This is a genomic window from Bordetella parapertussis, from assembly GCF_020735925.1.
Classification (GTDB): Bacteria; Pseudomonadota; Gammaproteobacteria; order Burkholderiales; family Burkholderiaceae_B; genus Bordetella; species Bordetella pertussis.
The window spans coordinates 2898403-2954795 of sequence record NZ_CP085971.1 but is presented as its reverse complement, the minus strand read 5'-3'; the positions used below and the strand labels follow the sequence as shown (position 1 = coordinate 2954795).

The 56393-nt window shown below is 66.7% G+C and carries 52 protein-coding genes, 1 other RNA gene and 3 pseudogenes (2 of these 56 only partly in view); 26 read left to right on the top strand and 30 right to left on the bottom strand.

The genetic code is table 11. The features are described from left to right. The 8 genes from LK409_RS13995 to LK409_RS13960 form a co-directional block, all read right to left on the bottom strand. Positions 1 to 1368: the 5' portion of an MFS transporter gene (locus LK409_RS13995; RefSeq protein WP_003813541.1), read on the bottom strand. The gene continues 3 nt to the left of window position 1, outside the view; 1368 of the gene's 1371 nt are visible here — the first part of the coding sequence; its start codon is at positions 1366 to 1368; the stop codon falls past the left edge of the window. Positions 1369 to 1441: 73 nt separating this feature from the next. Continuing rightward, positions 1442 to 2299 carry a nitroreductase family protein gene (locus tag LK409_RS13990; RefSeq protein WP_010928931.1) on the bottom strand — a complete coding sequence of 286 codons (858 nt, stop codon included), beginning with the start codon at positions 2297 to 2299 and terminating at the stop codon, positions 1442 to 1444. Beyond that, positions 2296 to 3276, bottom strand: a complete 981-nt coding sequence (locus LK409_RS13985; protein WP_010928930.1) for a Bug family tripartite tricarboxylate transporter substrate binding protein — start codon at positions 3274 to 3276, stop codon at positions 2296 to 2298. Before LK409_RS13985 ends, LK409_RS13990 begins: the two co-directional genes overlap by 4 nt. A 70-nt stretch (positions 3277 to 3346) precedes the next feature. Further along, positions 3347 to 5008 (bottom strand): hydantoinase B/oxoprolinase family protein, encoded by a 1662-nt coding sequence (locus LK409_RS13980; RefSeq protein WP_010928929.1) that lies wholly within the window; start codon positions 5006 to 5008, stop codon positions 3347 to 3349. Beyond that, positions 5005 to 7140: a hydantoinase/oxoprolinase family protein gene (locus LK409_RS13975; RefSeq protein WP_003813531.1), complete on the bottom strand. Its 2136-nt coding sequence runs from the start codon at positions 7138 to 7140 to the stop codon at positions 5005 to 5007. Before LK409_RS13975 ends, LK409_RS13980 begins: the two co-directional genes overlap by 4 nt. After that, positions 7137 to 8336 carry a pyridoxal phosphate-dependent aminotransferase gene (locus LK409_RS13970; RefSeq protein ID WP_010928928.1) on the bottom strand — a complete coding sequence of 400 codons (1200 nt, stop codon included), beginning with the start codon at positions 8334 to 8336 and terminating at the stop codon, positions 7137 to 7139. Before LK409_RS13970 ends, LK409_RS13975 begins: the two co-directional genes overlap by 4 nt. 26 nt (positions 8337 to 8362) lie before the next feature. After that, the gene (locus tag LK409_RS13965; protein ID WP_003813527.1) at positions 8363 to 8971 is read right to left on the bottom strand and encodes a thiamine pyrophosphate-dependent enzyme; all 609 of its coding nucleotides are present in this window, start codon (positions 8969 to 8971) and stop codon (positions 8363 to 8365) included. Positions 8972 to 8983: 12 nt separating this feature from the next. Continuing rightward, on the bottom strand, positions 8984 to 9535 hold the full coding sequence (locus LK409_RS13960; RefSeq protein ID WP_003813525.1) for a thiamine pyrophosphate-binding protein: 552 nt from the start codon (positions 9533 to 9535) through the stop codon (positions 8984 to 8986). Positions 9536 to 9708: 173 nt separating this feature from the next. Between LK409_RS13960 and LK409_RS13955 the strand changes: the two are divergent. From LK409_RS13955 to LK409_RS13920, 8 genes and pseudogenes are all read left to right on the top strand, one after another. After that, a pseudogene (locus LK409_RS13955) lies at positions 9709 to 9846 on the top strand (helix-turn-helix domain-containing protein); the annotation flags it as partial. 286 nt (positions 9847 to 10132) lie between these two features. Further along, entirely contained in the window at positions 10133 to 10579 is a 447-nt protein-coding gene (locus tag LK409_RS13950; RefSeq protein ID WP_226376430.1) for a LysR substrate-binding domain-containing protein, read from the top strand. 486 nt (positions 10580 to 11065) lie between these two features. Next, positions 11066 to 11782, top strand: coding sequence for an NrtA/SsuA/CpmA family ABC transporter substrate-binding protein (locus LK409_RS13945; protein WP_226376429.1), 717 nt, complete (start codon positions 11066 to 11068; stop codon positions 11780 to 11782). A gap of 19 nt (positions 11783 to 11801) precedes the next feature. Next, positions 11802 to 12674, top strand: a complete 873-nt coding sequence (locus tag LK409_RS13940; protein WP_003813519.1) for an ABC transporter permease — start codon at positions 11802 to 11804, stop codon at positions 12672 to 12674. Then, positions 12671 to 13498, top strand: coding sequence for an ABC transporter permease (locus LK409_RS13935; protein WP_003813517.1), 828 nt, complete (start codon positions 12671 to 12673; stop codon positions 13496 to 13498). The genes LK409_RS13940 and LK409_RS13935 overlap by 4 nt, the downstream gene beginning before the upstream one ends. A gap of 23 nt (positions 13499 to 13521) precedes the next feature. Beyond that, complete coding sequence (locus LK409_RS13930; protein WP_003813516.1) at positions 13522 to 14301, top strand: ABC transporter ATP-binding protein; 780 nt, start codon at positions 13522 to 13524, stop codon at positions 14299 to 14301. Between the two features lie 108 nt (positions 14302 to 14409). Beyond that, positions 14410 to 15822 carry an MmgE/PrpD family protein gene (locus LK409_RS13925; RefSeq protein WP_049788729.1) on the top strand — a complete coding sequence of 471 codons (1413 nt, stop codon included), beginning with the start codon at positions 14410 to 14412 and terminating at the stop codon, positions 15820 to 15822. Positions 15823 to 15926: 104 nt separating this feature from the next. Further along, on the top strand, positions 15927 to 17381 hold the full coding sequence (locus LK409_RS13920) for an aldehyde dehydrogenase family protein (RefSeq protein ID WP_010928926.1): 1455 nt from the start codon (positions 15927 to 15929) through the stop codon (positions 17379 to 17381). Positions 17382 to 17430: 49 nt separating this feature from the next. Here the strand turns inward: LK409_RS13920 and tcuA are convergent, their stop codons facing one another. The 3 genes from tcuA to LK409_RS13905 are packed head-to-tail and all read right to left on the bottom strand — an operon-like array spanning position 17431 to position 21314. Continuing rightward, a complete protein-coding gene (gene tcuA, locus LK409_RS13915; RefSeq protein WP_003821480.1) occupies positions 17431 to 18834 on the bottom strand; it encodes an FAD-dependent tricarballylate dehydrogenase TcuA in 1404 nt (467 codons plus the stop codon). A gap of 20 nt (positions 18835 to 18854) precedes the next feature. Continuing rightward, entirely contained in the window at positions 18855 to 20039 is a 1185-nt protein-coding gene (gene tcuB / locus LK409_RS13910; RefSeq protein WP_010928925.1) for a tricarballylate utilization 4Fe-4S protein TcuB, read from the bottom strand. Positions 20040 to 20081: 42 nt separating this feature from the next. After that, a complete protein-coding gene (locus LK409_RS13905; RefSeq protein ID WP_010928924.1) occupies positions 20082 to 21314 on the bottom strand; it encodes a 2-methylaconitate cis-trans isomerase PrpF family protein in 1233 nt (410 codons plus the stop codon). Between the two features lie 113 nt (positions 21315 to 21427). Between LK409_RS13905 and LK409_RS13900 the strand changes: the two genes are divergently transcribed. After that, on the top strand, positions 21428 to 22243 hold the full coding sequence (locus tag LK409_RS13900) for a phosphosulfolactate synthase (protein ID WP_003821483.1): 816 nt from the start codon (positions 21428 to 21430) through the stop codon (positions 22241 to 22243). A 41-nt stretch (positions 22244 to 22284) separates the two neighbouring features. Then, positions 22285 to 23181 carry a TrmB family transcriptional regulator gene (locus tag LK409_RS13895; RefSeq protein ID WP_003813501.1) on the top strand — a complete coding sequence of 299 codons (897 nt, stop codon included), beginning with the start codon at positions 22285 to 22287 and terminating at the stop codon, positions 23179 to 23181. A gap of 56 nt (positions 23182 to 23237) precedes the next feature. On the opposite strand, the gene LK409_RS13890 is transcribed toward LK409_RS13895, so the two are convergent. The 3 genes from LK409_RS13890 to LK409_RS13880 all read right to left on the bottom strand — a co-directional run bounded on the left by LK409_RS13890 (position 23238) and on the right by LK409_RS13880 (position 26352). Beyond that, positions 23238 to 24098: a fumarylacetoacetate hydrolase family protein gene (locus LK409_RS13890; RefSeq protein ID WP_003813498.1), complete on the bottom strand. Its 861-nt coding sequence runs from the start codon at positions 24096 to 24098 to the stop codon at positions 23238 to 23240. Positions 24099 to 24175: 77 nt separating this feature from the next. Beyond that, positions 24176 to 25249: a TauD/TfdA family dioxygenase gene (locus LK409_RS13885; protein WP_003813493.1), complete on the bottom strand. Its 1074-nt coding sequence runs from the start codon at positions 25247 to 25249 to the stop codon at positions 24176 to 24178. A gap of 125 nt (positions 25250 to 25374) precedes the next feature. Further along, positions 25375 to 26352 carry a Bug family tripartite tricarboxylate transporter substrate binding protein gene (locus tag LK409_RS13880; RefSeq protein WP_010928923.1) on the bottom strand — a complete coding sequence of 326 codons (978 nt, stop codon included), beginning with the start codon at positions 26350 to 26352 and terminating at the stop codon, positions 25375 to 25377. A 135-nt stretch (positions 26353 to 26487) separates the two neighbouring features. Between LK409_RS13880 and LK409_RS13875 the strand changes: the two genes are divergently transcribed. Further along, positions 26488 to 27477, top strand: coding sequence for a LysR family transcriptional regulator (locus LK409_RS13875; RefSeq protein WP_010928922.1), 990 nt, complete (start codon positions 26488 to 26490; stop codon positions 27475 to 27477). Between the two features lie 24 nt (positions 27478 to 27501). Here the strand turns inward: LK409_RS13875 and LK409_RS13870 are convergent, their stop codons facing one another. The 8 genes and pseudogenes from LK409_RS13870 to LK409_RS13835 form a co-directional block, all read right to left on the bottom strand. Next, the gene (locus LK409_RS13870; protein ID WP_010928921.1) at positions 27502 to 28077 is read right to left on the bottom strand and encodes a restriction endonuclease; all 576 of its coding nucleotides are present in this window, start codon (positions 28075 to 28077) and stop codon (positions 27502 to 27504) included. 92 nt (positions 28078 to 28169) lie between these two features. Beyond that, positions 28170 to 29747 (bottom strand): AMP-binding protein, encoded by a 1578-nt coding sequence (locus tag LK409_RS13865; RefSeq protein ID WP_226376575.1) that lies wholly within the window; start codon positions 29745 to 29747, stop codon positions 28170 to 28172. A 92-nt stretch (positions 29748 to 29839) separates the two neighbouring features. Next, entirely contained in the window at positions 29840 to 30823 is a 984-nt protein-coding gene (locus LK409_RS13860; RefSeq protein ID WP_041937253.1) for a tripartite tricarboxylate transporter substrate binding protein, read from the bottom strand. Positions 30824 to 30827: 4 nt separating this feature from the next. Beyond that, positions 30828 to 31254: pseudogene (locus LK409_RS13855) on the bottom strand (Zn-ribbon domain-containing OB-fold protein). A 3-nt stretch (positions 31255 to 31257) separates the two neighbouring features. Then, positions 31258 to 32430, bottom strand: a complete 1173-nt coding sequence (locus tag LK409_RS13850) for a thiolase domain-containing protein (RefSeq protein ID WP_010928918.1) — start codon at positions 32428 to 32430, stop codon at positions 31258 to 31260. Positions 32431 to 32496: 66 nt separating this feature from the next. Beyond that, entirely contained in the window at positions 32497 to 32856 is a 360-nt protein-coding gene (locus tag LK409_RS13845) for a DUF4286 family protein (protein WP_010928917.1), read from the bottom strand. A 34-nt stretch (positions 32857 to 32890) separates the two neighbouring features. Beyond that, a complete protein-coding gene (locus LK409_RS13840) occupies positions 32891 to 33865 on the bottom strand; it encodes a Bug family tripartite tricarboxylate transporter substrate binding protein (protein WP_010928916.1) in 975 nt (324 codons plus the stop codon). Between the two features lie 52 nt (positions 33866 to 33917). Then, on the bottom strand, positions 33918 to 34088 hold the full coding sequence (locus LK409_RS13835) for a hypothetical protein (protein WP_226376428.1): 171 nt from the start codon (positions 34086 to 34088) through the stop codon (positions 33918 to 33920). Between LK409_RS13835 and LK409_RS13825 the strand changes: the two are divergent. Further along, positions 34011 to 34899, top strand: a pseudogene (locus LK409_RS13825) (LysR family transcriptional regulator). The gene LK409_RS13835 and the pseudogene LK409_RS13825 sit on opposite strands and share 78 nt — an antisense overlap. 272 nt (positions 34900 to 35171) lie before the next feature. Here LK409_RS13825 and LK409_RS13820 read toward each other — a convergent pair. The 8 genes from LK409_RS13820 to ompA form a co-directional block, all read right to left on the bottom strand. Continuing rightward, positions 35172 to 35564: a type II toxin-antitoxin system HicB family antitoxin gene (locus LK409_RS13820; protein WP_010928915.1), complete on the bottom strand. Its 393-nt coding sequence runs from the start codon at positions 35562 to 35564 to the stop codon at positions 35172 to 35174. A 61-nt stretch (positions 35565 to 35625) separates the two neighbouring features. Next, positions 35626 to 35808 (bottom strand): type II toxin-antitoxin system HicA family toxin, encoded by a 183-nt coding sequence (locus LK409_RS13815; RefSeq protein ID WP_010928914.1) that lies wholly within the window; start codon positions 35806 to 35808, stop codon positions 35626 to 35628. Between the two features lie 548 nt (positions 35809 to 36356). Beyond that, entirely contained in the window at positions 36357 to 37577 is a 1221-nt protein-coding gene (locus LK409_RS13810; protein ID WP_010928912.1) for an ISL3-like element IS1001 family transposase, read from the bottom strand. 145 nt (positions 37578 to 37722) lie between these two features. After that, positions 37723 to 38109, bottom strand: a transfer-messenger RNA (tmRNA) gene (gene ssrA, locus LK409_RS13805). A 42-nt stretch (positions 38110 to 38151) separates the two neighbouring features. Then, entirely contained in the window at positions 38152 to 39339 is a 1188-nt protein-coding gene (locus tag LK409_RS13800; RefSeq protein ID WP_010928911.1) for an MFS transporter, read from the bottom strand. 217 nt (positions 39340 to 39556) lie between these two features. Further along, positions 39557 to 40234 carry an HAD-IA family hydrolase gene (locus LK409_RS13795; RefSeq protein ID WP_010928910.1) on the bottom strand — a complete coding sequence of 226 codons (678 nt, stop codon included), beginning with the start codon at positions 40232 to 40234 and terminating at the stop codon, positions 39557 to 39559. After that, complete coding sequence (gene ubiG / locus LK409_RS13790) at positions 40231 to 40956, bottom strand: bifunctional 2-polyprenyl-6-hydroxyphenol methylase/3-demethylubiquinol 3-O-methyltransferase UbiG (protein WP_041937252.1); 726 nt, start codon at positions 40954 to 40956, stop codon at positions 40231 to 40233. Before ubiG ends, LK409_RS13795 begins: the two co-directional genes overlap by 4 nt. A 126-nt stretch (positions 40957 to 41082) precedes the next feature. Next, positions 41083 to 41664, bottom strand: coding sequence for an outer membrane protein OmpA (gene ompA, locus LK409_RS13785; RefSeq protein WP_003813377.1), 582 nt, complete (start codon positions 41662 to 41664; stop codon positions 41083 to 41085). Between the two features lie 370 nt (positions 41665 to 42034). On the opposite strand from ompA, the gene gyrA reads away from it, so the two are divergent. The 14 genes from gyrA to LK409_RS13715 all read left to right on the top strand — a co-directional run. Further along, positions 42035 to 44716 (top strand): DNA gyrase subunit A, encoded by a 2682-nt coding sequence (gene gyrA, locus LK409_RS13780; protein WP_010926826.1) that lies wholly within the window; start codon positions 42035 to 42037, stop codon positions 44714 to 44716. Beyond that, positions 44716 to 45849: a 3-phosphoserine/phosphohydroxythreonine transaminase gene (serC, locus tag LK409_RS13775; protein ID WP_003813372.1), complete on the top strand. Its 1134-nt coding sequence runs from the start codon at positions 44716 to 44718 to the stop codon at positions 45847 to 45849. Before gyrA ends, serC begins: the two co-directional genes overlap by 1 nt. Then, the gene (gene pheA, locus LK409_RS13770) at positions 45842 to 46927 is read left to right on the top strand and encodes a prephenate dehydratase (RefSeq protein ID WP_003813370.1); all 1086 of its coding nucleotides are present in this window, start codon (positions 45842 to 45844) and stop codon (positions 46925 to 46927) included. Before serC ends, pheA begins: the two co-directional genes overlap by 8 nt. Before the next feature lie 86 nt (positions 46928 to 47013). Beyond that, entirely contained in the window at positions 47014 to 47913 is a 900-nt protein-coding gene (locus LK409_RS13765; RefSeq protein ID WP_003813366.1) for a prephenate dehydrogenase, read from the top strand. Further along, a complete protein-coding gene (aroA, locus tag LK409_RS13760; protein WP_010928908.1) occupies positions 47910 to 49238 on the top strand; it encodes a 3-phosphoshikimate 1-carboxyvinyltransferase in 1329 nt (442 codons plus the stop codon). Before LK409_RS13765 ends, aroA begins: the two co-directional genes overlap by 4 nt. 14 nt (positions 49239 to 49252) lie before the next feature. Next, positions 49253 to 49924, top strand: a complete 672-nt coding sequence (gene cmk / locus LK409_RS13755; RefSeq protein WP_010928907.1) for a (d)CMP kinase — start codon at positions 49253 to 49255, stop codon at positions 49922 to 49924. Between the two features lie 185 nt (positions 49925 to 50109). Beyond that, positions 50110 to 51825 (top strand): 30S ribosomal protein S1, encoded by a 1716-nt coding sequence (rpsA, locus tag LK409_RS13750; protein WP_010926825.1) that lies wholly within the window; start codon positions 50110 to 50112, stop codon positions 51823 to 51825. A gap of 1 nt (position 51826) precedes the next feature. Next, positions 51827 to 52186, top strand: a complete 360-nt coding sequence (locus LK409_RS13745; protein WP_010928906.1) for an integration host factor subunit beta — start codon at positions 51827 to 51829, stop codon at positions 52184 to 52186. Positions 52187 to 52377: 191 nt separating this feature from the next. Further along, positions 52378 to 52692, top strand: coding sequence for a lipopolysaccharide assembly protein LapA domain-containing protein (locus LK409_RS13740; protein WP_003813353.1), 315 nt, complete (start codon positions 52378 to 52380; stop codon positions 52690 to 52692). A 42-nt stretch (positions 52693 to 52734) separates the two neighbouring features. After that, a complete protein-coding gene (gene lapB, locus LK409_RS13735) occupies positions 52735 to 53958 on the top strand; it encodes a lipopolysaccharide assembly protein LapB (protein WP_003813352.1) in 1224 nt (407 codons plus the stop codon). Then, complete coding sequence (gene rfaE1 / locus LK409_RS13730) at positions 53955 to 54896, top strand: D-glycero-beta-D-manno-heptose-7-phosphate kinase (RefSeq protein ID WP_003813350.1); 942 nt, start codon at positions 53955 to 53957, stop codon at positions 54894 to 54896. Before lapB ends, rfaE1 begins: the two co-directional genes overlap by 4 nt. Next, positions 54893 to 55882, top strand: a complete 990-nt coding sequence (rfaD, locus tag LK409_RS13725) for an ADP-glyceromanno-heptose 6-epimerase (RefSeq protein ID WP_003813348.1) — start codon at positions 54893 to 54895, stop codon at positions 55880 to 55882. The genes rfaE1 and rfaD overlap by 4 nt, the downstream gene beginning before the upstream one ends. A gap of 130 nt (positions 55883 to 56012) precedes the next feature. After that, positions 56013 to 56258 carry a hypothetical protein gene (locus LK409_RS13720; RefSeq protein WP_226376426.1) on the top strand — a complete coding sequence of 82 codons (246 nt, stop codon included), beginning with the start codon at positions 56013 to 56015 and terminating at the stop codon, positions 56256 to 56258. A gap of 18 nt (positions 56259 to 56276) precedes the next feature. Continuing rightward, positions 56277 to 56393: the 5' portion of a helix-hairpin-helix domain-containing protein gene (locus LK409_RS13715; RefSeq protein WP_227909705.1), read on the top strand. The gene runs 108 nt beyond the window's last position; only the first 117 of its 225 coding nucleotides appear in the window; its start codon is at positions 56277 to 56279; the stop codon falls past the right edge of the window.

The window sequence follows — 56393 nt, the reverse complement described above, 5'->3', positions numbered from 1 at the left end:
GCGGCGCCTCAGCCGCGCCAGGCTGATTACGCCGGCCACTCCCGCGCACGCCGCACCCGCGTACAGGCATTGCACGGCGCCTTGCGGGCCGGCACGGCCCAGCAGATAAGCCACCAGGGCGGCGCCCGCCGCCTGGCCCAGCAGGCGCGCCGTGCCCAGCATGCCGCTGGCCGCGCCGCTGCGCGAAGGCGGGGCCGCGCCCATGATCGCGCGGTTGTTGGCCGGCTGGAACAGGCCGAAGCCGGCGCCGCAGATGGCCATGCGCAGCAGGACGTCGGTGATGGCCGGTTCGCGTGGCAGCGCGGCCAGAAGCAGCAGTCCCGCGGCCAGCAGCGCCATGCCGATCGAGCCCAGTACCGCGGCGCCCCAGCGGTCGGCCAATCTGCCCGAACTGCTCGCGATGGCGGCCAGCGCCAGCGGCCAGGGGGCCAGCAGGATGCCGGTATCGACGGCATTGAAACCCAATACCAGCTGGTAGTAGAACGGCAGTCCGACGTAGGCCAGCGTCTGCGCCGCGAACGAGCAGATCGACGTGCACAGCGAAAGACTGAACGCCGCCTTGCGCAGCAGGTCCAGGGGCAGCAGCGGGGCTTCCACGGCGCGCTGGCGCCGCACCAGGAACCACCCCGTGGCGATCGCCATCCCCAGCAGGCCCAGCACCAGCAAGGCGGGCAGGCGATGGGAGAAGGTGACCACGGCAAGCAGCGCCAGGCCGAACGCCGTGGCGCTCAGGATGGCGCTGCGCCAGTCGTAGCTGCCTTCGCGGCGATGGCTTTCGGGCAGGGATCGCGAACCGGTGAGGATGGCGGCGATGCCCGCCGGCACGCCGATGGCGAACAGCCAGGGCCAACTGCCGATGGACAGCACCACGCTGGCCAGAACCGGGCCGGCCGTCGAAGCGATGGCCGCCACCGTGGCGTTCATGCCGATCGCGCGTCCCAGGCGCTCGCGCGGCACGATATAGCGGATCAACGCCAGATTGACGCTGAGAATGCCGGCGGTGCCCAGGCCCTGCATCACTCGCGCCAGCACCAGCGCGGTCAGGCTGCCGGCCAGCGCGCTCATGAGCGAGGCGCCGGTGAACACGTACAGGCCGACGAGGTAGACGCGCCGGTACCCCAACGACTCGCCCAGCACCGCCAGGGGTAGCAGCGCCATGAACAGGGCGATCTGGTAGGCGTTGACGATCCAGATCGAGGTCGCGGCGGGCGCCGCCAGGTCCTGGGCGATGAGCGGCAGGGCGGTATTGGCGATGACACCGTCCATGACCGCTATCGTGACGCCCAGCGTCACGGTAACGAGGGCCCGCTGCTGGCGCGGGCCGCTCAGGCCGTTTTCTTCCACAGACTGCTGGGCCAAGTTCTTCAAGCTAGGGTGTCCGGCTGTTTTGCTGGAATCATAAAGTAATTCCGATTCCGTTTCGCCCAGCCGGCGGCGCGGGTCATTCCAGCTGGAAGCCGAGATTGCCCAGGGCCTGCCTGAGCCGGTCCCGTCCGGCCAGGCTGCGCGCCCCGGCGACGCGGCGCGCGACCTGCGGCGTCCAGCCCGGCGCGGGCAGCCCCTGGGCGGCCTGGAATGCCGCGAGCCGTTCGTCGTACCGTTCGAGCAGATCGGCTTCCGAACTGGTGGCGTACTGGTCCCGGTGCAGGACAGCCGGCGGCGGCAGGCGGGGTTTGATGGATGCTGGCCGCGACGGATCGGGGTTGCCCACGCACAGGCCGAAGGCGGCAAAGCACTGCGCGGGCAGACCGAGTTCGGCGCTGACCCGTTCCGGCCGATTGCGCAGGCCGCCGATGAACACCGTGCCCAGGCCGAGCGCTTCGGCGGCGACGACCGCGTTCTGCGCCGCCAGCGCCGCGTCGACCAGGGCGAGCGTGTAGAGCTCAAGAAAAGGCAGTGCCGCGGCCGGGGCGTTCCGGCCGGCCGCCACGCGCGCCAGGCGCGACAGGTCGGCGAGCCAGACGAGAAACAGCGGGCATTGGACGACGTGCGGCTGGGACCCCGCCAATTCGGCCAGCCTGGCCTTGCGCGCCGGGTCGGTAACGGCCACCAGGCTCCATGCCTGCAGGTTGGACGACGTGGCGGCGGATTGGGCGGCCGCCGTGAGCGCCGTGAGCACGGCATCGTCCAGCGGTGTGTCGGCGTAGGCGCGCACGCTGCGATGCGGCAACAGCAGGGACAGCATATCCGAGCCCGCCGCATGGGCAAGCGTCAGCGGCGGCGCGGCCGCGCCGCCGTAGCGCCGGTCCAGGTGTTCGTGCAGGCGCCCCGTGGACGGGTGCGGGACGGGCCGCTTCATTTGGCGGAGATCCGTGCCGTGTCCACCACCTGCCGCCACTTGGCCAGTTCCGATTTCATCAGCGCATGCAATTGGTCCGGGGCGCCGCCTTCGATCAGGAAACCCATGCCCTTGAGCGTGTTGACGGCATTGTTGTCCTTCAAGGCGGTGGCCAGCGCGTCGTGCAGCCTGGCCACGGTGGCGGGGGGCGTGCCGGCCCGCACCACGAAAGCGTACCAGGACGTGATCTCATAGCCGGGCAGGCCCGATTCGCTGACGGTGGGAATGTCCGGCAGTTCGGCGATACGCTGTTGGGTGGTGACAGCCAGCGCGCGCAGCTTGCCCGCTTCGATGAAGGGCTTGACCTCGGGCGCGACCGCGACCATGAAGGTCGTCTCGCCGCTTGCCAGGCCCAGCAGGGCGGGGTTGCCTCCCTTGTACGGCACGTGGACGGCGTTCACGTGCGCCATGGTCTTGTACAGCTCCGCGCCCAGATGGGGCGAGCTTCCGTTGCCGGCCGAGGCGTAGTTGGCCTGCTCGCCGTTCTTCTTGAGATAGGCCGTCAGTTCCTGCAAGGTCTTGAACGGCGAGTTGCCGGGCACAACCACGACCAGCGGCATGGTGGCCACCAGCATGACAGGGGTGAAATCCTTGAGCGGGTCGTACTCGATGCGCGACGCATAGAGCACGGGGTAGATGGACAGGGCGGCGATCGTGCCGAGGAACAGATGCTTGCCGTCGGGTTCGGCTCGCTTGATCGCAGCCGCCGCGACCGAGCCGCTGGCGCCTGGCTGGTTGACGACGATGACTTGTTCGTTGAGCGCCTTGGCCAAGCCTTCGCGCAGGATGCGCGCCATGGCGTCGGTCGAGCCCCCTGGCGAAAACGGCACGACGATGCTGATGGGCTTGTTCGTTTCCACCCGGGGCTGCGCCGACGCCGCCGCGCCGATCATGGCGCCGGCGATCGCCAGCGCGGGTAACAGGATCTGCCTTCTCATGCTGCACCTCCTTGGATGTCCGTTGTGTGGCTCGAAATGCAACGCGGCCAGGCGTGTCCGGCCGTTGTGTTCAGGATTGGCGCGCGGTGCCCGGCGCAGCACTGTAGCCCAGCCGGTAGTCGTGATCCGCCAGCGCGGGGTCGCGCTGGCCGGGCGGTCCGAAGCCGCCTCCGCCGGGCGTGCGCATGACCAGTTCGTCGCCCGGGTTGAGGAGGTGCCGCTCGCGGACATCGACCGCCACACCGTTGATCCATACCGCGCCGGGCACGCCGGCCTGGCCGCCGCCGAGGCCCGGCGCCGGCTCGCGTGTGCGCTCGGCGAGAAAGACCACCGACAGGGGCCTGTCGTGACGGCTGACCATGCAGACCTCCTCGCCCAGGCCGCCGCGCCATTGCCCCGGGCCGCCGGAGTCGACGCGCAGGCGCTTGTAGCGGAAAAAGAGCGGTATGTCGCGTTCGGCGACTTCGACCGGCGTGGGCGAGATATTGCTGGGCCACGACATGACCGCCGCGCCGTCCTTGCCGCAGGTCGCGCCCATGCCGCCGTTGAAGAACAGCACCGTCGCCATCGGCAGGCCATCGGCGCCGGTGCCGCTGATGTTGGCGCTCCACAGCGGCGAGCCGGCGCCGGCCATGACCCGCTCGGGCAGGACCGCGTGCATGGCGCCGAAGATCAGTACCGGCAGGTAATGCCCGGTGGATGCCCGGCCGCCGACCGCCGCGGGGCGCGCCGGGTTGAGCAGGGAGTGCTCCGGCGCCTCTACACGGATCGCGCGCAGCATGCCGTCGCTGTTGGGAATGTCCGGGACCAGCAGGCATTTGATGGCGTAGACCGCCATGGCGGTGGTGTATCCGAGCGGACAGTTGATGGCCCGCGGCTGCTGCGGCGATGTGCCGGTGAAGTCGCAGGTGATGGCATCGCCTTCGATACGTACCGTGACGGCCAGGTCCAGCCGCTGTTCGAATCCGTCGGTCTGCATCGCATACCGGTACTGCCCGTCCGGCAACGCCGAGATTGCCTTGCGCAGCGCCCGGTCGCCGCGTTCGAACAGCGCCTCGGCAATATCGTCGACCCCCGGCAGCGCGTACTCCACCAGTACTTCGCCAAGCCGACGCGCCACGAGTTCGACCGCGCTGGCTTGCGACCAGATATCGCCCGCGGTCTGGTCGGGGGTGCGCACGTTGGTTCGTATCATGTCCAGGATCGCCTCATTGGGTGCGCCCTGGTCGAGCAGGCGAATGACGGGTATCTGCAGGCCTTCTTCGAACAATTCGTGGGCATTGACGGAGCGAAAGCGCCCGCCGATGTCCGGCACGTGGCCCGCGGTGGCGGCGAACGCCACCACCTTGCCCAGGTGGAACACCGGCTTGACCAGGCAGACGTCGTTCAGGTGCCCCGTGCCGATCCACGGGTCGTTGGTGATGAACACGTCGCCCGGGCGCAAAGTGTGGTGCGGGTACTTGGCGATCACGGCCTGCACTGTCGCGGGCAGGGTGCCGATGAAGGCCGGGATGCTGCCCGAGTTTTCGGTCAGGCAGCGTCCCGCGGAGTCGGTCACCACCACGGTGAAGTCGTTGGCTTCGGTCGAAAGCGTGGAGAACGAGGTCCGTACGATCAGCTTGGCCGCTTCGTCCGCGATCGAACGCACGCGCGCCCAGAATACTTCCAGGAAGATGGCGTCCTGGCGCCTGTTCATGGCATGGGGCCGGTCTGCGGTTTTCATGATGCTCACTCCTCGATCGTGATGCGGATATTGCCGCTGGCCAGTTGCAGCAAGGCGCCTTTCGGCCCCACCACCAGGGTCGAGCCGGCATCCTCGACCAGCGCCGGTCCGGCGGCGTGAAAGCCTGGCGTGAGCGCCGCGCGGTCATAGACCGGCGTGCGCACGAAGTCGTCGGCCTCCTTGAAGAACACCTGTCGCCATGCTTTGGGTTCGGGGGGCGCGCCGCCAGCCAGCGGCTCGGGCACGAATGCCACGCGCGGCGGCGCTTCGGCCGCCACGCGCAGGTTGACCAGTTCGACCGGCACATTGGGCGGCGTACGTCCGAACTTCTGTTCGTATGCCTGCTTGAAGGCCGCGACCAGTACGGTCCGCGTGGCCGTAGCCTCGCCGCCTTCCTGGTCATAGGGGCCCGCGGGTAGCCGGACCGACAGATTGAAGGCCTGGCCGATGAAGCGGCCGTCGGCGTGGCGCACGATCTCGATGGGGCCGAAGCGGTCCTGTACCAGCTCCAGGGGCTCGCGCGCCTGGGCTTCCAGCGCGGCGAACTCCCGTTCCAGGTCGGCCAGCGACCCGGTTTCGGGCCGGAAGTTGGCGGTGCGCGAGCGATCGGCGCGCGCGGGGGCGATCAGCAAGCCGTAAGCGGAGGCCACGCCGGCGGCCGGCGGGCAGATGATGGACCGCACGCCGATCTTTTGCGCGACGTAATAGGCGTGCAGCGGTCCGCCGCCGCCCGTGCACAACAACACGAAATCGCCGGCGTCGCGGCCGCATTCGGCCAGGTGCACCCGCGCCGCGCCCGCCATGTTCTCGGCCACGATGTCGTGGACGCCCCAGGCAACGTCCACGGTTTCCCGGTCCAGCTGCCGGGCGAGGGTCCGGACGGCCATGTGCGCCCGGTCCCTGTCGATGCGCAGCGAGCCGCCGGCGAAATAGTCGGGGTTGAGGTATCCCAGCAGCAGGTTGGCGTCGGTGACCGTGGGCGCCTCGCCACCCAGCGCATAGCAGGCAGGGCCCGGCTCGGAGCCCGCGCTCAAGGGGCCGACCTTGAGCAGTTGCAGTTCGTCCTGATGCGCGATGCTGCCCCCGCCGGCGCCGATCTCGATCAGGTGAACCGTGGTGATGCCGATGGGCAGGCCGCTGCCTTCGGCGAAACGTTTGCGCCGCGCCGCTTCGAAACTGTGGGCGATGGACGGCGCGCCGCCTTCCACCAGGGTCAGCTTGGCGGTGGTGCCGCCCATGTCGAAGGCCAGCAGGTCCGGCTGCTGGTCGCAGACGCCGTAGTGGGCGGCGGCGATCGCCCCGCCGGCAGGTCCGGATTCCAGCAGTTCGATCGGATTGCGGCGCGCCTGGCGCAGGTGGCCGAGGCCGCCGTTGGACAGCATCATCAGTACGCCGCTGCGCAAGCCCAGCGTGGCCAGCTTGTCTTCCAGCGCGGCGAGATAGCGATCCGCCAGCGGCTTGATGTAAGCGTTGGCGACCGTGGTCGAGCCACGCTCGAATTCGCGGATGACCGGCGCCACCTCGGACGACAGCGTAAGGCTGACATCGGGCAGGGCTTGCCGGATCCAGGCGTGGACCTGTTGTTCGTGCCGCGGCGATGCGTAGGCATGCAACAGGCAGACGGCGATGGAGGTCGCACCGGCGTCGGCCAGGCTGCGCGCCATGGCGACGACCGCCTGGCGATCGAGCGGTTCGAGCTCGTTGCCATGCGCGTCGAGCCGGCCTGGAATTTCGCGGCGCAGGTCCCGGGGCACCAGTGGCGGGGGGCGGTCGATGGCCAGGTCGTACAGGTCGTACTTGCGTTCGTTGCCGATCTCTATCGCGTCCATGAAGCCTTGGTTGCACAGCAGGCCCGTCCTGGCGCCGGCGCGGCTGATCAGGGCATTGGTGAACAGCGTGGTGGCATGCACCACGCGGCCGACCTCGGACGCGGCGATGCCGCACGTGGCCATCAACTGGCGCACGCCTTCCATGACCGCCAGGGATGGATCGTCGTACGTGGTCAGCATCTTGAGGCTATGCAGCTTGCCGCCCGCATAGTCGAGCGCGACCAGATCGGTAAACGTTCCGCCGATATCAATGCCAATGGACCATTCAGCCAAGACAGTTCTCCGTTCGTGCTGGAAATGCCGCGCCTTCAATGCAGCGCGGCGCAGGCGGCCGCGATGCGGCGTTGCGCTTCTTCGATCAGGGTTTCCGACGCGGCGATGGAAAGGCGGAAGAAGCCGGGCATGCCATAGGCGTCTCCCTGGATGACGACCACGCCCTCGGCGTCGAGCAGGTGCAGGGCGAGGTCGGTGTCGTTGTCGATCGTGCGCCCCTGCGGCGTGCGCTTGCCAGCCAGGCCGGCGCAAGAGGCGAAGACATAGAAGGCGCCGTCCGGCGTGTCGCAGTGCAATCCCGGTATGGCGTTGATGCGCCGGACCAGCAGGTCGCGCCGCGCCTGGAACAGCTTTCTGGACGACGCGATGATGTCCTGCGGGCCGGTCAGCGCCTCGATCGCGGCGGCCTGGCTCACGGCGCTCGGGCACGACGTGCTTTGCGACTGCAGCTTGACCATGTTGGCGATCAGGGCCGCCGGTCCGCCGGCATAGCCGATGCGCCAGCCCGTCATCGCGTACGACTTCGAGACGCCGTTGACGGTCAGCACGCGGTCGGCCAGCGCCGGCTCCACGGCGGCGATGGTGGCGAAGCGGCGGCCGTCGTACAGCAAGTGCTCGTAGATGTCGTCCGTGATGACGCAAATGTCCGGGTGCCGCAGCAGCACTTGCGCCAGGGCCTTGAGTTCGGTCTCGTCGTACGCCGCGCCGCTGGGGTTGTTGGGCGAGTTCAGGATGAGGCAGCGCGTGCGTGGCGTGATCGCCCGCTCCAGCTCGTCGGGCTGCAGCTTGAAGCGATGTTGCTGCGCACAGGCCACGGCGACCGGCGTGCCGCCGGCAAAGCGCACCATATCGGGATAGGAAACCCAGTATGGCGCCGGGATGACGACTTCGTCGCCACGCTGCACCAGGCACAGCAGGGCGTTGAAGATCACCTGCTTGGCGCCCGACGACACGATGATCTGGTCCTGGCGGTACGCCAGGCTGTTCTCGCGCCGGAATTTCTCGGCCACGGCGGCCTTGAGCTCCGGTACGCCGCCCACGTCCGTGTATTTCGTCTGGCCGTTGCGCATGGCGCGCAGCGCGGCTTGCTGGATGTTGTCGGGGGTGGCGAAGTCGGGTTCGCCGGCGGTCAGCCCGATCACGTTGCGGCCGGCGGCCCGCAGTTCGCGCATGCGCTGGCCAGCCATGGAGCTGGGGGAGGGCGCGATCCTTGCCATTCTGTCTGCGAAACGCATGATGTGGTTCTCCGGCGCGCCAGGGCTCAGGCCACGCCCAGACCGGCCGAGAAGCCTTGCCGGATCTTGGTGGGGTTGAATTCGCTGAACATCCGCGCCAGCTGCCTGTCGGTGCGGGTGGCGATGAAGCTCGGGCCGTCGCCGCGCAGCGCCTGTTCGACGAGCGCGTCGAAGTGCGCCGGATCGGCCGCCCAGTGGCTGTTGCGCAAGCCGGCCCCGCGCGCCATCGCGACCACGTCGATGGTGTGGGAAGTGAGGGTGCGTTGCCCGCCGGTGATGTTGTAGACGCCGTTGTCGAACACGATGATGGTCAAGTTGGCGGGCCGGCAGGCCGCGACCGTTCCCAATGTGCCGAGCTGCATCAGCAGGGAGCCGTCGCCCTCCAGCGCGATGACCTTGCGCGACGGTTGCGCCAGGGCTACGCCCAGCGCAATGGGCACGGCCAGCCCCATGCTGCCCAGCATGTAGAAATTCTGCGGCCGTTGGCCGCTGGCCCAGAGATCGTGATTGGTCGAGCCGATGCCGCCAATGACGGCTGCGTCGTCCAGGCGCCCGACTAGCCGGGTGGTGAGGTCGTAGCGGCTCATGACCGCGGCGCTGTCGCGGGTGACCGCGGAATTGCTGGCGGGATGCATCGTCGGATCTCCTCAGTCGCTGGATTTCTTGGTCAATTTGGGGGAAAGAATGAGCGCGGCGGGCGAGCGCGTCGCGAAGGCCTGCCTGATGGCTTCCTCGACCACGAACTCGACCTCGTCAGCGTGCGTGAGGGTGTGATGCGGAATGCCCAGGGAGTCGAGGATCGGGCGCATGGTCTGCCATACCCGTACCTGGACCAATTGGCGGTCGCCCAGCGCGCCGCGCTCCGATATCACCATCACCACCGGGATTTCGTAAGGCACGGGCAGCGACGCCAGCACATTGGCCAGGGTGGCAAAGCCGCTGGTCTGGGTCAGGAGGATGCTGCGCATGCCCGCCATCTGCGCGCCGCAGACGATACCCAGGGCCTCTTCTTCGCGAGCGGGACAGACGACCTGGAAATGGTCGTCGGCCTCGACCCGGTCGATCAGCGGCTTGAGCACCTTGTCGGGCACGTAGGTCACCAGCCGGATGTCCTCTTTCTTGAGGATGCGCCAGACGGTTTCGTCCCATGCCGCGGTGGCCGCGGTGTCGCCGGTTTCATGCGCTGCGATTGCCCCCATGCCTGCTCTCCTGTGTGTGGCGCCGCGCGTGCCCGGCAGGGCATGTTGCGGACGTGATCGGTGCTGGAGTGGCCATACTAGGAATGCCGGTTAATTGATACAAACAAATATTTCGAATAGATTATTCGGCACAACCGATAAATCACTCGCCGAGTGCCTGAGGGGAAAGAGGTATGGACCGTCGCGTTTCGCTGCGGCACTTGCGCTGCTTCCTGGCAGTGGTGGAAACCCGTTCGTTCACCCTCGCGGCCTCGCGCATGTTCCTGTCGCAGTCGTCGCTGACCGCCGCGATCCAGCAGTTCGAGGAAGCGGTGGGGCTGAAGCTGTTCGAGCGCACGACGCGGCATGTGGAGCTGACCGACGCCGGCCGCCACTTCAAGGCGGAAGCCGAGCGGGTCGTCCATGGCTTCGACGCCTCCATTCGCGATCTCAAGGCGTTCGGCCAGGGCGGCCGCATGCATGTCCATGTGGCCAGCGCCCCGTCCGTGGTGCAGGCGCTGCTGGTGCCGGCCATCCCGCACCTGAAGGCAAGTTTTCCCCATATCACCTTTACGGTTCGCGATGCCGACGCGACGCGCATCGAACGCATGGTGCTCAATGGGGATCGACTTTGCCCTGACCAGCAGGCATATCGCGTTCGACGAGCTCGAATACGTTCCGCTGCTGCGCGACCAGTACGGCGTGGTGTATCGCTCGTCGGCCTTTCGCCTGGAGGGCGAGGGGCCGGTGCGCTGGAGCAGCCTCGCCGCCGAAGGCTATGTGCAGTTCACGCCGGACACCGCGCTGGGCGCGATGCTGGCGGCCTTGCCCGCCGCCGCGCGCCTGTACGACGAGCAGCGCGACGCGGTATCCAGCAGCACCACGCTCTACGCCATGCTGGAGCTGCCGGGCACGTATTCCATCGTCGGCGCGTTGTCGGCCGGGACCGGCCCGTTTCCCGAGTTCGATTTCCGCGCGCTGGTCGATCCCGTGCTGACGCGCGAGATCTGCCTGGTGACACGGCGCCTGCGCTACATGTCCACGAGCGCGCGGCGCATCCTCTAGGCGCTGCTGGAGGTGTTCGACCGCATCGCCTTGCCGCAAGGGGTGGAGCTGCTGCGGCGCGACGCCCGGAGCGACCCGGGCAGCCAGGCCGCGACAGACGGCGCCGGCCCATCCTCTCCCACTTTGTAACGGCCGCTTGCTGCGCGCTGGAAACTTCGCTAGACTGCTTTCACAAAGGTAGTATCAATTGATACTGCCAAAGGCGGATCGATAACAAGCCAAGGAGACTGACCATGAAGTCACGCATTTGCCGCCGGCTGGCCGGCGCGTTGCTCGGTGTGGTTGCGGCTTGCGCCAGCCAGGCGCAGGACACCATACGCCTGGGGTTGCAGGCGGTCCCCACCGACGAGCTGTACCAGGCCCGGGACTGGGCCCAGCCCTACGGGTTGAAAACGGAAATCTCGACCTACAGTTCGGCCGGCGACTCTCTCAAGGCGTTCCTGGCCGGCCGCGTGGACGTGGTGTCCGGCGGCGCGGCTGGTCACCATGGCGGCCAAGCAGCCCGAGGTGTTCTATATCGTGGCCGCCAACCAGTACGGCGGCGACCGCTACGACATCATCGTCGGGCCGGAGGCCCCGTACAAATCGATCGCCGATCTCAAAGGCAAGAAGATCGGGGTGGTCAGCGGTTCGGGCGCGCATGGCACCTTGATGCTGTACCTCGAGAAGAACCAGCTCAGTCCCAAGGATTTCCGCTTCGTCAACATGAAGGTCGAGGATATCGCGGCGGCGGTGAACCGCGGCGTGGTCGACGCCGGCCTGGCCTGGGAGCCGCACGTCGCCCTGGCGGAAGTCAACGGCGCGGTCAAGCGCATCCAGTCGATGAAGGGCGTCAACGAAAGCCCCAACTTTATCCTCGTCAATCGCGAGTATGCGGGCAAGCACCCCGAAGCGGTCGCCAAGTACATCGCGTCCATGATCGACATGTCGCAGCTGACCACGACCGATCCCAAGAAGGCTGGCGAGATGATCGCGGCCCAGCTGGGCAAGTCCGGCGTCAGCATCCCGCCCAAGGCGATGGAGCTGGCCGTCTCGCGCATCGTGGTGGATCCGCGGATCGAGGATCGCCTGCTCGAAGAGCTGCCCGCCATAGCCGAGCCCATGATCGCCGCCGGACGCATCAATGCCATGCCGGAGTTCGGCAAGCTGGTTCAGAAGTCGTACTACGAGCGGGCTGCCGCGCTTGCCAAGGCCAGGCAGTGAGCCGAATCACGGAGACCCCATGAAGCCGCTTGCCGCAACCACAGCCCACACGGTCATGATCAGGCCTGCCGCGCGGCGTACTCCCGGCGCTTTCGCCGCGTACGCCGAGTTCGGCCGGTTCATGCTGCCCATCGTCACCCTGCTCGTGTTCTGGGAGCTCGCCGTCAGGGCGGGGTGGATCGCCTCGAACATCTTTCCCTCGCCGTCGATGATCTTCGCTCGCGCCAGCGAGCAACTCTTCTCCACCGGGCCGGAGCAGGGCATGCTGTTCAAGCACATCGGCGCCAGCCTGTATCGCGCCATCAGCGCCTTCGCGCTGAGCGTGCTCATCGGGATACCGCTGGGCTTCTGCCTGGGCCTGATGCCGTCGGTCCACAAATGGACCAGCCCGATCCTGAGCGTCATGCTGCCATTGCCCGCCGTCGCGTGGACCCCCATTCTGCTGGTCGCGTTCGGCCAGGGCGACCGGACCATCATCACCGTATGCTTCCTGGGCGCGTTCTTCCCTGTGCTCTACAGCACGATCCAAGGCGTCAAGGCGGTGAGCAAACAGTCGATCTGGGTGGTGCGCAGCATGGGCGGCAAGCGCCGGCACGTACTGCTGAACGTCCTGCTGCCCTCCTGCCTGCCGGCGCTGATATCCGGCCTGAAGCTGGGCATGGCCCACTCGTGGCGCACGCTGGTCGCCGCCGAGATGCTGGCGGCCATCAGCACGGGCCTGGGCTACATGATCTTCGCCGCCCGCAGCTATATGGACGTCTCGACCATGTTCGTGGGCATCGCGCTGCTGGCCTTGATCGGCATGGCGATCGAATACGGGATATTCGGCGTGCTGGAGCAGCGCACCATCAGGAAATGGCATGGCGCCTCGCGCATGGGAGGATCGAAATGAGCAGCGCAATGGCTTCCTCCATGCCTGGCGGCGACGGGGCCAGGATTTTCGACCGGCTTCTGGTGCCCCTGGTCTCGCTGGGCGTGCCGCTGTTGATCTGGGAATTCCTGGCGCGTTCCGGCCTGGTCAGCGACTTCCTGTTTCCCCCGCCCAGCAGTATTTTCTCCACGCTTTGGTCGGACTCCGGAGCCGATGTCCACGGCGGACAGCTATACCGCCATGTGTACTACAGCATGATGCGCCTGCTGGCCGGCCTTGCGCTGGCGGCGGCCGTCGGCACCCTGATCGGCATCCTGATCGGCCTGACCCGCTGGGGGCGGTTCGTCTTCAAGCCCTTGCTGAGCCTGTTCATGCCGGTGCCCACGCTGGCCTGGACGCCGATCCTGCTGTTGCTGATCGGCGTCGACAACAAGACCACGATCCTGATCGTGTTCATCGCGGCCAGCTTCGAGGTGATCCTCAACGTAGTGGCCGGCATCGAGAACATGAACGTCAAGGTGTTCTGGGTCGCGCGCTCGATGGGGGCCAGCCGCCTGCAGATCTTCTTCAAGGTGATCGTTCCCGGCATCCTGCCGTACCTGATCACCGGGGTGCGGCTGGGCAGCGGCTATGCGTGGCGGGCCTTGATCGCCGCGGAAATGCTGGCCGCCAGCTCCTACGGGCTGGGCTTCATGATCTACGAGGCCTCCGAGTTCATGGACATGACCACCATTTACGGCGGGCTGATCATGATTGCGCTGCTCGGCTATCTGATCGAGAACGTGCTGATGGGCGCGTTCGAGGAGCGTACGGTCGGTAAATGGGGCGTCCAGGTCGAACGCTGAAAACAACGAAACGGGAGACGGAGATGGCAAGGGACAAGATCGTGGCCAGGAACGTGAGCATGCGGTTCGGCGACGTACTGGCGATCAAGGATGCGACCTGCAGCATCGGGGAACGGGAGTTTGTCGCAATCATCGGCCCCAGCGGCTGCGGCAAATCCACCTTTCTGTATGTGATCGCAGGTTTCGAAGGGATTTCAGGCGGCGCCGTCGAACTGGACGGCGAACCGATACGCGGCCCGGGTCCGGATCGCGGCATCGTCTTTCAGGAGTTCGTCCTGTACCCCTGGCGCACCGTCATGGAGAACGTCACGCTGGGCCTGGACATCAAGAAGACGCCGCCGCAGGAAGCGCGGCGGCGCGCCCAGAAGTGGATCACCCTGGCGGGGCTGGACGGTTTCGAGGATGCGTATCCGTCCACGCTGTCCGGAGGCATGAAGCAACGGGTGGCGATCGCCCGGGCGCTGACCTACGACCCGGAGGTGATCCTGCTGGACGAACCATTCGGCGCGCTGGATGTGCAGACCAAGAACTACATGATCCATGACCTGCAGAGCCTCTGGACAGAGGCGAACAAGACCATCGTCATGGTGACGCACAGTGTGTCGGAGGCGGTGCTGCTGGCCGACCGCGTGCTGATATTCAGCGCGCGGCCGTCCTCCATCATTGCCGACATCAAGATCGACCTGCCCCATCCCAGGGGCGCCGGCGACGAGGGCGTGAAGGCGTACGAGGACGAGGTGACGCGCATCCTGTCGGCCGAAGTCGACAAATCCATGAGCATGGAGCGGCGCGTGGCGGCGTGACGCGCGGCGGGCCGGCTATGCCGGCCGCATTCCATATTGGCGCGCCCGATTTAAAGTAGTATCATTAGATACTCCCAATTTGCAGTCAACCATACCGAGGTGAGAGAAATGAGCATGAACGAGGAAACCGCCGCCAAACTCCAGGGCCTGACCCGCCGTTTCGCCAAACTGGTGCACGACCTGAAGTTCGAGGACTTGCCCGAGGAGGTGCTGCACAAGGCCAAGCTGATCATTCGCGATGGACTGGGCAACCAGGTCGCGGCTTCGGCCATCAGCGAACCGGCGCGGCGCGTGGTCGAGATCGTGCGCGAATGGGGCGGCAAGCCCGAGGCCACCGTCATCGGCTACGGGTTCAAGGTGCCCGCGCCGCTGGCGGCCATGTGCAATGCCATGCTGGGCCACGGCGTGGAGCTGGATGACGCGCATGGGTCGGGCCTGATCAAGGGCGGTTCGGTCATGATTCCCTCGATCATGGCGCTGGCCGAGGCCAACGGCAAAAGCGGCCGCGACGTCATCACGGCCATCGTCGCCGGCTATGAAGTGGCGGTCCGCATCGCCAAGGCGATCAACCCCGGACATCGCCAGCGCGGCTTTCACACCACCGGCACGGTATCCCTGTTCGGCGCGGCCGCCGGGGGCGCCAAGCTGCTTGGTTGCGACGAAGAAGGCATCGCGGCGGCGATCGGCCTGGCCGCCATGCAGTCGGCGGGCATCCAGTCATACCTGGACGATCCGTGCATGGCCAAGCCGTTCAGTCCCGGCAAATCGGCCTTCAACGGCACCATGGCGGCCGTCATGGCCAGCCGCGGCTTCGCCGGCCCGCGCAAGGCCCTGGAATGCAAGGAGGGCTTCTTCAACGCCTACTGCGAAGATATCCGCGTCGACGACCTGCTCGACGGACTGGGCGAGCGCTTCGTCATCATGGAGGTCGGCTTCAAGCCGCATGCCGCCTGCCGCTATGCGCACGGCCCCATCGATCTGGCCCAGCAGTTCTTCGAGGAGGGGGTGCGCCAGGAGGACGTCGAGAAGATCGACGTGCGCATGTGCGAGTTGTCGATCCGCCAGGCGTCCAAGCCCAAGGCGCCCAACCTGAACGCCGCCATGGGCAGCACCGAGTTCGGTGTCGCGCTGGCATTGGCGGGCGGCCGCAACGGCCTGCGGGAGTACTGGGACGGTTTCAACGACCAGCGCGTCCACGAGGCCGCGGCGGACCGCACGCGTCTCATCATGGAGCCTGCGTACGGCGTCACCGGCCGCCAGGCGGCCATGGCGGTCACGCTGAAGGACGGGCGGGTGCTGCAGCGCGACCAGGCCGAGCCCAAGGGCGAGCCCAGCAATCCGCTGACCGACCAGGAGCTGACCGACAAGTTCACCGGCCTGGTGGACATGGTCGAAACGTCCAGCCAGGTCAGCGGCGAGTTTTCGCAGCGCCTGATGCGCCTGGAGGACGAGAAGGCGATCGCGGACCTGATCGGACCGCTGAAGGCGGCTGGCCAGACTCCCGCGCTGCACGCCGCTTGACGCCGCCGCGCCGGGATGCGCGACAATGAACCGCGGGGGCGCCGGCCGCCCCCGCGGCATCAGGCCCGAGGGCGCGGGCGTTGCGCCCATACGAGGATTAAGCGATGAACGTGACGGACGGGATTGCGCAACGGTTGATGGCTGAGTACACAGGCATCCTGATCGACGGCGTCTGGCAGGCGGGAGAGGGCAGCTTTCCGGTGCTGGACAAATATACCCTGGCGCCCGCCGCCGAGGTCTCCCGCGCCAGCCGCCGGCAGGTCGCACAGGCGGTGTCGCAGTGCAAGGCGGCGGCCGACCGGGGAGCGCCGGCGGCGCGCGAACGCGCGGCCATCCTGCGCCGCGCGGCCGGCCTGCTGGACGCCTATCGTCAGGACTTCGAGGCCGTCATGATGGTGGAGGGCGGCTTTACCGTTCACGACATTTCCGCCGAGTTCACGCGGGCCAAGGTGACGCTGGAACTGTCGGCCGACGAAGCGCTGCGTCTGACCGGCAGCATGGTGCCGTTCCAGGCCAGCCCGGGCGCGGAGCACAAGCTGGGGTTCACGGTGCGTGTCCCGGTGGGCGTGGTGGCGGCGATCACGCCGTTCAACGCGCCCTTGAACACGGTGCTGCACAAGGTTGCGCCGGCCTTCGCGGCGGGCAATTCCGTGGTGCTCAAGCCGTCGGCCTTCACGCCGCTGACCAGCGCGCTGCTGGCGCGGGTGCTGCTCGAGGCCGGCATGCCGCCCGAGTTCCTGGCCGTGGTCCAGGGCGAGGGCGATGACGTCGGTACGTGGCTGCTGGAAGAGCAGGATGTGGCGTTCTATACATTCACGGGCAGTACCCGGGTCGGGCGCATCATCCAGCGTGCCGCCGGGTTGCGGCGCACGCAGATGGAGCTGGGCAGCATCGCCAGCACCATTGTCTGCGCGGATGCCGATCTCGAGGCCGCCGTGCCGCGGATCGCCAACGCGGCGTTCCGCAAGGCCGGCCAGGTGTGCACATCGATTCAACGGCTGTACGTCGAGGACGCGCTCAAGAACGAGCTGATCGAACGCTTGTCCCGCTACCTGGACGACATGCCCGCCGGCGATCCGCGCGCCGTCGCGACGCGGGTGGGCCCCATGATCAGCGAGGCGGCCGCGACGCGGGCGCAAGCCTGGATCGCCGAGGCCGTCGAGGCGGGCGCGCGCCTGGTGCGCGGCGGCGAGCGCCAGGGAGCGGTGGTGCAGCCGGCCGTCCTGGCCGACGTGCCAGAGTCCTGCTCGGCCTGGAGCACCGAGGTGTTCTCGCCCATGGTGTCGGTCAGGGGCTTTGCCCGCTTCGATGACGTCCTGGCCAGCGCGAACGACACGCCCTATGGCCTGGCCGCCGGTATCTTCACCAATGATCACGCCCGTATCATGAGCGCCGTTCGTTCGCTGCGCTTCGGTACGGTGCATATCAACGAGACCTCCAGCGCGCGGTGCGACGTCATGCCGTTCGGCGGCGTCAAGGACAGCGGTTTCGGCAAGGAGGGGCCCGGTTATGCGGCCCGCGAGATGACCGAAGAGCGCCTGATCGTCTTCAACCAGTAGTTCTCGATCCGGTCCGAAAAGCGGCCCGCCGTCAGGCGGGCCGTTGCGTTCAGGCGGCCTGGCGGCGCCCGGCCAGGGCGTGCTGCGCCGCGCCGGCGCCGGCGATCCGGCCGAAGGCGGTGCCGATGGCCATGCCGATGCCCCCGGTGTAGCCCTTGCCGAGGATATTGCCCGCCATCATTTCGCCCGCCACGAACAGGTTCGGACTGGGCCGGTCATTGAAGCGGACCGCGGCCGTGTCGTCGGTCTTCAGGCCCAGGTAGGTGAAGGTGATGCCCGGCTTGAGCGGAAAGCCCTGGAAGGGCGGCTCGACGATGGGGCTGGCCCAGTGGGTCTTGGCCGGAGTCAGCCCCTGCGTGCGGCAGTCGTCCAGCACGGTGTGGTCGAACGTGCCGGATATGCACGCGGCGTTGTATTCGGCGATGGTCCGGCTGGTCTGCTCCACGGGCAGGCCCAGTTTGCGCGCCAACGCCTCGATGCTGTCGGCCTGCGTGCCTGGGAACACGGGCGGCATGAAGCGGCCGATCGATTTGCGGTCGATGATGGACCAGGCGATCTGGCCGGGTTGCTGGGCCACCAGCCGGCCCCATATGGCGTACCGCTTGGGCCAGAAGTCTTCGCCTTCGTCATAGAAGCGCTGGCCGGCGCGGTTGACCACGATGCCCAGCGGTACGCAGTCGATGCGGGTGCAGATGCCGCCGTCGTACAACGGGGAGCGCGCGTCGATGGCCACCATATGGGCCTGGGTGGGGTCGCCGATGGCGTCGGCCCCGCTGTCGAGCATGTGCCGCAACAGCACGCCCCGGTTGTATCGGGTGCCGCGGATGAGGAATTGCAGCGCGGGCCTTTCGCCGTTCTCGTTGGTGCCCCAGGCCTGGTCGAGCCACTCCAGGTTGGACTCGAAGCCGCCGGCCGCCAGTACGCAGCTGCCGGCCTCGATGCGGGCGCCGTCTTCCAGGACGGCGGCCACGAAGCGTTCGCCGTCGCGCTCGATGGCCGCCACCGGCGTGTCGTAGCGCACCTGTATCCCGAGGGCGGCGGCGCTGCGATAGTACGCGTTGACCAGGGCCTTGCCGCCGCCCATGAAGAATGCGTTGGTACGGGCCAGGTGCAAGGTTCCGGACAGCGAGTTCTGAAACCGTACGCCATGGCTGCGCATCCACGGCCGGCAATTGGAGGAGCGGCGGATGACGAGCCTGGCCAGGTGCTCGTTGGTGATGCCGCCGGTGACCTTCAACAGGTCCTGCCAGTATTCTTCTTCCGGGTAGCTCTCCACCAGCACGTCCTGCGGTGCGTCGTGCATGCAGCGCAGATTGCGCGTGTGCTGCGAGTTTCCGCCGCGCCATTCGCGCGGCGCGGCTTCGAGCAGCAGAACGCTCGCGCCCGCTTCGCGCGCCGACAGGGCGGCGCACAGCGCGGCGTTGCCGCCACCAATCACCAGTACGTCTATCATCCGTTCCTCCAGGGGTTGGTTCAGTCAGCGCCTACATTGAGCGTGCCGGGCGTGCGTTTCTCGACGGCGTTCTTGAGCAGTGCGGCGCTGCGATAAATGCCGTGGGCGAACTTGCCATACGGCATGGTGAGGAAAAAGGCCATGACGAAGCCCAGGTGTACCGCCAGCAGCACCGCCATCCATGACGTGTCGCGCAGCGCCAGCAACAGCAGGCCGGTCAGGCTCACGAAGAACAGCAGGGCCATGAATCCGCGGTCCATCGCATGCTGGGCGGGGTCGCCATGGTCGGCGTGGCGCTTGCGGTTGAGCAGGTAGAGTCCGGCGGGCCCGATCAGCAGGCCGATGCCGCCGGCCGTGCCCAGCAGTACGGGCAGGCTGAGTACGGGGTAGGGCGCCTGCCAGCCCAGCGCGTAGTGATAGACCGTGGCTACGCCGGTGGCCGCGAAGCACAGCATGAAGCCGTAGAACGTCATGTGATGAAAGCGGCGCCGCCACAGGGTGAAGCGCGCGCTTTCTTCGTTGCAGCCTTCTCCGTGTCCGCCACCCAGGTAGCGCAGCGTCAGGACGTCGAACGAAGCCTCCGCGGCCGCGCCGCTGGCCGAGGACGGCGGCGCGGCGTCCTTACGGGTGCCGCGCCAGAAGCGGGTTGCGCCGATTCCCAGCGCCAGTGCCGCATACAGGAAGACCAGGCCGAACATGGCCACCAGCAGGTTGTGCGGGAATATGGCGTAGAAATTGCCCTGCAACGGGGCGTGCCACAGGGCGCCTTTGAGCCAGACCAGCAGCGCCAGAAAGAGCGAGAGCCCCACGGCCGTCGCCAGCGACAGCGTCAGGCCGTTACGGTCGTAGAGCTGCCCCAGCGCCCTCGGCCACGCATACTCGGAATAGGTTTTCAGGCGCACCTTGGCCAAGGTGCGAGGGATGTTGACGTCGAATTCGTGCGGCGCCGCGTACTGACAGGCATGCAGGCAGGCTCCGCAGTTATGGCAAAGATTGGCGAGATAGTGCACATCCTCTTTCACGAAGTCGAGGCGCCGCGTCATCGCCGGGAACACCGCGCAGAATCCCTCGCAGTACCGGCACGCATTGCAGATCGTCAGGATGCGCCGCGCCTGCGCTTCGTCGTGCTCGATGCCGGTGTCTTCCACCGCGATCGGTATCGTTGCGCGGGCCATGACCTGGCTTTCGGTATAGGGTGTGCTCATCTGTCTCCTCTCCTTCGCTGAATGTCCGCGCACGGCGCGGCCTTACCGCATCCGTTGCATGAGTTGGCGGATCTTCTCTCGCGCGATGAACAGCTGGCCCGCCATGATGAGGCGCGCCGTGCGGTTCAGGGCGGCCTTGCGGACCCGCGGCCCGGCTGGTGTCTGGTCCACTTGCGAATCGACCGAAAGCGCGCCGGATGGATGGCCAAGCCGGATCTCGCTGCCGGTATCGCCGCGCAATTGCTCCTGCACCACCGAACCTGGGATGCGGCAGGCGATGGCGGTGCACACCGCGCCAGTCACCGCCAGGGCCTTGTGCGGTTTCTGCATCGCCAGCTGGCGCACGCACAGGTTGATGTCGGCGGCCTTGATGGGCGTGTCGCCCGCCACGTAGTCGCGCGGCGCCGATATCATCATCACGCGCGGCACGTTGGGACTGGTCTCGCGCGCCTTGCGGGCGTCGTCGACCAGGCCGAGCGTCACGGCGGCCCAGCCGCGCGCCTGCTCCAGGCGGTCCATGAGCGCACTGTCGTTCTGGATGTCCTGCGGGGTGGTGGTGGCGTCGCCGCCTATGTCCTCGGCCACCACGTAGACGAACGGCGTGGCCGCATCGACCAGCGAGACGCGGACGGGGCGCCCGTCGATCTCGATGGCGTCGGCGGCCCGGCCGGTGGGCAGCAAGGTTCCGGACACGGAACCCGCGCAGTCGCCGAAGTCGATGGCCACCGTCGCGCCGCTGCCTGGCACCCCGGGCACCACCGTGGGCCCCTCGACGCACGGCACGCCGGCCCGCACCGCGAAGCTGGCCTCCACCACCTGCTTGGTGTTGGTGGTGTAGATGCGCACGCGATTCTGTCCCTCCCGGGCCGGTATCAGGCCGCGCAGGACCGCGTAGGGGCCGACCGCGGCAAGCATGTTGCCGCAGTTGCCGCCGGTCGAGACCTGGGCGCGCGTGAGGTCGACCTGGCAGAAGGTGTACTCGACGTCCGCGTCGGGGCGCCCGGATCGCGCGACGATGGCCGCCTTGCTGGTCAGGGGATCGGCGCCGCCGATGCCATCGATCTGCCGGGCATCCGGCGAGCCGTACGCCGCCAGCAGCGTCGCGTCCCGCTCCAAGGGGTCGGCCGGAAGGTCGGCCGCGAGAAAAAAGCCGCCCTTGCTGGAGCCGCCCCGCATGTACAGGCAAGGCAGGCTGAGTTGTTCCGGATCGGCCGTCACGCAAAGCGGTGAGGGAGGGGCCTGCGTGCGCGGCGGTTCTTGGGCGGGTGCATCCATGGGCGGTCTCCTTGCGGATCCTGGCGGGACGGCGGCCGGTGCCTGCGTCTTTACAGGATATTGGAAGTAGTGAATAATACGACTACCGTCAAAACCGTTGTCAAGGCTCGATCATGGACAAGCCGCGTACCGCACCTGTTGCCTCGTTGTCGCCGTTGAGTTTCGATCACGACCACCGTTCGAAGAAGCCGCGGGCCGTCGGGCTCACGTCGGTCATCGATTTCGGTCCGGACGGTTTCGGCTGGACGGGGCCCGCCAGCCTGCGCGATTACCTGCGTTGCGTGGCCGACTACATCGATTACGCCAAGATCTACGCCATGAACGCCCTGATCCTGCCCGAAGAGATCGTGCGCGAGACCGTGCGGATCTACCGGGATGCGGACATTAAGCCATACGCCGGCGGCATACTGTTCGAGTATGCGTACCTGAAGAACGAGCTGGACGGCTACATTCGGCACCTGAAGAAACTGGGCATGCCCAGGATCGAGGTCTCGGAGAATTATCTCGACTTCGGCGATGACGAACGCATGCGTCATATAGAGACGATGCAAAAGCATGGCTTCGAGGTGATATACGAGTTCGGCAGGAAGAACCCGACCGAGCCGTTCAGCCTGGCGCAACTCGAGCGTGTCATCCGCAGCAATGTGGCCATGGGCGTGCATCACACCATCATCGAGCAGTCCGAGATCGACTGCGTCAGCGCCAGCAATCCGGCTATACTCAAGGACATTGCCGCCCGGGACTGGTTTCGCAATATATTCATCGAGGCGGACCCGTACGCCTTCCCGAAGGGCCACGCGACGCTGCTCGAGAAATTCGGCGATGGCGTCAATCTCGCCAACATTACCGCGGACCAGGTGCTGCGCCTGCAAGGATTCCGCTACGGCGTGGGCCGTGCGGTCAACTACTCCATCTTGTCCCGCATCTGAGGCAGGCCCCGGCACGGTCACGACAGCAAGGCAGTTTCCAGATGAACAATACGAGATCGGCGTACGAGAAGATAATCAAGGACCTGCAGGGCGTGGGCTTCAGCGATTACGAAGCCAAGACCTATATCGCGCTTCTGCTCACGCCCAACGCAACCGCCTACGAAATCAGCAAGGAAGCCGGCATTCCCAAGGCCAACTGCTACTCCGTGCTCGAGGCGCTGCGCAAGAATGGCGCCGTGCAGGCGGTTTCGGAGAATCCGGTCAAGTATGTCGCCGTCGATCCCAACCGCTATTTCAACCAGATGGTCGAGCTCACCCAGCTGCGCTGCGAAGACCTGAAGGAAAGCCTGAAGAACATCGGCCACCTGCCGCAGGAAGACCTGGTCTGGTCGCTCAACGATGCGGCGGCGGTCGGCCTGCATATCGAGAAGATGATCGGCTCGGCGCGCGACACGATTCGCATCAAGGCCGCGGACACCACGCTGGAGCCGCATTTGCCCAGCCTGAAGAAGGCCGCCCGGCGCGGCGTCAAGGTGTTGATCATCCTGTTCGGCGAGGATGTCCGGCCGTTCGAGCTGGGCAAGAACTGCAAAGTCTATCTGCACGAAGGCAACGGCATACGCGTCGGCATCTCGCACAAGCTGATCACGGTCACGCGCGACTACAAAGAGGCCCTGGTCGCCGAGGTCGGCCGGGATGCCTACGGTTCCTATACGGAAAACAAGCCCATCGTCACCCTGGCCGACTCGCTGCTGCGCCATGAGATCTACTTTGCCGAGATCTTCAGCTGCTTCGGCGACGAGATCCAGGAGAAGTTCGGACCGGCGCTGGTCAAGTTGCGCGAGAGCTACCTGCCCGCGGATCAGGCGGATGCATTGAAGGTATTCCTGGAAACGGCCGACCCTGCCCGGCTGGCCGGCAAGGCCACGGCGGCCTGAGCCGGCGGGCCCAAACGGGCAAGGCGTGCCCTGCCCTGCCCGGGCCGCGCGCCGCATCAGGGCTCGGCCAGGACGGGGTTGCACAGGCGGCCGACGCGCTCGATCTCCACTTCGACCGTGTCTTGCGGCTTGAGCCAGAGCGGGGGAGTCCGCGCCATGCCGACGCCGGCGGGCGTTCCCATTACCAGGACGTCGCCGGGTTCCAGGGTCATGCATTCGGTAACGATGCCGATCGCCTCCGCGACGTCGAAAATCATGTCGTCCGTGTTGGCTTCCTGCACCGTCTGTCCATTCACCCGGCATGCGATGCCAAGGCCGCGCCCGCCCGGCGGAAGGTCGCCGGCCAGGACGAGCGCCGGGCCGAAGCCGCCGGTACGGTCGAAATTCTTGCCCACGGTCCATTGCGGTGTTTTCTTCTGGTAGTCGCGAACGGACATGTCGTTGAAGCAGGCGTAGCCCAGCACCATGTCCAGGGCCTGTTCCGGCATGACGTGCCTGGCGCGCTTGCCGATGACGACGGCCAGCTCCGCCTCGTAATCGAAATGACCCGAGACCCGGGGCAGCCATGCGGCTTGCCCGTGGGCCACCAGCGAGCTGGGGGCGCGCAGGAAGAACCATGGATACGTCGGCTTGTCGCGGCCGCCCTCCTTGGCGTGATCGTAGTAGTTCAGGCCCAGGCAGATGATCTTGCCGGGCCGGGTCAGCAGGGGGGCGAGCACGGCGGCCGAGCCGGCGACAAGCGGCGTGCCGGCGGCGAGCGCCTGCGCGCCGAGCGCGGGCAGGTCTTCTTCCCGGCGTATGCGCTCGCCCAGTTCGGGCGAGTCGCCGTTTTCCGGGCCGGGCAGCAGGACATAGCCATGGGGGTGCGCCACGGCGGCCATCGCGCGCCCGGCGTGGTCTAGGTTCACGAATTGCATGTTTTCTCGACGGTGGTGTGGGCAGAGCGTGCGTGCTCCGCGGTTCGGTGGAGCGGACGGGGCTTGGACCCGCGCCCCTATTGGGGCACGAGGGGCGCGTTGGGCTTGACGCCGGGTACCTCGATGCCATTGGGCCGGCCGTTGCTGGCCAGGCCATTGCGCCGCAGCAGCGGTTCCGGGATCGGCGGGCCGCCTTCGCAGGCCAGCCACAGGCGCAGCAGATGCCGGCGCCGCTCGGTTTCGGGCCAGTCTTCATACGCCGTGCGAGAGTGGAAGATGGTGAAGTTGGACAGGAGCTGCACGTCGCCGGGCTTGAAGTCCATGTCGAGGTAGAGCGCCGGATCGCATGTCAGTGCGTCCAGGCAGTCGAGCGCCTCGTTCTGTTGGGCGCTCAGGCGTGGCACGGACGGCAGCGCCTGCGCCTTGCGGATGGCGCTGCGCACGTAGTTGGCGTACATGCGCCCCTGGTAGGGCGCGAAGACGGGGCTCGACGAGTAGGGCTTCTGTCCTTCCGGGATCTCGCCCCAGCGCGTGCGATGAAAACTGTCCAGCAGCGTGCGCGCGTGTTCAGGGTGACGGGCGGCCAGTTCGTTCCAGACGGTCGTGGAGCTGACGACCGAGGACAGTCCGCCGGCCTTCGCCGGCCTGACGCACAGCAGGCCCACGATGTCCGATGAATCCGTGTGATACGGAAGCCGGTTGGAGGTCTGGTAGCCGCGCACGGCGGCGTCCGCATAATCCAGCCCCAGGTTGGCGACATGGCCCAGTACGTGCCCCTTGCCATTTTGCGAGACGGGCAGGCCGAGGTTCGTTCCGAGCGCCCAGAACGCAATGGCGGACTGCCGCATGGTGTACTGTTCGACCGGCACGCCGCGGATCAGGTACAGGCCGCGCCCGTGCAGCACTTCATGCTTGACCTGTTGCAGGCGCTGGCCGAGTTCGCCCAGTTCGAAGTCGTCCTGGCTCAATTCCGTGATGTCCTTGCCGCCGGCGTCGGCGTGCCGCACCGCCCGGTCCAGTTGCTCCAGCTCGGGGCCGGTCAGGTGATGCACCCAGTATTCCGGGTGTTTATCCAGCTGCGGCCCGTACCAGGCCTGTGCGTTCCGGTATGAGTCCAGCGACGCGGCGGTCGGCGTGCATGCTTCGTTCATGGCATTCTCCCTGCGGGATGGCCCGCCGGCTGCGAAACCGGCGGACGAGTTTGCCCCTGCCACGCGTGCGTGGCGGGATTGCGGTTCGGAAAGGGTGCTGCGTCCAGGCCGGCGCTGCGGCCGTGTCAGATGGGCTGCAGATTCAGGCGGTCGATCAGGTCGCCCCACTTGGCCATTTCCGACTGGAGCGACGCGGATGCCTCGGCGGGCGTATTGCCGATCGGGACCGCGCCTTCCTCGGCCAGCTTGCGGATGAAGTCCGCGTCCTGCATCGCCGACTTCAGATCGTGGTTGATCTTGTCGACGATGCGATCGGGGGTGTTCTTCGGCACCATGACGGTGAACCAGGCGCCGCTCTCGAATCCGGTGACGCCCGCCTCGGACACGGTTGGCACGTCGGGCAGGACCTGAGTGCGGGTCGTGCCGGAGACGGCCAGCGCGCGCAGCTTGCCGGCCTGGATCTGCGGCAGTACGAGCGGAATCGGCGCGAAGGCGAAGTCGATGCGGCCGGCCACCACGTTGTTGAGGGCGGGCCCCATGCCCTTGTAGGCGACGTGCGTGAACTTGACGCGCTTCATCAGGGCCAGCAACTCGCCGGAAAGATGATTGGCCGATCCGATGCCGGCCGAGCCGAAGGTGATCTGCTCGGGCCGCTGGCCGGCGTCCGCGACCAGGCTGGCGACATCCTGGTACCTGGATTGCTCGGCCGTGACCAGGACAAAGGGCGGGGTGGCGACCACCGAAACGGCTTTCAGGTCCTCGACGGGGTCGTACGGCAGGCCCTTGATCAGCTTGTTCGCGACGACCAGGTTGCCCGCCGCGCCCAGGACCAGGGTGTGTCCGTCCGGTTCGGCCTTGGCGACGGTGTTGACCGCGATGGTCCCGGACGCGCCGGGCTTGTTCTCGACCACGACCGGCTTGTCCCAATACTGGGTCAGCTTGAGCGACAACAGCCGCACGAGCATATCGGCATTGCCGCCGGGGGTATAGGGCACCAGAAAACGGACCGTTCGCTCCGGATAGGCCGGGGCAGGGGTCTGCGCGCAGGCGGCTGCATGCGTCGAGGCGGCCAGCAATACTGCGAAAAGCCGTTGCAACATCATTCTGTCTCCAGGGTTTCGGTCGACCGGTGTGCCCCGGCGCAAGTGGTGACGTATTCCGTTTGGTGGAAAGCAGTCTATCCGGGCCAGTGATAAATTAATAATAGGAGTAACTTATCAAGTGATCGGAAAAACAAAATGCAGAAATCGGCGGCCAGGGGGCTGGGGCATATCCGGATCAAGCACTTGCGCTTGCTCGAACTGGTGGTGCAGTACGGATCCCTGCGCAAGGCGGCCGAGGGCCTGCACCTGAGCGAGCCGGCCGCCAGCCAGATGCTGCGCGAAGTCGAGTCCACGTTCGGGGTGACGCTGTTCGAGCGAGGCAGGCGGGGCATGCGGCCGAATCCGTTTGCCGATGTGCTGGTGGGCCGCGTGCGGGTCATCCTGCGCGAGCTGCACGAGATGCAGGCCGACGTGGCTGAGCTGGAGCATCGCCAGGGTGTGTCGATCGACCTCGGCGCGCTGCCGCGTTGCCTGCATACCCTTGTGCCCACGACGCTGGTGCGCTTGTTCGGCGCCGGCTTCAGGTCGCGCGTACGGATTGCCGAGGGCACGTCGCGGCAGCTGCTCGACGCGCTGGACCAGGGCGCCATCGATATCGCGGTCACCCGTTTGCTGGAAAGCCACGCGGGCCTGGCCGGCGCGCGCAATTTCGACAGCGCGGTCCTCTATGAGGAAGCCATTGCCATCGTATGCAGCACGGACCATCCGCTGAGCGCGGTGGACACGGTCACCCTGGACATGCTGACGCAGTACGACTGGGTGCTGCCGCCGTCGACCTCCATCACCGGCAAATTGATCGAAGAGGAGTTCGTCAGCGCAGGGCTGCGGCCGCCCGTGCCGAAAGTGGAATGGCTTACCTCGGCCTCGCGCCTGACCCTGGTGCAGAAAAGCAATTTCCTCGGCATATGTCCTGCCTCGGTGGCGGCCGAATTGCAGCAGGGCGGCCGCCTGCATGTGCTGCCCGTCAACCCGCGGGTTCCGCTACCGCCGATTTCGGTGGTGTGGCGCCGCACCAAGGGCGACATCGCGGAAATCATGGACATGAAGAACGCGCTGATCGAGTGCGCGGCCGCCATGCCGGGCGCAATGGAAACCGGGGCGGCCGCCCGCGCCGGCGAATTCTGACCCGGCCCGCGTTCGGGCGGCGCGCTATGTCGACAGCTGCGGCAACAGGCGCGTCAGTTCGGCCTCGGCCATGAACTGGATCTGGTTGGCCTTCGCGTACGCCAGCGCCGGCGCGCTGATCTCGCCGATGGTGACGTAGATGGCGTCGTGCGCGCCGTGGGTCTCGCGGACGGCGTTCAGCTCCTGCAGCGCCTGCACGCCGACGCGCGAGGCTTTCCAGCGTTTTGCGCCGACCACGGCCAGCCGGTTCTTGCGTCGCAACACATAGTCGGCCGGCCCGCCCTGCAGCACGGTGACCTCGCAGCCGTCCTGGCGCAAGCCTTCCTGCAGCACTTTCGAGAATGTTTCCCAGGGCATGGCGCGCGCCGCGTTCGTGGCGCGTTCGACGCGGGCGGCCGAAGGGACGTTGCGTTGCTTCCAGGCCGCCATGGCCGCAATGACGAGAAAGGGCAGGGCGGCGAAGAACAGGACCGCGGTGAACGTCGGCCGTGTGGATGCCAGCGCGCTGGCGATCAGGACGAGCGCGATGGCGGCGCTGATCCACCACGAAGAGCGCAGGAGGATGGCGAATATCGAGTTGGGGGCTGGCTTGAGTTTCACGCCGGAGCTGTCGGGTCTGGTAGGCAGGCGCCAGTATAGGGCAGGCGGGCCGGCCCCCGCCCGGCCCGTCCGGCGGATTCCGGCCTCCCGTCTTACGGTCCGGGCCGCGCGCCCGGCGTGCCTTCGCGGTCCCATAGCCGTGAGCGATCCGCCTGCGCGCGCTCCTTTATCTTGTATTTTTCTATCTTGTTGGTGGGCGTCAGCGGCATCGCGTCCACGAATTCGACGAAGCGCGGCACCATGTGCGCCGCCATCTGCTGCTGGCAGAAGGCGACCAGTTCGTCCGGATCCAGGGCCTGGCCGTCCTTGAGCATGACCGTGACGGCCACTTCGTCCTCGCTGTGCTCCGACTGCAGCGGATAGACCGCCACCTGCAGCACGGCGGGATGCAGGGCGATCACGGATTCGACTTCGTACGACGAGATGTTCTCACCGCGGCGGCGGATCATGTCCTTCTTGCGATCGGTCAGGTAGAGATAGCCGTCGGCGTCGAAGTAGCCGCGGTCCCCGGTATGGAACCAGAGGTTGCGCCAGGCCGCCAGCGTGGCTTCCGGCATCTTGTAGTAGCCCAGCGGCGCGGCGCCTGGCTGTTCGATGCGCATCACGATCTCGCCGACCTGGCCTGCCGGCAGGGTCAGGTCGTCCTCGTCGACCACGCGTATCGCGACGTCTTCGCAGGTCCTGCCCAGGCTGAGCGACTTCTCGGGCGGCGCATCGGGCGAGAGCGACGCGCCGAAACCGTAGTCGCTCAGGGCGTAGCCCGCGATCACGCGCAGGCCGAAGCGGCGCTCGAAATCGTGCACGAAGGGCGGCGGGGGCGCCAGCGAGCAAATACGCACCTTGTGCTCGAGATCGACTGGCGAGGCCGGCTGCGACCAGAGGAAATTGCCGATGGCGCCGATGGCGTTGAAGCGTGTCACGCCGAAGGCGCGTACGCGCTCCCAGAAGCGCGAGGCGGAGAAGCGTTCGTCCAGCACCACCGAGGTGCCGGCCACGATCGCGGTCGTGCAGCTGAGCAGCAGCGCATTGGCGTGGAACAGCGGCATGCAGACGTAGTCGACGTCTTCGGGCAGGAAGTAGCGGTAGTGCACGCTGTGCTTGCCCCAGTGCCAGGCCGCCCCGTGCGGAATCATGATGGCCTTCGACGGCCCCGTGGTGCCCGAGGTGAACATGAGATAGGCCAGGTCGGTGAAGCGCACGTCATTGCTCACCGCCTCGTCGCTCGCGGCGTCCGCGGGAAAGGGCTCGACCGCCAGCGGCAGGCCCTCGAGCATCCGGCGGGCGTTCGCGGCATCGCCGATGACCAGCACTCGCCGCAGTTGCGCCAGGCGCGGGGCCACCGCCGCAAACGCTTCCATGCAGGCGTCGGCCACGATCGCGGTCACGCAATCCGCATGCGTGAGGTAGTACTCCAGCAGCGACGCCTTGGCATTGGTGTTGATCGGTATCGATACGGCGCCCATCTTGCCGAGCGCCAGATTGCCGAGCAGGCATTCCGGGCAGTTCGGCGACAGCATGGCGACGTGCTCGCCCTGGGCGATGCCGTAGCCGATCATCGCCTGGGCGATACCGTTGGTGCGGCGGTGCAGGTCCGCGAAGGTATAGCTGCGGCCGTCCGGCGCAAAGCGCAGGAAAACCCGGTCCGGGCAGCGCTCGGCGCGGCGCGCCAGTACCGCGCCGGTCGTCCACTGCCGGATGTCACCGATTTCGGCTTCGGCGTCGATGGCCGGTCAGATGTTTGCTGCTTGCATGGATGCCGTTCTCACTTTGCCGCCAGCAGGCCGCTTTGGCGCAGCAGCCCGTTCAAATAGCTACGTTCGGCCGGCAAGGTCTTGAGCCACGCCTGGCCGTCCTCGAATGCCGGCTCCAGGCCCTGGGCGCGGCAGAATTCGATGAAGTCCGGACTCAGCGTCGCCTTGTGGATGGCCTGGGCAATGGCATCCACGGCCGCGTCCGGGGTGCCGGTGCGCACGAATGCGCCGTTCCACGAGACCACCGAGAAATCCTTTGCGCCGGCCTCCATGGCGGTGGGAACCTCGGGCGCGATGATCGATCGCTGCGGCCCGCTGATCGCCAGGGCCTTCAGCGAGCCGTTGTGCGTCAGCGTGTTCAGCGACCCCAGCGCGGACAGGACCATGGGAACGTGCCCGGCGATGCTGTCGCTGATCAATTGCGCCGTGGTCTTGTAGTTGATGATGTTGATGTCGACACCGGCCGCCCTGGCCATCCCCGCGGCCGTGGCGGTGCCGTGCGCGCCGACAGTGCCGACATCCAGCTGGCCGCCGGTGCGCTTTGCCGTTTCCACCATCTCCCGGAAGGTGCTGTAGGGCGCGCTCTTGGTCGCCGCCAGCATGTAGACCGGCGCGGTCACGCGTGCGACCGGCCGAAAATCCTTCAGCGGGTCGTAGTCTGCCTGCGAGTTGAGATCCGGCACGAAGAGAAAGGGCGGGCCGGTGTACAGGATGGTGTGGCCATCGGCGGGCGCCATCCTGGCGGCCACCGTGCCGATCAGCCCATCGGCGCCCACGCGGTTTTCCACGTAGACCGACTGGTTCCACTGCTGCGTGAGCCGGGTCGCCAGGAAACGGGCCACGACGTCGACGGCCGTTCCGGCCGGGAAGGGCACGATCATCGCGACAGGGCGCTGCGGGAACGCGGCCGCCTGGGCGGCGCCCGCGAGGGCCAGGCCCAGGGCCCCCGCGGCCAGCATGAAACTGCGACGGGTGATGCGATTTCCGGAATGCATGTCTCTAGTCCTTGTCGTGATCGTGCGCCGGGGCGAACACCGGCAGCAGCCGGCCTTGCTGCGTCGGGCGGAAGCGGGCGCTGACGCGCTGGCCGATGCGCACGCCGTCGGGCGGGGTCGCAGTCGACGATATTGGTCAGCATCAACGGGCCCTCGGCCAGCCTGACGTAGGCCACGACGTAGGGTGTCGCGGTACGCGCCACGCTGAAGCTGAAGATCTCGCCCTGGCCGCTCGATGCGGTCCAGCGAGGGTCCGGGGCCTTGCAGAAAGGGCAGAACGCGCGGGGGTGCCAATGGAAGCATTCGCACCGGACGCACTGGGGCAACAGCAGCGTGCCGGTTTCGGCCGCCTGCCAGAACGGCGCCGATTCCGGATATGCAAGGGCGTAGGGGTCGGCCTGCCAGCCGCACGCCTGTTCGCTGATATGCATCTGTCAATCCTCCCGCTCGAAAATGACGGTGGTGTGCGAATGGCCGATGCCATAGACCCCGCCGGGACCGGCCGCCAGGGCCAGGTCGCAGTTCTTCACCTGTACGGCCGGATGCGCCTCGCCGCGCAGCTGGCGCACGGCCTCGATCGCCTTGGTCATGCCGCCCCGATTGGCCGGATGGTTGTTGCACAGTCCGCCGCCGTCGGTATTGAAAGGCAGCCGTCCCACGCCGGATATCAGGTTGCCGTCGGCCACGAAGCGTCCCCCTTCGCCTTTGGGGCAGAAGCCGAGGTCTTCCAGTTGCATGATGACCATGATGGTGAAGTTGTCGTAGATGGACGCATATTTGATATCCGCCGGTGTCACGCCAGCCTGGGCGAACGCCGCGGGCGCCGAGCGGGCGGCGCCCGTCACCAGCAGGTCTTCATGGTGGCCGCCGTTGTTGGTGCGGATGGTCTCGCCGTGGCCCACCACCTTGATGCGCGGCCGATTCAGGCTGCGCGCCACTTCGGGCGCCACGATCACCAATGCGCCGCCGCCGTCGGTGATGACGCAGCAGTCCAGCCGGTGCAGCGGGTCGGCCACCATCGGCGAGCCCAGCACGTCGTCCACCGTATAGACCTTGCGCAGCAGCGCGTTGGGGTTGTGCTGCGCATGATGCGAGGCGGCGACCTTGACCCATGCCAGTTGCTCGCTGGTCGTGCCGTATTCGTGCATGTGGCGGCGCGCGAAATTCCCGTAGATGGTGCCTATCGTCCAGCGGTATGCCGAGTCCCATGGCGCCGAGGGCCGGTCCGGGCCCGGGATGCGCGGCTCGGTACCCGTGGCCTGGCCCTCGCTGCGCGGGCGTCCGGCGAGGGTGATCAGGGCCACCGAGCACTTGCCAGCGGCGATGGCATGGGCGGCGTGGCCGATCTGCGCAAGATAGGAGCCGCCCCCGATCTCGGTGCCGTCCACATGCCGCGGCGTCAGGTTCAGGTAGTCCACCATATAGGCGGGCCCCAGGCCGGCGTCGCCGGCGCAGAAATACCCGTCCACGTCGGCGAAACTCAGGCCGGCGTCGTCCAGCGCGCCGCGCGCGCTCTCCGCATGCAATTGCGCCACGGACTTGTCCGGCGCATGGCGCAGGGGATGTTCATAGGCGCCCGCCACATAGGCCAGAGCGTGTCTCGTCATGTCTGTCTCCATCCTCCGGCAGGTCCCCGCGCCGCGCGATGCGGGTCGGGGCTGGGCCGGAACCTGTTATTTCGGCTGCTGTCCGTGCGGCCTCGCCTGCACCTTGGGCGTCACGGCCTTGTAGGCGTAGGCAATCCGATGTTCCGCGATAGAGGGGGACATGGGCATCAACGGGGTATTGACGCGGCTGATCAGGGTGTCGAATGTGTGGCGCAAGTCATCGGTCTCGATGTCGAACACCGTCATGAAGCGCCATGGATGCGGGCCGGCCTTCAGCTGTTCCTGCTCCAGCTCGAAGCGCTGCCCCGCCTTGAACCCCGGCACGGCCAGCACGTCGGGAAGATGCTGGTTCACATACCATTCATCGAACTGATCTTCCATGCCCTCGGTCGGGTTGGTAAACACCACCAATCGATATTCCTGCATGCTGTTGCCCCTCCTGTTGTATATGGTCCCGCCGCTAGATCCGGATGCCGGAGCGCCGCACCACCTCTCCCCACCGGCGGTACTCGGCCGCGAGAAAGTCTTTCGCTTCCTGCGGACTCGTCGGCATGGCGTCGATGGCGAAATTGGCCAGCGCCTTGCGCACCTCGTCCGTGGCGAGGGAGGCGTGCAGCGCGGCGGCCAGCCTGTCGATGACGTCTGCCGGCGTTCCCGCCGGGGCGTAGGCAGCCATCCACCCGAGAACCTCGAATCCCGGCAGCGTTTCGGCTATGGCCGGAACGTCGGGCAGCGCCGGCGAGCGCTTGCGGCTCGTGACGGCCAGCGCGCGCAGGTCGCCGTTCCTGATCAGCGGCAGGGACGGCCCGATGTTGTTGCAAAGGAACTCGAACTGCCCGCCCTTGGCATCGGTGAACAACTGCTGCGTTCCCTTGTATGGAACGTCCACGGTGTCGATGCCGGCTTCCTGCTTCAGCGCCTCGAGCACCAGGTGCGGAGAGGTGCCGATGCCCGTATGGCCGAATGCGGGCTTGCGTCCCTTCCCGCGGCCGGCTTCGAGCAGTTGCGCCAGTGTCCGGGCGTCCGACGCGTGCGTTGCCATCACCACCGAGGCGACCCCGCCCAGCATGGAAATGGGCTCGAAGTCCGTCAGGGGTTGATAGGGAATGTCGGCGATCAGATGCGGGTTGACCGCCAGCGCGCCCGACGTGGCGAGCAGGATGGTGTATCCGTCCGGGGCCGCCTTGGCGACGTAATTCGTCGCGATGGTCTGGTTGCCGCCCGTGCGGTTTTCGATCACCACCGGCTGGCCCAGGATCTTGCTCATTTCCTGGCCCAGCAGGCGCGGCAGGAAGTCCGTCACGCCGCCGGGCGGGCTGGGCGAAATGAACCGGATGGGCTTTTGCGGAAACTCGCCAGCCATGGCGCTCATCGGCCAGCCCAGCGCGGGCAGGGCTGCCGCGCCCAGGACCTTCAGTGCATGTCTACGATTCATGTCTCCCCCTGTCGTTATCGATATCGGATCCGGAGCGGGCCGGTTCGGTGGATCAACGAGAGCTTAGATACGCAGCCATAATGAGTAAAATACTATTTTTAGTTAATTTGATAATAAAAACGATATGGCTGATTTCGTGGCAAGCATGAACCTGAAGAGCCTGCGCCACTTCTGCGTTGTCGCCACCGAACTGAACCTGCGCCGCGCCGCCGAACAGCTTCATATCGCGCAGCCGGCGCTGTCGGTCTCCATCGCGCAGCTGGAGTCGAGACTGGGCGCCAGGCTGTTCGTGCGCGGACGGCGAGGTGTCACGCTCACCGAGGCCGGCGCGCTGCTGCCCGAAGCCATGCAGATCCTGCGGCACGCCGAAAGGCTGCCGTTCCTCGCCCCGGGACGCCGCGAGCGGCGACGTCGGCACCCTGCGGCTGGCCTTCGTCGGCAGCGCCCCCTATCGCCTGCTGCCGCAGGCACTGCCGCAACTGCAGCGCGCCCACCCGGGCGTCCACGTCGAACTGTACGAGGCCACCACCGATCGCATTGTCGAAGGCCTGCACAATCGGACGTTCGACCTGGGCATCGTGCGCTATCCGCTGGACGCGTTTCCGGGCCTGGAGCTCGAGCTGGTGGACGAGGACGGTTTCTGCGTGGCGCTGCCGCACGACCATGCGTTGGTCGCGGCCGGGGAAATCTCGCTGCGCGACCTGGCCGACGAGCCGCTGTTGCTGCCGCCGCGCGAACATTCGCCGCCCTTGCGCGCGCTCATGCTCGAGGGCTTCCAGGCCCAGGGCATCATGCCTCGCATCGCCAATCACATGGCCACGCAGACCGCCACCGTGCTGGCGCTGGTGGAAATGGGCGCCGGCATCGCGCTGGTTCCGCAATCCATCGTGGGCCGTGTCGGCTACCGCGTGGCGTTCCGTCCGCTTGCCCCAGGCTCGCGATTCCGTACGGGCCTGGCGCTGCTGAGCAGTCCGGACCACCACACTACGCTGGCAGACCACTTCCGGCGCGCGATCCGCCAGCGCATGGGCTAGGGCAGGAGCCGCGGATGGCCGCTCGCCGGTTCGCGGCGCAGGAACTCGTCCAGGCCGGGGGCGGGCGCTGTCCGGAAAGAAAAGTAGCCGTGCGAAGTGAAACTCATGCCACGTACGTCGAGTTTTGATAGTGGTACAGGCATGTGGATGCCAGGCCGCCAGACTCGCAAGGTAAGCAGCATTGACTTTGTGCTACCCACGCAAACGATAGCCCCGATACGGATTGTCCAGTCGGGGCTTTCCGCTGGGTGCGTCGGATGCAATATGCGTCATCAGGCAGTCATGGCGAGATGTGCGATGTAGCTGCTCCGGCTTTCGCCGGCGGCGCGGGCGCGATCATCCAGGCGCTTGAGAATTCGGCGCGGGATTGTGATGTTCACGCGCTCGACAGTTTCATCCAAGACTGCAGGATCGACATCAGCAATCGCCCAAATCCAGTTGGCGAACTCAGGATTGGCCTGATGATTGGCTATGTTGGTTGCCGCAGGAATGGGGGCGCCGGAGTCGATGGCCGTTTCAATCCACAACTCAATGGCTTCCTTGGCGTTCTCGATTGCTTGATCAATCCCTTCGTCCGCTGCGGAAAAGCAGCCGGGCAGATCAGGAACAACGACTCCCCAGGCGCGCGTGTCGCTGCCGGGTTCAATGGCAATGGGATATTTCACTTTTCTGTGCTCCTTGTGTGGCATGGACCAACAGGCCCCGGATTGCTCCGAGGCTTGTGTCTCACTTCAAACCAGCTGCTTTGAGGATGCTGTTTAGTAGTCCGATGCCGAGATCCTTTTTAGGGTGAGGGACGCTGATATGTCCGGGGCGGTCTGGGTGGGCGAAAACGTGGTGGGAGCCCTTAACGCTCCGCAGTGTCCACCCGGACCGCTCAAGCTGCTTGATCAGTTCTTTGCCGTCCATGTGTGTACTATACACACTTTCAATGTGTATAGTACACATCGGAAAACTATTTTGCCCCGCGCGAGGTGTTGCGCGGGGCTTTTCATTTCCCCGCCCGCTACCGAGGGGCCGCGCACTGGGCAGCGCGCGGGGTTGGGGTCGTCGTCGCCGGGCGGCGTGCAATAGGTAGCACCCGGCAAGTTCAAGAGTGCGACGAAAAGAAATGCGACTTTCAGCGATGCGCGGCGATGCCGGCTACCGGTCGTATCGTAGGCTCCCGCGCGGCGTTATTCCGCACGTTTTCATCGAAGGCGTCTACGTGACGGACTGCGTTACTGCCGATACGCGCCGTGGTTTCGTTCTCGTCCCCGTGCGCGACGGACAGGGGCGCATGGTCATCAATGCTCGGCACTCGGCCGTAGTTCTCCAGTGCATCTACGGGCGGGTAGCGATCGAGCTGCGGCGAGTCGACCGGCGTACAGATGGTGCGGTACTGCCTCGTCGCCCGAGTCCCACTTGCGGGCTGGGAAAAGCTGACCAAGCAACCCAAAACAGCCCAAAAAAAAGGTTCATCGCGCATTGCCGGGGAAGGCGGCACGGATTTTGAGGAAGAAGTATTCCTGGTCGCGGTAGCCGTAAGCGCGCCGCTTGATGACCTTGATAGTGTTGTTGATGCCCTCGACAATGCTGGTGTTCAGGGGATGTCGGCATCTGGCCAGGATGCCGTGCAGATAGCCTTTCAAGCGCTGAGCGAAGGTGTTCAAGGCGGCTATTCCGCTTTGCTCGGCCTGCTTGTACCAGTGGTTCCAGGCTTGTCTTGCCCAGGCAGGTCTTTGGTAGAACCAGAGCCGTTTGAGTTCGTCACGCAGGACATAGACCGTCAGCAGCGGCTGGTTGGCTTGCAGCAATTCGTCGAGCCGGACGGCCTGCTGCCGATCCAGGTTGTCACGGTTGCGCAGCAGCAGCCAGCGACTCGATTTGATGATCCTGCGTGCGGGACGATCCTGGCGTAGTTGATTGGCCTGATCCACGCGCACCCGATCAATGACCTCTCGTCCATACTTGGCCACGACATGGAACAAGTCATAGACGATCTCCGCCTGTGGGCTGTGGGCCTGGATCTCCAACTCGTAGGCGGTGGTCATGTCGATGGCAACGGCCTTGATGCGTTGGGCGGCCCCAGGCGGCAATTGTTCGAAGAACGCCCGGGCCGTCTCGCGTGAGCGTCCTGGGCCAATCCACAGCACCTGCCTGCCGATCGGATCGACCACCACTGTCGCGTAGCGATGCCCTTTGTGCAGGGCAAACTCGTCCATCGCCAAATACTCGATCTTGGACCAATCCGGTTCGCGCACCGACGCACGCAGCCGAGCCTTGTCCAGCGTCTTGACGGTATGCCAACCCAGCTCGAAGAACCTCGCCACCGCCTGCACGTTGCTCGATTGCAGCAATTGGCTGCAGGCCTGCGCCAGCCGATCCGTCACCCGTTGATATCGCCCCAGCCAGGCAAGCCGCTCCAGGCGCGGGCCGCCGCATTGCTCACACCACAAGCGTCGGCGCGGCACGTGCAGAACGACCCGATACTCGAATAACGGCAGATCTCGCACCCGTCGAACCGTGGTCTCATGCACCTGGCGACACCGCGCGCCGCACTGCTCGCACAGCATCACCTTGGCCGTTGGCTTCAAATAGATCGACAGCGTGCGCCCTGGGTCTTCGGGCCATTCCACGCGTTCGACGCCATAGCCCTGCCAGCCTCCCAGCGACTCCAGCAACTTGCGATCCAGCATCTCCCTGCACTCCTGATGGCAAATACCTGCCGTCAAGAATACGAAAACTTGCCAAACCCCTCCACGCTATTGCGCGATGAACCAAAAAAAATAGCCAACTTTTGAAGTTGGCTATTAGGTAAATACTTGATACTTAACGGAAATTTGGTGGAGCCGGGGGGAATTGAACCCCCGTCCGCAAGCCCTCCGCAACCAGTTCTACATGCTTAGTCGATCTATTTGGATTTAACCCTGGACTTAGCCGATCGACGGGCCGGACCAGGGCGATTCACGTAATTTAAACCAACGCCGTGTGACCCCAGCGGTGGCCGATTCCTTGTGAATGTCGCTGCTGCGGTTCGGGGTTGCCCCCTGGGAAGTTGCCTTCCCCCGCCTGACCCAAGGACAGATCAGTGCAGCGGCTCACCGCTTAAGCGGCGAGAGCGAAACGCTCGTCGTTGGCGTTTGTAGTGTTCCAGTGGATTAACGAGCTTACTGGTGCTCGGCATGCCCTGAGCTGTTTCATGACCCACGTCGAATCCGGATCGGCCCCAAGGTTGACAGCCATTGTACCGTTAATTCGGCCCGCGCGTCTTCATGGTTCGACGCCCGGCGCGGGCGCCGCCGGGTGGGGCGTGGACGGGCGCCGCGACAGCACCAGCGCGATGGCCAGGCCCACCGCCGCGAGGACGATGACGGCGGCGACCGTGCCCAGGGACGCCAGGCCGCGGCTGTCGATGAAGTGGCCGCCCACGGCTGCGCCCAGGCCGATGCCGATGTTGGCGCCCGAGATGTTCAACGACGCGGCGAAGGCCGGCGCCTGCGGGGCGGCCTTGATGACGCGCACGTGGCAGACCGTCAGCAGCGCGGCCTGGGCGACGCTCCACAGCGCCAGCGCGAGCGCCAGCCAGTACGGCGCCTGCATGGCCTGGGCGACGAACAGCAGGCCGGCGGTCATGATCAGGCTGAACAGGATGGTGGCGCCCAGCGGGCTGCGGTCGACCAGGCGCCCGCCGAGCCAGTTGCCCAATATGCCGGCGCCGCCGAAGGCCATCATGGTCCAGCCCACGACCTTGCCGTCGAAGCCGGCCAGGCGCTCGAGCATGTCGGCCAGGTAGGTGTAGGCGGTGAACATGCCGGTGAAGACAAGCAGGGACAGCATCACATGGCCCAGCAGCCTGGGGTCGCGCAGGATGCGCAGCTGGGTGCTCAGGCGCTGGTTCTGGCGCCCCGTCCTGGGTTTGGGAAAGTAGGCCAGCAGCAGCAGCAGGGCCTTGGCCCAGGCCACGGCGGTCAGCACCGCGAAGGCGGCGCGCCAGCCGAAGGCGTCGGAAATCAGCACGCCGATGGGAATGCCCAGGACGGTGGCGGCGACGATGCCGAAGCCGATGATGGATATGGCGCGCCCCGCATAGGCGGGGCCGACCAGCTCGACGGCGGTGGCGCTGGCCAGCGACCAGAACACGGGCAGCGCCAGGGCGGGCACGAAGCGGGCGAACGCCATGACCCAGATGTTGGGCGAGACGGCGGCCAGGGCATTGGCCAGGCCGAACAGCACCAGCACCCAGACGAACAGGCGCTTGCGCTCGAGATTGGCCAGCAGGGCGGTCAGCACCGGGCCGGCGGCGGCCACCGTGAAGGCGAACAGCGATACCAGCAGGCCGGCCTGCGACACGGTGACCTGCAGGTCGCGCGCCAGGGGCGGCAGCAGGCCGACGATCAGGAATTCCGTGGTCAGAATGGTAAAGCCTGCCGCGGACAGCAGAATGATGGGCAACAACATAGGATTCTCCGCGCACCGGCGAGGCGGGCGCGTTGGGGGGGGAACGGTTGGACGCGCCGGCGGCTGGGCGGCGCCGGCGCAGGAACGTTACGCTAGAGGAATGCGGTGACGGGATAAAGGCGGGAATCTCGGCATGACTGTTCGCGTGGATGGAACAATCAGTGGCCGGGTGTGGCGCCGGCACGGGCATGAGGCCCGCGCCGGCCGTCGCCGAAGGTCAGGCCGTGGCGCGCGTGGGCAGCAAGGGTTCGATGGCGGACCACAGTTCGCGCGGCGAAGCGGCGCACGCCTCGGCCTGCCAGGTCGTGACGTCCTCTTCCATGTCAACGTAGCCGTAGGCCGCCGCCACCGCCGGCATGCCGGCCGCATGGGCCGCCTGGATGTCGCGCAGGTCGTCGCCCACGTAGACGCATCGCCCGGCCTCGACGCCGGCCTGCTCGGCCGCGTGCAGCAGGGGCAGGGGATGCGGCTTGGCGTGGGCGGTGGTGTCGCCGCAGACCAGCACCGCGCTGTCGCGCGTCAGGCCCAGGTGTTCGACGATGGGCAGCGTCAGGTAGGTGACCTTGTTGGTGACGATGCCCCAGGACAGGCCGCGCTGGGCGATATCCTCGAGCAGGTCGGCGATGCCCGGGAACAGGCGGCTGTGCACGGTGGATTCGGCCGCATAGTCTTCCAGGAACTGCAGCCGCGTCGGCTCGTAGTCGGGATGGTCGGGCAACAGGCCCAGCGCGGCGCGCAGCAGGCCGCGCGCGCCCTGGGAAGCCATCGGCCGCAGCGCTTCGTAGGGCATGGGCTCCAGGCCCTTGCGAGTGCGTTGCCGGTTGGCGGCGGCGGCCAGGTCGGGGGCCGTATCGGCCAGGGTGCCGTCGAAATCGAACAGGATGAGGGCGCTCATTTGCGGGTGGACATCAGGTAGTTGACCGAGGTGTTGGCCGACAGCGAATAGACCTGGGTAATGGGGTTGTACTCCATGCCGCGCATGCCCGTGGGTTCCAGGCCGGCCTGGCGCGCGCTGGCGGCCAGTTCGCTGGGCTTGATGAAGCTGTCGTAGCTGTGGGTGCCGCGCGGCAGCAGGCGCAGAACGTATTCGGCGCCGACGATGGCGAACAGGAATGACTTGGGGTTGCGGTTCAGGGTGGAGAAGAACACCCATCTGCCGGGCTTGGCCAGCGCGGCGCAGGCCCGCACGACGGAGGCCGGATCCGGCACGTGCTCGAGCATTTCCATGCAGGTCACCACGTCGTACTGGCCCGGCTGCTCGGCGGCCAGTTCCTCGACGGGCACGGCGCGGTAATCGACCTTCACGCCGGACTCCAGCCCGTGCAGGCGGGCGATCTTGAGCGATTTCTCGGCCAGGTCGATGCCGGTGACCTGCGCGCCGGCCACGGCCATGCTCTCGGACAGGATGCCGCCGCCGCAGCCCACGTCCAGCACGCGCTTGCCGCTCAGGCTGCCGGCGGTCTCCTGGATCCAGCCCAGGCGCAGCGGGTTGATGGCATGCAGCGGCTTGAATTCGCTTTCCGGGTCCCACCAGCGGGCGGCCAGCGCGCTGAATTTCTCGACCTCGGCTTGGTCGACGTTGACGCCGGGGGCGCTGGATTGGGTGGCTGTCGTCATGGGCGCGGGGGTCGGCGGGCCGACCGGCTCTATGTAAGGGTACGGCATGCCGCGCCGGGAGGGCGCGGCAAGAAAAAAGGGCCTCGCTATGCGAGGCCCCCCTCATTGTAGCGGCTAGCGCTGCAATTAGTTCTTGCGGCTACCGACGATCTCGATTTCCACGCGACGGTTCTGGGCACGGCCTTCACGCGTCTTGTTCGAAGCGATCGGTTGCAGTTCGCCCTTGCCTTCCGTGTAGATACGGTTGGGGTCGATACCCTTGCTGACCAGGTAGGTCTTGACCGCAGCGGCACGGCGCTCGGACAGCTTCTGGTTGTAGGCTTCGGTGCCGATCGAGTCCGTGTGGCCAACGGCGATGATCGTTTCCAGATCGATCGTGCCGGCTTGCTGGGCGACTTGATCCAGCAGCTGGCGGCCTTCCGGCTTCAGCGTCGACTTGTCGAAGTCGAAGAAGGTGTCAGCATTGAACACGACCTTGGCGGCCATGGGAGCGGGCTTTTCCTTCTGAGCGACCGGAACGCCGTCGCAACCGGGGATGCCGGTAGCCGGGGTCCAGAACGCATCGCGCCAGCACAGTTCATTGGTGCCGTTCTTCCAAACGTCGCCAAACGGATTGCGCCAGTTGTCCACGGTTTGCGCGGAAGCTGCACCAGAGGCCGTAACAGCGGCGAAGGCGAGCGCCAGAGCGAATTTGGAGGGTTTGTTCATGTTTCTCCTCGTTGAGCTTGAAGCTGGATAAGTGACTCGCAGCGAACCCCCGCCGCATATCAGGAAAACGGGGCCAGTATAGCAACGCCAAGAACAGGTTCAAAGGATCGCTACTGGGTCTCCTGCGTGCTGGAAACAATCTTAAGGCATTTGGGTGGCTTTGGCTGCCCTAGACCGTTGCATTGACCGTGGATATTGAGCATTTCAGGGCTCGCCGCCTTGATCATGTTGGTTTTTGGCAACAAGGCGGGGAAGCGCGCAAGCAAGCCCGCCGGGGCGGCCCCAAAGGAGGCAAAAAGGATCGAATGATAGAATTTCCTGTTTACCCGGCTCGGGTTCATCCTTACATACGATTCTGTCGCCTATATATATGGATTCCTTCGCCAAGGAGACGCTTCCGGTATCGCTGGAAGAAGAGATGCGCCGTAGCTATCTTGATTACGCGATGAGCGTGATCGTGGGGCGCGCGCTGCCAGACGTGCGTGACGGTCTCAAGCCTGTGCATCGCCGCGTGCTGTACGCGATGCACGAACTGAACAACGATTGGAACCGTGCCTATAAGAAGTCCGCGCGTATCGTCGGGGACGTCATCGGTAAGTACCACCCGCACGGCGACCAGTCGGTATACGACACCATCGTCCGCATGGCGCAGGACTTCTCCATGCGCTACATGCTGGTCGACGGCCAGGGCAACTTCGGCTCCATCGACGGCGACAACGCCGCGGCGATGCGCTACACCGAAATCCGCCTGGCCAAGATCGCGCACGAGTTGCTGGCCGATATCGACCAGGAAACGGTCGACTTCGGGCCCAACTACGACGGCAGCGAACAGGAGCCCCTGCTGCTGCCTTCGCGCCTGCCCAACCTGCTGGTCAACGGCAGCTCGGGTATCGCCGTGGGCATGGCCACCAACATTCCCCCGCACAACCTGCAGGAAGTGGTCGACGGCTGCCTGTATTGCCTGCGCAATCCGGAATGCTCGATCGACGAGCTGATCGAACTGATCCCGGCGCCGGACTTTCCCACGGGCGGGGTGATCTACGGCATCACGGGCGTTCGCGAGGGGTACCGCACCGGGCGCGGCCGCGTCATCATGCGCGCCAAGACCCACTTCGAGGACATGGAGAAGGGCAACCGCCAGGCCATCGTGGTCGACGCGATTCCCTACCAGGTCAACAAGAAGACCCTGCAGGAGCGCATCGCCGAGCTGGTCAACGACAAGAAGATCGAGGGCATTTCGGACATCCGCGACGAGTCGGACAAGGACGGCATGCGCCTGGTCATCGAGCTCAAGCGCGGCGAAGTGCCCGAGGTGGTGCTGAACAACCTGTACAAGAATACGCAGCTGCAGGACACCTTCGGCATGAACCTGGTGGCGCTGGTCGACGGCCAGCCGCGCCTGCTGAACCTCAAGCAGCTGATCGAGTACTTCCTGCAGCATCGCCGCGAAGTGGTGACGCGCCGCACCGTGTTCCAGCTGCGCAAGGCGCGCGAACGCGGCCACGTGCTGGAAGGCCTGGCGGTGGCGCTGGCCAACATCGACGACTTCATCGCCATCATCAAGGCGGCGCCCACCCCGCCGGTGGCGCGCCAGGAATTGATGGCGCGTTCCTGGGATTCGTCGCTGGTGCGTGAAATGCTGGCCCGCGTCGACGGCGACGCCGCCGGCGGCGTCGCGGCATTCCGCCCCGACGACCTGGCGCCCGAGTACGGGCTGCAGGGCGATGGCAACTACCGGCTGAGCGAGACCCAGGCGCAGGAAATCCTCAACATGCGCCTGCAACGCCTGACCGGCCTGGAGCAGGACAAGATCATCGGCGAGTACAAGGACGTGATGGCCACCATCGCCGACCTGCTCGACATCCTGGCCCGCCCGGAGCGCATCACCACGATCATCAGCGAAGAGCTGCAGGCCATCAAGGCCGAGTTCTCGACCTCGGCCAAGGATACGCGCCGCGCCGAAATCGAAGTCAACGCCACCGAGCTCGATACCGAAGACCTGATCACGCCGATGGACATGGTGGTCACCCTGTCGCATGGCGGATACATCAAGAGCCAGCCGCTGTCCGAGTACCGTTCGCAAAAGCGCGGCGGACGCGGCAAGCAGGCTACGGCCATGAAGGAGAACGACTGGGTCGACCAGCTGTTCATCGCCAATACGCACGACTACCTGCTGTGCTTCTCCAACCGGGGCCGGGTGTACTGGCTGAAGGTGTGGGAGGTGCCGCAGGGCACGCGCAACTCGCGCGGCAAGCCCATCGTCAACATGTTCCCGCTGGCCGACGGCGAGAAGGTGACCGTGGTGCTGCCGGTCAAGGAATTCAGCGAAGACCACTACGTCTTCATGGCGACGTCGCGCGGCACGGTCAAGAAGACCCCGCTGTCCGACTTCTCGAACCCGCGCAAGGCCGGCATCATCGCCGTCGACCTGGATGACGGCGATTACCTGATCGGCGCCGACCTGACCGACGGCAAGCACGATGTGATGCTGTTCTCCGACGCCGGCAAGGCGGTGCGCTTCGACGAGAACGACGTGCGTCCGATGGGCCGCAATGCGCGCGGCGTGCGCGGCATGATGCTCGAAGAGGGCCAGACCGTCATCGCGCTGCTGGTGGCCGGCGACGAGACCCAGAGCGTGCTGACCGCCACCGAGAACGGCTACGGCAAGCGCACCCCGATCACCGAGTACACCCGCCATGGCCGCGGCACCAAGGGCATGATCGCCATCCAGACCAGCTCGCGCAACGGCCGCGTGGTCGGCGCCGTGCTGGTGATGCCGTCCGACGAGATCATGCTGATCACCACCGGCGGCGTGCTGGTGCGCACCCGCGTGGCCGAGATTCGCGAGATGGGCCGCGCCACGCAGGGCGTCACGCTGATCAGCGTCGATGACGGCAGCAGCCTGTCCGGCGTGCGGCGCGTGGTCGAAAGCGATGCCGACGCCGATGACGAGGATGGCGGCGAAGATCTCGGCGAAGAGGGCGGCGACCAAGGCGGCGACGATACCGGCGCCCAGGGCAAGGATTCTGAACCGACTGAACCTACGGAGTAATGATGGCTCGCCCCTGGAATTTCTCGGCAGGCCCCTCGGCCTTGCCCGAGGCGGTGCTGCAGCAAGCCGCCGCCGAAATGCTGGACTGGCACGGCAGCGGCATGTCCGTGATGGAAATGAGCCACCGCGGCAAGCACTTCGTGCAGATCTGCGACGAGGCCGAGGCCGACCTGCGCGAACTGCTGGGACTTCCGGCCGACTACGCCGTGATGTTCATGCAGGGCGGCGGGCTGGGCGAAAACGCCATCGTGCCCATGAACCTGATGGGCCGGCGCAGCACGCCGGCGGCCGATTTCGTGGTGACCGGCCACTGGTCGACCCGTTCGCACAAGGAGGCGGGCCGCTACGGCGACGCGCAGATCGCGGCCAGCGCCGCCGAGGCCACCGAGATCGACGGCCAGGCCCAGTCCTCCTGGACCTGGCTGCCGCCGGTCGATACCTGGCGCGTGCGCAAGGATTCGGCCTATCTGCACCTGTGCAGCAACGAAACCATAGGCGGCGTCGAGTTCACCGAATGGCCCGATCCGGCCAGCCTGGGCGCGCCCGACGTGCCGCTGGTGGTCGACGTGTCCTCGCATTTCCTGTCGCGTCCGCTGGACATCGCGCGCGCGGGGCTGGTGTTTGCCGGCGCCCAGAAGAACGCCGGCCCGGCCGGCGTGACCGTGGTCATCGCGCGCCGCGACCTGCTGGGCCATGCGCTGCCGATCTGCCCGTCGGCGTTCGACTATGCCAACGTGGCGGCCGATCACTCGCGCTACAACACACCGCCCACTTTCGCCATCTACGTGATGGGCCTGGTGTTCAAGTGGATCAAGGCGCACGGGGGCGTGCGCGGCATGGAAGAGGCCAACCGCGCCAAGGCCGAGTTGCTGTATGGCTACCTGGACGGCTCCGCGTTCTACCGCAACCCGGTGCAGCCAGCGGTGCGCTCGCGCATGAACGTGCCGTTCGTGCTGCGCGACGAATCCCTCAACGATGCCTTCCTGCAAGGCGCGGAAGCGGCCGGCCTGATGCAGCTCAAGGGCCACAAGAGCGTCGGCGGCATGCGGGCCTCGATTTACAACGCCATGCCGCTGGCCGGCGTGCAGGCCCTGATCGATTACCTCAAGGAGTTCGAGCGCCGCCATGGATGATTCCCTGCAGGACAAGCTGCGGCCGCTGCGCGACCGCATCGACGCCATCGACGCCCAGATCCTCGACCTGCTGTCGCAGCGCGCGCGCACCGCGCAGGAAGTGGGCTCGGTCAAGCACGCCGCGCACGCGGATGGCCCGGTGCTGCGCCCCGAGCGCGAAGCCGAAGTGATCCGCCGCTTGCAGCACAGCAACCCGGGGCCGTTCCCCAAGGCCGCCGTGGCAGCCGTCTGGACCGAGATCATGTCCGCCTGCCGCGGCCTGGAGCGCGGCATGACCGTGGCCTATCTCGGGCCGCAGGGCTCGTTCTCCGAACAGGCCGCGCTCGAGCATTTCGGCCATTCGGTGCAGCAGCTGCCGTGCCCCTCGTTCGATGAGGTGTTCCGTGCCGTCGAGGCCGGGCAGGCCGACGTCGGCATGGTGCCGGTGGAAAACTCCACCGAGGGCGCGGTCAACCGCAGTCTGGACCTGCTGCTGAACACGCCGCTGACCATCCTGGGCGAGCGCTCGCTGGTGATCCGCCACTGCCTGATGAGCCAGTCCGGCACGATGGACGGCATCAAGACGATCTCGGCGCATCCCCAGGCGCTGGCACAGTGCCAGGGATGGCTGACGCGCCATTACCCGGACCTCAATCGCGTGGCGGCGGCCAGCAATTCCGAGGCTGCCCGCGTGGCCGCCGAGGACCCGACGGTCGCGGCCATCGCTGGCGAAGTCGCCGCGCCGGCCTGGAACCTGCGCGTCGTGGCCGCCGGCATCCAGGACGATCCGCAGAACCGCACGCGCTTCCTGGCTGTCGGCCATATCGAGCCATTGAGCAGCGGCAAGGACAAGACCAGCCTGATCCTGGCCGTGCCCAACCGCGCCGGCGCCGTCTATGACATGCTGGCGCCGATGGCGGCCAACGGCGTTTCCATGACGCGCTTCGAATCGCGCCCGGCGCGCACGGGCCAGTGGGAATACTATTTCTACGTCGACGTGCTGGGCCATCGCGATGACGCGAACGTGGCCCGCGCACTGGCGGCATTGCAGGCGCAGGTGGCCTTCTTCAAGGTGCTGGGTTCGTATCCGGCGCAATAGGGCCACGGCGTGGTTGACGCACACCAGGCGGCCGGCGTGACGGAGCGTGTGTCCGTCCGGCGCTGCCATATTGTTTTTCTGCAGGTATGAGCGCGAACAATTCGGCAAACGGGCAGGGGCCCCTGGTCCCCGTGCTGGCTGTGGCCGGCGTAGGCTTGATCGGTGGCTCGTTCGCCGCCGCGTTGCGCCACGCCGGGCAGGTCGGCACCATTCTCGGCGTGGGCCGCAACCCGGCGTCGCTGGCGCGTGCGCGCGAGCTGGGCCTGATCGACGAGGCCGTCTCGCCCGAGGAAGCGGCGGCGCGCGCAGACCTGGTGCTGCTGTCCACCCCGGTGGGCGGGCTGGGCGCGATGCTGGCGCGCATGCGCGACCATCTGCGGCCGGGCTGCCTGCTGACCGATGCCGGCAGCACCAAATCGCAGGTCGTCATGGCGGCGCGTCAGGCGCTGGGCGAGCAGGTTTCCTGTTTCGTGCCGGGGCATCCGATCGCCGGAGGCGAGCGCACCGGGCCCGAGGCGGCCGACGCGGGGCTGTACGTACGGCGTGCGGTAGTGCTTACGCCCCTGCCGGAGAACGCGGCCGCATCGGTGGCGCGCGTGCGCGCCTGCTGGCACGCATGCGGGGCGCACGTGGTCGAGATGGACGACGTGGCGCACGACCGGCTGCTGGCTTCGGTCAGCCACATGCCGCACTTCCTGGCCGCCGTCTACATGGCCCAGGTGGCCGGCTCCGATGACGCCCAGGCGCGCATGGATCTGGCCGGTAGCGGTTTTCGGGATTTCACGCGCATCGCGGCCGGTTCGCCGGAAATGTGGCGCGATATCTTTTTGTCCAACCAGGCCGCCATGCAGTCCGAGCTGGCGGCCCTGCGACGGGTGCTCGACGAGGCCGAGCAGGCATTGGGCGCCGGCGACGGCGCGGGCCTGCAGGCCTTGCTGGAGCGCGCGGCGCACGCGCGGCGCAATTGGCGCAAGGATTCCAAATGAGCGGATTGGCATATCTCGACCTGCCCGCGGCGCGCCTGGCGCGCGGCGAGGTGGCCCTGCCGGGTTCCAAGAGCATCTCCAACAGGGTATTGCTGCTGGCCGCGCTGGCCGAAGGCAGCACCGAAATCACGGGCCTGCTCGATTCCGATGACACCCGCGTCATGCTGGCCGCGTTGCGCCAGCTGGGCGTATCGGTGGGCGAGGTGGCCGATGGCTGCGTGACCATCGAAGGCGTGGCGCGCTTTCCGATCGAACAGGCCGAGCTGTTCCTGGGCAACGCCGGCACCGCGTTCCGGCCGCTGACCGCGGCGCTGGCGTTGATGGGCGGCGATTACCGCCTGTCCGGCGTGCCGCGCATGCACGAGCGACCCATCGGCGACCTGGTCGACGCCTTGCGCCAGTTCGGCGCCGGGATCGAATATCTAGGGCAGGCGGGGTATCCGCCGCTGCGCATCGGCGGCGGCAGCATTCGCGTCGACGGGCCGGTGCGGGTGGAGGGCTCGGTGTCCAGCCAGTTCCTGACCGCCTTGCTGATGGCCGCCCCCGTGCTGGCTCGGCGCAGCGGCCAGGACATCACCATCGAGGTGGTGGGCGAGCTGATTTCCAAACCCTATATCGAGATCACGCTCAATCTGATGGCGCGTTTTGGCGTGTCGGTGCGGCGCGACGGCTGGCGCGCCTTCACGATCGCGCGCGATGCGGCCTACCGCGGCCCGGGCCGCATGGCGATCGAGGGCGATGCCTCGACGGCGTCGTACTTCCTGGCCCTGGGCGCCATCGGCGGCGGGCCGGTGCGCGTCACCGGCGTGGGCGAGGACAGCATCCAGGGCGACGTGGCGTTCGCCGCGACGCTGGCGGCGATGGGCGCCGACGTGCGCTATGGCCCGGGCTGGATCGAGACGCGCGGCGTGCGGGTGGCCGAGGGCGGACGCCTGAAGGCGTTCGACGCCGACTTCAACCTGATTCCCGACGCCGCCATGACGGCCGCGACGCTGGCGCTGTACGCCGACGGCCCATGCCGCCTGCGCAACATCGGCAGCTGGCGCGTCAAGGAGACCGACCGCATCCACGCCATGCACACCGAGCTGGAGAAGCTGGGGGCGGGCGTGCAAAGCGGGGCGGACTGGCTGGAGGTGGCGCCGCCGGCGCCCGGCGGCTGGCGCGACGCCCACATCGGCACCTGGGACGACCACCGCATGGCCATGTGCTTCTCGCTGGCCGCGTTCGGTCCGGCTGCGGTGCGCATCCTGGATCCGGGCTGCGTCAGCAAGACTTTCCCCGATTATTTCGACGTGTACGCGGGCCTGCTGGCCGCGCGGGACTGAACGGCGCCTGCCCCATGGCTATTTCCGCATCCGCCGGCGCCGCGCCGGTCATCACCATCGACGGCCCCACGGCTTCCGGCAAGGGCACCATCGCGCACCGGGTGGCCAAGCAGCTGGGCTGGGACGTGCTCGACAGCGGCGCCCTGTACCGGCTGACCGCCCTGGCCGCGTTGCGGCGCGGCCTGCCGGCCACCGACGAACCGGCGGTGGCCGCCGTGGCCCAGGCGCTGGACGTACGGTTCGACGGGCCGCATGTCTACCTGGAAGGGCGGGATGCCGGGCACGAAATCCGCCAGGAAGAGGTCGGAAACTACGCTTCGTGCATCGCCGCCTACCCGGGCGTTCGTCAGGCCTTGCTGGAGCGCCAGCGGGCTTTCCGGCAGCCGCCGGGCCTGGTCGCCGACGGCCGCGACATGGGGACGGTCGTGTTTCCTGATGCGTCCCTGAAAATATTTCTGGTGGCCGATGTCGAGGCGCGCGCGCAAAGACGCTGTAAGCAGTTGATCAAAAAGGGAATTTCTGCTAATCTAGATGACCTGCTACGCGATATGCGTGAACGCGATGCGCGCGACACGCAGCGTGCGGTGGCACCGCTTGCCCCGGCTGCCGATGCGCATGTGCTGGATTCTTCCGGCCTGACCATCGAACAGACCGTACAGGCCGTGCTGGATTTCTGGCGCGCCTAGCCACGGCGCGTGTTGTTTGGGCAGTACCTCAGTACCTGTTTGAGGCCCTGACGGCCAATCTCCAGCCCCCACGGGACACCCCGCAAGGGCCGGCGAAGCCGGCAGGTTTTACCACTCCACTGCTGCGGGCAATCCGTTGCGGTGTGTTTTGAACGGCCAATCCCGGCCAAATGGATTCCAACCTAATGTCTTCCGTTTCCACCTCCGCCATCGTTGGCGGCGAAAACTTCGCCGACCTGTTCGCAGAAAGCCTCAAGAGCCAGGACATGAAGTCCGGCGAGGTCATCAGTGCCGAAGTCGTGCGCGTCGATCACAATTTCGTGGTCGTCAACGCCGGCCTGAAGTCCGAAGCGCTGATTCCCCTGGAAGAGTTCCTCAATGACCAGGGCGAACTCGAAGTTCAACCCGGCGACTTCGTCTCGGTGGCGATCGATTCGCTGGAGAACGGCTACGGCGACACCATCCTGTCGCGCGACCGCGCCAAGCGTCTGTCGGCCTGGCTGCAACTGGAGCAGGCCCTCGAGAACGGCGAGCTGGTCACCGGCACGATCACCGGCAAGGTCAAGGGCGGCCTGACCGTCATGACCAACGGCATCCGCGCGTTCCTGCCCGGTTCGCTGGTCGACCTGCGCCCGGTCAAGGACACCACGCCGTACGAAGGCAAGACCCTCGAATTCAAGGTCATCAAGCTGGACCGCAAGCGCAACAACGTCGTGCTGTCGCGCCGCCAGGTGCTGGAAGCCAGCATGGGCGAAGAGCGCCAGAAGCTGCTCGAGACGCTGCACGAAGGCGCGGTGGTCAAGGGCGTGGTCAAGAACATCACCGACTACGGCGCGTTCGTCGACCTGGGCGGCATCGATGGCCTGCTGCACATCACCGACATGGCCTGGCGCCGCGTGCGTCACCCGTCCGAAGTCCTGCAAGTGGGTCAGGAAGTCGAAGCCAAGGTGCTCAAGTTCGACCAGGAAAAGAGCCGCGTCTCCCTGGGCGTCAAGCAGCTGGGCGAAGATCCGTGGGTGGGCCTGGCTCGCCGCTATCCGCAGGGCACCCGCCTGTTCGGCAAGGTCACCAACCTGACCGACTACGGCGCGTTCGTCGAAGTCGAAGCCGGCATCGAAGGCCTGGTGCACGTGTCCGAAATGGACTGGACCAACAAGAACGTCGATCCGCGCAAGGTCGTGACCCTGGGCGAAGAAGTCGAAGTCATGGTCCTGGAAATCGACGAAGACCGTCGCCGCATTTCGCTGGGCATGAAGCAGTGCCGCCAGAACCCGTGGGAAGAGTTCGCCACCAACTTCAAGCGTGGTGACAAGGTCCGCGGCGCCATCAAGTCGATCACCGACTTCGGCGTGTTCGTCGGCCTGCCCGGCGGCATCGACGGCCTGGTCCACCTGTCCGACCTGTCGTGGACGGAATCGGGCGAGGAAGCCGTGCGCAACTTCAAGAAGGGCGACGAGCTGGAAGCCGTGGTGCTGGGCATCGATACCGACAAAGAGCGCATCTCGCTGGGTATCAAGCAGCTCGAAGGCGACCCGTTCAACAACTTCGTTGCCACGCACGACAAGGGCGCCGTTGTTCCGGGCACCATCAAGTCGGTCGAGCCCAAGGGCGCCGTGATCACCCTGTCGGTGGACGTGGAAGGCTACCTGCGCGCTTCCGAGATCTCCTCGGGCCGCGTCGAGGACGCCACCACCGTGCTGAAGGCTGGCGAGAACATCGAAGCCATGATCGTCAACATCGACCGCAAGGCGCGTTCGATCCAGCTGTCGATCAAGGCCCGCGATAACGCCGAGACGGCCGAAACCATCCAGCGCATGTCCGAGGCGAGCGCTTCGTCGGGTACGACGAACCTGGGCGCGCTGCTCAAGGCCAAGCTGGACCAACAGCGCAACGACGGTTGACGTGACCAAGTCGGAGCTGATCGCCGCGTTGGCGGCCCGCTATCCTCAGCTGGCCGCCCGCGACACCGATTACGCTGTCAAGACCATGCTCGATGCAATGACCCAGGCCCTGGCCTCGGGTCAGCGCATCGAAATCCGCGGGTTTGGCAGCTTCTCGCTGTCGCAGCGCTCCCCCCGTATTGGGCGCAATCCGAAGTCGGGCGAACAAGTGCTGGTACCTGGCAAGCAGGTGCCGCACTTCAAGGCCGGCAAGGAGCTGCGCGAGCGGGTCGATCTGGTTGGCAACGATCAGGGCGACGACTCGTCCAACGGGTCGTCCGACCCGCTGCAATCGGTCATGGATATGCATGCCATGCACTGATGTGCCGCGCAGGGCGTCCCGCGTGGTTGGCGTTGTACCGGCAAAGCCCCTTGCTTGTTCAAGGGGCTTTGTTTTTTCGGGCCGGCGGCGCGGCGCGGTGAAAAAGACGGCCCGCGCATGTGCCGCCGGGCGCGGCAAGGGCGCCGCTTCCGCTTACAATTACTCGTCTTGAATTCTTTGGAGCATGCGTCATGCGCTACCTGGTCTGGGCCCTGCGATTGCTCGTGTTTGTGGCGGTTCTGATGTTCGCGCTCAAGAACACCAATCCCGTCGCCGTGACTTTCTACGCCGATTACGTGGTGCACGACGTGCCGCTGATCGTCGTCATGCTGGTCGTGTTCGTCGTCGGGGCCCTGTTCGGCCTGCTGCTGACCGTGCCGGCCGCCATGCGCCGCCGCCGCGAGGCCCTGCGCCTGCGCCGCGAGGTCGAGCGCCTGCAGGCGGCCGCCAGCGGTACGCCGCCGGTCGTCACGCCGGAGGCCGTCGCGCCGATGTCGCCGCTGTAACCCGGGGCGCCGTGTCCCTTTTTCCTACCGAGAGCCCGCGCTGTGGATTTTGAACCCTGGTGGCTGATATTCGTGCCGGTGCTGTTCGCGCTGGGCTGGCTGGCGGCGCGCTTTGACTTCCGGCAGATGCTGCGCGAGACGCGCACGCTGCCCGATTCGTACTTCCGCGGCCTGAACTTCCTGCTCAATGAGCAGCCCGACCGGGCGATCGACGCGTTCGTCGAGGTCGCCAAGCTGGATCCCGAAACCACCGAGCTGCACTTCGCCCTGGGCAGCCTGTTTCGCCGGCGCGGCGAAATGGAGCGCGCCATCCGCGTGCACCAGAGCCTGCTGAGCCGCTCCGATCTGCCGGTGGCCGAGCGCGAACACGCGCAGCACGAGCTGGCGCAGGATTTCCTGAAGGCCGGCATGCTGGACCGAGCCGAAGGGGCGTTCGAGCAGCTCAAGGACACCCGCTACGCGCTGCCCGCGCTGCGTTCGCTGATCCGTATCTACGAATCCGAGCACGACTGGCCGCGCGCCATCGAGGCGGTCAAGACCTTGCACGGGCTGGTCGACGAGCCCGTGCCGCAGATCGTGCACTACTACTGCGAGCAGGCGCAGGCCGCGCTGACGGCCAAGCCGGTGGATTTCGACGCCGCCCATGCCGCGCTGGACGCGGCCGACCACGCCGCCGGCATGGTCGAGCGCGGCAACGCGGCGCCAGCCAAGGCGTCGCTGGTGCGCACCGCCATGCTGCGCGCACGCCTGGCCGCCCTCGAGAGCGATCCCAAGCGCGAGCGCCTGTATCTCGAATCCATTCTCACCCAGGCGCCCGAATTCGCCGGGCTGGTGGCCGAGGCGCTGCTGACGAACTACCGGCAGGCCGACCAGGCCGCCGCCGGGTTGGCGATGCTGCAGCAGCAGTACCAGCGGCACGCCTCGCTGGACCTCTTCAACGTGGTGTTCCGCGAGCTGCGCGTGCAGCAGGGCTCGGCGCCCGCGTGGGCGTTCGCGCGCGAGGCGCTGCGCCATCATCCGTCCCTGCTGGGCCTGGACCGCCTGCTCGAGGCCGAATTGGCCTCGCCCGGCGCGCCCGCCGACGCCGGGCCCGTGACCGGGGCCGACCTGACCCTGCTGCGCAGCCTCATCCATAAACATACCCAGCGCCTGGACCGCTATGCCTGCCGCAGTTGCGGCTTCCAGGCGCGCCGCTTTTACTGGCAGTGCCCCGGCTGCAATTCCTGGGAAACCTACGCGCCGCGCCGCCTGGAAGAACTCGAATGAATCAATACCCCGCTGAACGCATCGCCCGCGCCCGCGTGCTGGTCGTGGGCGACGTCATGCTCGACCGCTACTGGTTCGGCGAAGTCGACCGGATTTCACCGGAAGCTCCGGTGCCCGTGGTGCGGGTGGCGCGCCGCGAAGACCGCCTGGGCGGCGCCGCCAACGTGGCGCGCAACGTGGCCGCGCTGGGCGCCCAGGTGACGCTGATCGGGGTGGTCGGCGCCGATGAGGTCGGCCACCGCATCGAGCGCATGGCCGCCGAAGAGGGCGTGCGCACCGATCTGGTATCCGACACCGAGCACCCGACCACGCTGAAGATGCGCGTGCTCGGCCGCCAGCAGCAGCTGCTGCGGGTGGATTTCGAGCAGCATCCCGAGCCGGCCGCGCTCGACGGCATCAGCGCCGCCGTGGCGCGGCAGCTGGCGCAGCACGATATCGTGGTGCTGTCCGATTACGCCAAGGGCGTGCTGGACCGGGTCGAATCCATCATCGCCGCCGCCGTCGGCCACAGCCTGCCGGTGCTGGTCGACCCCAAGGGCGACCACTACGAGCGCTATCGCGGCGCCACGCTGGTCACGCCCAACCGGGCCGAAATGCGCGAGGCGGTCGGGCGCTGGAAAACCGAGGACGAACTGGCCGAGCGCGCCCAGCGGCTGCGCCTCGACCTGGACCTGGAGGCCTTGCTCGTGACGCGGTCCGAGCAGGGCATGACCCTCTTTACCGACGCGGGGCGCGACCATGCCGACGCCGCCGCGCACGAAGTCTATGATGTATCGGGCGCCGGCGATACCGTGCTGGCGACCCTGGCCGTCATGCGCGCGGTGGGACTGTCCTGGGGCGACGCGATGCGCTGGGCCAACCGGGCCGGCGGCATCGTGGTCGGCAAGCTGGGCACGTCGGTGGTGACCGCCGCAGAACTTGCAGGAGAATCAACATGATCGTGGTGACCGGCGCGGCCGGCTTTATCGGCAGCAACCTGGTGCGCGGCCTGAACCGGCGCGGCATCCAGGACATCATCGCCGTCGACGACCTGACCGACGGCGACAAATTCCGCAACCTCGTCGATTGCAGCATCGCCGACTATCTCGACAAGGACGAGTTCCGCGAACGCGTGCGCGGCGGCAACCTGCCGGCCTTGCGTGCCGTGCTGCACCAGGGCGCCTGCTCGGACACCACCGAGCGCAACGGCCGCTACATGCTGGACAACAACTACCGCGTCACGCTGGAACTGTTCGAGTACTGCCAGGCCGAGCGCGTGCCGTTCCTGTACGCCTCGTCGGCCGCGGTCTACGGCGGTTCGTCGGTCTATGTGGAAGACCCGGCCAACGAGCATCCGCTCAATGTCTACGGCTATTCCAAGCTGCTGTTCGACCAGGTGCTGCGCACGCGCATGGACAGCCTGACCGCCCAGGTGGTGGGGCTGCGCTATTTCAACGTGTACGGGCCGCACGAGCAGCACAAGGGCCGCATGGCTTCGGTGGCCTTCCACAACATGAACCAGTTCCTGGCCGAAGGCCATGTGCGCCTGTTCGCCGGCTGGGATGGCTACGAGGACGGCGGGCAGAGCCGCGATTTCATTTCGGTCGAGGACGTGGTGGCGGTCAATCTGCATTTCCTCGACAACCCTGGCCAGTCGGGCGTTTTCAACTGTGGCACCGGGCGCGCCCAGCCGTTCAACGACGTGGCCGCGGCGGTGGTCAATACCCTGCGCGCCGAACGTGGCGAGGCGGCGCTGCCGCTGGCCGAACTGGTCAAGAAAGGCCTGCTGCGCTATATCCCGTTCCCGGATGATCTGAAAGGGCGCTACCAGAGCTACACCCAGGCCGACGTCGGCCGGCTGCGGGCGGCCGGCTTCAGCGCGCCGATGCGCGATGTACAGACTGGCGTATCGGAATACGTGCGCTATTGGCGCGCCCTGAAGTAGCGGATTTGCCCCGGGTAGTTGCCCGGGTGGATGTTTGCGTGCACCGTCCGCCGCGGCGAACGCCGGGGCGGGCAAGATGGCTGCGGGGCGGATCGACCGGTTCGTCCGACACGCATCCAAGGAGCACAGCATGAATCCGTTTTTGCACGATCCCGTGGCGCGTTGCGCAAGCGCTCCCGCTTGGCCGCTGGTGGGCCGCGGCCGGCTGTGGCGGCCGCGGCCGCCCGGCGCCGCGGCGCGCGCGCCGGCGGGCAAGGCGCCGGCCGGGCGCAAGCCGGCAAGCGAGCCGCTGGCGCGCTGGCTGGTGATGGCCGGTTGCGCGCTGGCCGCCGCGCCGGCCCACGCGCTGGACGTCAACACCGCCACCGTCGACTAGCTCGAAACCGTGCGCGGCGTGGGGCCGCGCACGGCCCGCGTCATCATCGAAGAGCGCCAGCGGGGAGGCCGCTTCCTGTCGCTCGAAGACCTGTCCGAGCGGGTCAGCGGCATCGGCCTCAAGAAAATGCAATCC

Excerpts from the sequence above, each read along its gene's own strand:
- LK409_RS13990 (WP_010928931.1), bottom strand. The coding sequence starts at position 2,299 with ATGAAGCGGCCCGTCCCGCACCCGTCCACGGGGCGCCTGCACGAACAC.
- LK409_RS13985 (WP_010928930.1), bottom strand. The coding sequence starts at position 3,276 with ATGAGAAGGCAGATCCTGTTACCCGCGCTGGCGATCGCCGGCGCCATG.
- LK409_RS13970 (WP_010928928.1), bottom strand. The coding sequence starts at position 8,336 with ATGCGTTTCGCAGACAGAATGGCAAGGATCGCGCCCTCCCCCAGCTCC.
- LK409_RS13965 (WP_003813527.1), bottom strand. The coding sequence starts at position 8,971 with ATGCATCCCGCCAGCAATTCCGCGGTCACCCGCGACAGCGCCGCGGTC.
- LK409_RS13960 (WP_003813525.1), bottom strand. The coding sequence starts at position 9,535 with ATGGGGGCAATCGCAGCGCATGAAACCGGCGACACCGCGGCCACCGCG.
- LK409_RS13950 (WP_226376430.1), top strand. The coding sequence starts at position 10,133 with ATGGGGATCGACTTTGCCCTGACCAGCAGGCATATCGCGTTCGACGAG.
- LK409_RS13945 (WP_226376429.1), top strand. The coding sequence starts at position 11,066 with ATGGCGGCCAAGCAGCCCGAGGTGTTCTATATCGTGGCCGCCAACCAG.
- LK409_RS13940 (WP_003813519.1), top strand. The coding sequence starts at position 11,802 with ATGAAGCCGCTTGCCGCAACCACAGCCCACACGGTCATGATCAGGCCT.
- LK409_RS13935 (WP_003813517.1), top strand. The coding sequence starts at position 12,671 with ATGAGCAGCGCAATGGCTTCCTCCATGCCTGGCGGCGACGGGGCCAGG.
- LK409_RS13930 (WP_003813516.1), top strand. The coding sequence starts at position 13,522 with ATGGCAAGGGACAAGATCGTGGCCAGGAACGTGAGCATGCGGTTCGGC.
- LK409_RS13925 (WP_049788729.1), top strand. The coding sequence starts at position 14,410 with ATGAGCATGAACGAGGAAACCGCCGCCAAACTCCAGGGCCTGACCCGC.
- LK409_RS13920 (WP_010928926.1), top strand. The coding sequence starts at position 15,927 with ATGAACGTGACGGACGGGATTGCGCAACGGTTGATGGCTGAGTACACA.
- tcuA (WP_003821480.1), bottom strand. The coding sequence starts at position 18,834 with ATGATAGACGTACTGGTGATTGGTGGCGGCAACGCCGCGCTGTGCGCC.
- tcuB (WP_010928925.1), bottom strand. The coding sequence starts at position 20,039 with ATGAGCACACCCTATACCGAAAGCCAGGTCATGGCCCGCGCAACGATA.
- LK409_RS13905 (WP_010928924.1), bottom strand. The coding sequence starts at position 21,314 with ATGGATGCACCCGCCCAAGAACCGCCGCGCACGCAGGCCCCTCCCTCA.
- LK409_RS13900 (WP_003821483.1), top strand. The coding sequence starts at position 21,428 with ATGGACAAGCCGCGTACCGCACCTGTTGCCTCGTTGTCGCCGTTGAGT.
- LK409_RS13895 (WP_003813501.1), top strand. The coding sequence starts at position 22,285 with ATGAACAATACGAGATCGGCGTACGAGAAGATAATCAAGGACCTGCAG.
- LK409_RS13890 (WP_003813498.1), bottom strand. The coding sequence starts at position 24,098 with ATGCAATTCGTGAACCTAGACCACGCCGGGCGCGCGATGGCCGCCGTG.
- LK409_RS13885 (WP_003813493.1), bottom strand. The coding sequence starts at position 25,249 with ATGAACGAAGCATGCACGCCGACCGCCGCGTCGCTGGACTCATACCGG.
- LK409_RS13880 (WP_010928923.1), bottom strand. The coding sequence starts at position 26,352 with ATGATGTTGCAACGGCTTTTCGCAGTATTGCTGGCCGCCTCGACGCAT.
- LK409_RS13875 (WP_010928922.1), top strand. The coding sequence starts at position 26,488 with ATGCAGAAATCGGCGGCCAGGGGGCTGGGGCATATCCGGATCAAGCAC.
- LK409_RS13860 (WP_041937253.1), bottom strand. The coding sequence starts at position 30,823 with ATGCATTCCGGAAATCGCATCACCCGTCGCAGTTTCATGCTGGCCGCG.
- LK409_RS13850 (WP_010928918.1), bottom strand. The coding sequence starts at position 32,430 with ATGACGAGACACGCTCTGGCCTATGTGGCGGGCGCCTATGAACATCCC.
- LK409_RS13845 (WP_010928917.1), bottom strand. The coding sequence starts at position 32,856 with ATGCAGGAATATCGATTGGTGGTGTTTACCAACCCGACCGAGGGCATG.
- LK409_RS13840 (WP_010928916.1), bottom strand. The coding sequence starts at position 33,865 with ATGAATCGTAGACATGCACTGAAGGTCCTGGGCGCGGCAGCCCTGCCC.
- LK409_RS13835 (WP_226376428.1), bottom strand. The coding sequence starts at position 34,088 with ATGAAGCTGTTCGGCGGCGCGGCGCAGGTTCAGTTCGGTGGCGACAAC.
- LK409_RS13815 (WP_010928914.1), bottom strand. The coding sequence starts at position 35,808 with ATGGACGGCAAAGAACTGATCAAGCAGCTTGAGCGGTCCGGGTGGACA.
- LK409_RS13810 (WP_010928912.1), bottom strand. The coding sequence starts at position 37,577 with ATGCTGGATCGCAAGTTGCTGGAGTCGCTGGGAGGCTGGCAGGGCTAT.
- LK409_RS13800 (WP_010928911.1), bottom strand. The coding sequence starts at position 39,339 with ATGTTGTTGCCCATCATTCTGCTGTCCGCGGCAGGCTTTACCATTCTG.
- LK409_RS13795 (WP_010928910.1), bottom strand. The coding sequence starts at position 40,234 with ATGAGCGCCCTCATCCTGTTCGATTTCGACGGCACCCTGGCCGATACG.
- ubiG (WP_041937252.1), bottom strand. The coding sequence starts at position 40,956 with ATGACGACAGCCACCCAATCCAGCGCCCCCGGCGTCAACGTCGACCAA.
- ompA (WP_003813377.1), bottom strand. The coding sequence starts at position 41,664 with ATGAACAAACCCTCCAAATTCGCTCTGGCGCTCGCCTTCGCCGCTGTT.
- gyrA (WP_010926826.1), top strand. The coding sequence starts at position 42,035 with ATGGATTCCTTCGCCAAGGAGACGCTTCCGGTATCGCTGGAAGAAGAG.
- serC (WP_003813372.1), top strand. The coding sequence starts at position 44,716 with ATGATGGCTCGCCCCTGGAATTTCTCGGCAGGCCCCTCGGCCTTGCCC.
- pheA (WP_003813370.1), top strand. The coding sequence starts at position 45,842 with ATGGATGATTCCCTGCAGGACAAGCTGCGGCCGCTGCGCGACCGCATC.
- LK409_RS13765 (WP_003813366.1), top strand. The coding sequence starts at position 47,014 with ATGAGCGCGAACAATTCGGCAAACGGGCAGGGGCCCCTGGTCCCCGTG.
- aroA (WP_010928908.1), top strand. The coding sequence starts at position 47,910 with ATGAGCGGATTGGCATATCTCGACCTGCCCGCGGCGCGCCTGGCGCGC.
- cmk (WP_010928907.1), top strand. The coding sequence starts at position 49,253 with ATGGCTATTTCCGCATCCGCCGGCGCCGCGCCGGTCATCACCATCGAC.
- rpsA (WP_010926825.1), top strand. The coding sequence starts at position 50,110 with ATGTCTTCCGTTTCCACCTCCGCCATCGTTGGCGGCGAAAACTTCGCC.
- LK409_RS13740 (WP_003813353.1), top strand. The coding sequence starts at position 52,378 with ATGCGCTACCTGGTCTGGGCCCTGCGATTGCTCGTGTTTGTGGCGGTT.
- rfaE1 (WP_003813350.1), top strand. The coding sequence starts at position 53,955 with ATGAATCAATACCCCGCTGAACGCATCGCCCGCGCCCGCGTGCTGGTC.
- rfaD (WP_003813348.1), top strand. The coding sequence starts at position 54,893 with ATGATCGTGGTGACCGGCGCGGCCGGCTTTATCGGCAGCAACCTGGTG.
- LK409_RS13720 (WP_226376426.1), top strand. The coding sequence starts at position 56,013 with ATGAATCCGTTTTTGCACGATCCCGTGGCGCGTTGCGCAAGCGCTCCC.